This is a genomic window from Flavobacterium sp. UBA6135 (assembly GCF_002428305.1).
GTDB lineage: Bacteria > Bacteroidota > Bacteroidia > Flavobacteriales > Flavobacteriaceae > Flavobacterium.
Genome location: NZ_DIVJ01000027.1, coordinates 1 through 49,379, shown reverse-complemented (window position 1 = coordinate 49,379; position 49,379 = coordinate 1). Strand labels below are relative to the sequence as shown.

Below are 49,379 nucleotides of genomic sequence, written 5' to 3'. Positions count from 1 at the left end.
TCTAGTTGTGAGACGGCTTCTTTAATAAAATTGTATGATTTCGTATTAATTACAGTGATTTGCATCAATATAAGAACCAATTGCTGAACCTGCTGCAAAAACAGCAGCATCATAATTTAGAGTGAATGCAGTTCCACCAGCGTTTAAATGATTGAAAACATTTCCTTTAGCTGCAAAATAAGCTTCTATTACATCGGCATGACTTTGAACAGCAGCTTCTACACCACTTAAACGCACAGCTCCTAGTTGGAAAAATGCATTTAACATTACGTTTCCACCCGGACCTCTGTCAATGTTCCAAATTTGGTTTCCTTCAGCTTGAGTATAAGTTACTCCACCAATAGTTAAACCATCAACCCATGAAGCTGATGCTCCATTATTGAATGACCCATTAGCAAAGAAAAATCCTTGTGAAAAAGAACAATATTCTTCTCTTGGACATCCAGGAGCTATAGATACCCCTTGATTACATGAAGTTCCTGCTTTTAACCAAGTAGCAGCATTTGTATATTCGTAATAACCACGATCAAATTTGATAACTAATACCCAAGAAGAAGCTGCTTCAAAATTAACTTTTACAAAGTTAGTTGTAATAGCTTGAGGATCACATCCTGTTCCTGCACCTTCACTTGGTGATAAGTTTGCTGGAGCACCATTAACAGTAGCATAGATAATGTTAACAAATGAAGCACTTTCATCACCACAATTTCCTAAGTCAATAATAAAGTGGCTTAAGTTTTTTGCTTTGTTGTTTGCACGTGTAATGGTGTAAGTCCACAAAGAGCCATCAGCATTAACTTGTACATCTACATTGTAATCTCCTAAATTACTACCAGAATTAGAATTGCCTTTTCCTTTTGCTAATTCATTACCATTTATTGCATCGGTTGCAACATCTTCTGAGCTACAGCTATACAAGCCCAAGGCAAGTATAGTTAAAAAAATCATTTTTTTCATTTAAAAAAAATTAGGGGTTTAAAAAATATTTTTGTGGTATTTGTTAAATTTATTTTTTACTATATAATAACAGTTCAAAATTAGATACGAATAAATTAAAAAAAAATATAATGTGATAAAAACGTTGAAAATAAAGAAATCATCGACAAACTGCATGTTAATAATTATTTACAAAATTAGAATCACTACCTAATAAAAAAGTTTTTTTAAAAAATTAATTTAACAATTCCAAACAATTTTTTTCAATGTTTTTTGCAATCTTTTCAGTTGGTAAATCATTTGGGTCGTCACCAAAAGGGTCTTCTATTTCTTCGGCAATCAATTCTAAACTAGCTAACACATAAAAAATGAATACAACAACCGGAATCACATAATAACCCAATTGAAATACATAACCAAAAGGAAGTGTCAAAACATAAGCAAAAATGAATTTTTTAATAAATGCACTATAAGAATAGGGGATTGGCGTGTTTTTAATTCGTTCGCATGAGCCGCAAACATCAGTAAACGATTGCATTTCGGAATTCAAAATTATTAATTCATCGCCTGATATTTTTTTTTCTTTATACAATTCATTTATTTTTTTAAAAATAGCATGTGCAATTTGATTGGGTTTGTGTTTTTGATGGTCAATTTCTAAATCAACATCTTCAAAGAGTTGCAAACTGACTTCTTTGTTTTTTAAATGTTTTTCTAAAACAGAGGCATAACTCGGAATAATTTTTTTAAAGAAGGCTTTATCTTCAGTATTTTCTAAAATCACACTTAATTTTAAAGCTAAATTTCTACTGGTATTAACTAAATTCCCCCATTGTTTTCTTCCTTCCCACCATCTGTCATAAGCCGTATTGGTTCTGAAAACCAACAAAAGTGAGATCACAAAACCCAACATGCTATGCATTATCGTTATGTTTTTCACATAACTAGTATCAGATAATTGCCAATATTCTAGCTCTAAATAGGCTACGACTCCTGAATAAATTCCGATGAGTAACATTATTGGAAATAGTTTTCGGAAGGTATCTCCTTTGTGGAATTGAAAAATGAAAGTGAACCAATCTTTTGTGTTGTATGAAACCATAGTAATGGATTAAGTTTAAATAATATCTTTGTGAAAGATTAGAATTTTCAAAAGTAGAAATTCTTTTAAATCAGATTACAATTACATGTTTTATTTATTAGATATTATCGGAACAATGGCTTTTGCAATTTCAGGCGTGCTAACAGCATTTCATAAAAAACTGGATCCGTTTGGGGTTTTTATCATTGCTTTTGTGACTGCGGTTGGTGGAGGAACCTTGCGTGATATGTTGATTGGAAGAACTCCTGTGGGATGGATGCAAGATTTGAATTATGTTTATGTGATTATTTTGGGATTTCTTTTAGCCTTGATTTTTAGAAAAAAGTTGGACAAACTCAGAAAATCTTTGTTTTTGTTTGATACTATTGGGTTGGGAGTTTTTACATTAATTGGATTGGAAAAAGGCATTGAAATTGAGTTGCATCCTATAATTTGTATTGCTCTCGGAACCATGACAGCCTGTTTTGGAGGGGTTATTAGAGATATTTTATGCAATGAAATTCCGGTAATTTTCAGACGAGAAATTTATGCCACCATCTGTATCATTGGCGGAATTGTATTTTTTGCCTTAAAGTATTACAAACTTTCGGACGATTTGATTTACTTGATTACGTCTTTAGTAATTATATCCATCCGATTGCTTGCAGTTAAATATAAATGGTATTTACCAACCATCGGAAAAAATGTTATCTCGTAAGATACAAATAGCCCACAAATGGTGCTAAATAATCGGGGTCGTTCAATTCAAGAACATAATAATAAGTTCCTTCGGGAGCATTTGATCCTTGAAAAGATTTTCGTTCGGTTACTTCACCCTGCCAAAAAGGATCGTTATTTCTTCCTATCCATAACAAAACGCCCCATCGGTTATAAACAAAAAGTTCGTAATTCAAAAAAATGTCTTTCAAGCCATCAATAAAAAAGTTGTCATTAAAACCATCATTGTTTGCTGAAACAAAATTGAAAATAGTTGGAGGACAATTTCGGGTTTTTAAATCAAATGAAATTATACTGAAGCAATCCTCATTTTCAATTCGTATATAAATAGTTTTTGGTGTGGGTTGAATCGAATAGTTTGTTGGATTTAAAATTTGATTTTGCAATAAAAAAGCATCATTTTCACTTTCATAAAAAGCAATTGCTACGGGTGAATTGGTGATAAAATCTTCTACATGAGCAGTTAAGTCAAAAGTACCTCTACCTAAACCTTCATTGCAACTATATAAATCGGGGATTGAGATGGTTTCCGGACTAAAAATTAATTCAATAATAATAGCATCGGAATTGTTAGTTTCATCAATTTCAGAAACAATTCCGGTTCCGTTTCCGATATCATCTACCACAAATGTTAGTGTAAATTCACCCTCAATTTCTATTGGAATTTGAATGACAATTGTTCCTGACTCTGAAGCTCCAATCTCGATTACTGTTGTTGTTGCTGTGGTTCCAATTAAAATATTGTTTGCATAAATGGCGATAGGAGTAGCTGTAGGTAAAGGATTTGTGGCTGTTGCTAAATTATAGACAGTATAATCAACAATTATGAATCTCGAATCGCAATTTAAGGTATACGAATCTATTTCAATTACGGCATCGGGAACCTGACTGTTTAGTTTGGTGACCACGGCATTAATCATCACAAAATCCTGACCTGATGTTAAAGCAATTTGAGCACTACTGTCACCCGGTTGAATGTTGTTTTGAATGTCATAAACATCCAAATCCATGTTGTATAAGTTGGTGCTTCCCGTAAAACTATTCGTGCCGTTGAAAGCATTGTTTGCCGGATTCAGAGGTGGATTGCTCAAAACCGATCCGTTGATGGTCAAGGTTTCGTTTACTGCAATGCCAACATCACCTTCCCAAGCGAGAAATCCAATTTTGGCACCAATGTCATCAATTACATTTAGACTACTCAACGTGATTTGAATTTGCTGCGGAACACCTTGAAGTCCGTCATAAACATTAATTTGATTGAGCGGTAAATCATCGTTTTTATAAATAATTATAATGGCCCATCCGGCAAAGTTTGTTTTAACCATAAAATGTTGAGCCAGAAAAGCGGATACATCTAAATCGGAAAAAAGATAGGAACCATTTCCGGTTTCACTCAGATAATCTGTAACATCCACAAAAGCACTAAAATAATCTAAGGTCAAACCACTGCTAATTCTTTGATGGCTAAACGTTCGTTCGGCTTGAAAAGATATGTTGTTTAGTTTTATATCAAAATCTCCGGTGCCGCTTCCGGCCCAATATAAATAGGCTTTTACAATCGAATCGTTTGCTGTTAAGTTTAAAGATGCCTCAGACGAACTTAAAATGTCAGGTTGCGATTGATAGGTATTTTCCATCGGATTTAGTGTGTTTCCGATAAAAGTAAAATCAAACCGGCCGTTAAATTGTTGATACAAAGTAACATCTTGTCCGAATAGCGAACTCATCCAGAAATACGATAGGCAAATAACAAAAATGTTGTATTTTCGTTTCACAGTATAGATTAGGAAAATTGTCCTAAAGATAAGGATATTTATAAATATATTTCATTTCTTTACTTGAGCAACTAAATTTTTAAGTTTGAAAAATATAACGGTAAGAAAATACAATTCTTCTGATTATCAGCAATGGAATACTTTTATTTCAAATGCAAAAAATGCCACTTTTCTTTTTCATCGTGATTTTATGGAATATCATAAAGACCGATTTGAAGACTATTCGTTAATTGTAGAATCCGAAGGTAAATGGCTTTGCGTAGTTCCTGCAAATGCAGCTGAAGACAAAATAATTTCACACCAGGGCTTGACTTATGGCGGATTGGTTTATTCTGAAAAATTAAAGTTGGAAAAAGTGATTTTAATTTTTGAAAAACTTTTAAAATATTTGAACGGACAGCAATTTTTTTCATTTAAAATAAAGTGTTTGCCTTCAATTTATGCGACGCATTTTTCAAATGAAATTGATTATGCATTATTTTTATCAAAAGCTCAGTTAATCAGAAGAGATGCATTAGCCGTTATAGATTTGACAAAACAATTAGTTTATTCTAAAGATAGAAAAGAAGGTGTTAAAAGAGGTGAGAAAAATAAATTAGAAATTAAAGAAGAATTGAATTTTGAACCTTTTTGGAACACCATTTTATTGCCAAATTTAAAACAAAAGCACAACACAAAACCTATTCATTCTCTAGAAGAGATTTCATTGCTAAAACAAAAATTTCCTGAAAAAATAAGACAGTTTTCTGTTTATCATAATAATAAGATTGTTGCCGGAACCACCATTTTTGAAACAAATTTTGTAGCACATTCACAATATATTTCGGGCAACGAACTAAAAAACGAATTGGGAAGTTTGGATTTTTTACACCATTATTTATTTACTACTGTTTATCAAAATAAGAAGTATTTTGATTTTGGAATTTCTAATGAAAATGAAGGAAAGAATGTAAATCAAGGTTTGTCTTATTGGAAAGAAAGTTTTGGTGCTAACACGGTTACTCAAGATTTTTATGAAGTTCCAACTGAAAATTATTCACTCTTAAATGATGTGTTTTTATGATTCCTTTTTATAATTTAAGTCAGATAAACAAGAAATATGAAAATGCTTTTTCTATAAAAGTGGAAAGTGTTTTTGAGAAAGGTTGGTATATTTTAGGGGATGAATTAAAAAGCTTTGAAACCAATTTTGCAACATATTGTGGCACCAATCATTGCATTGGTGTTGGAAACGGATTGGATGCTTTGGTCTTAATTTTAAAAGGATATATTGCTCTCGGAAAATTAAAAAAAGGCGATGAAATTCTTGTTCCTGCAAATACGTTTGTTGCCTCAATTTTAGCCATCCTTCAAGCTGATTTGGTACCTGTTTTGGTTGAGCCTGATCCTGAAACGTTTAACATTGACCCGGAGGAATTAGAAAATAAAATTTCAGTCAGAACAAAAGCCATTATGGTTGTGCATTTATACGGACAAGTTGCTGCGATGGATGCTATAACTAAAATGGCTCATTATCAAAATTTATTAGTTATTGAAGATGCTGCACAAGCTCATGGTGCAATTTTAAACGGAAAACGTGCCGGAAATTTGAGTGATTCCGCTGCTTTTAGTTTTTATCCTGCCAAAAATCTTGGAGCTTTAGGTGATGGTGGAGCTATTACAACAAATGATGATACTCTGGCAGAAGTAATTCGTTCTCTAAGAAATTATGGTTCTGAGGAAAAATATGTATATCAATACCAAGGGATCAACTCCAGATTGGACGAAATTCAAGCGGCTTTTTTAAATTTAAAATTACCTGATTTAGACAGTGATAACAATTTGCGTAGATTGATAGCAAAACGGTATTTGTCTGAAATTAAAAATAATAAAATTAAGTTACCGTTTTATGATGGTTCAGAAAATCATGTGTTTCATTTGTTTGTAATTCAAACAGAAAACCGTGATGAATTAAAAGCATTTTTAGCTTCTAAAAATATTGAAACCGCGATTCATTATCCCATTCCGCCACATTTACAAAAAGGACTTTCTGAATTTAATAATTTGTCATTACCTATAACAGAAAAAATGCACAAAGAGGTTTTGAGTTTGCCAATTAGTCCATTGTTGACGGAAGAAGAAGTGAGTTATGTTATCGAAATTCTAAACAGTTATTAATTGTCACTATTCAATCAAATAAGGCAATCGCAATTATTTAAAGTTTCTTCTTTAAATAGTTTTAGTGTTTTGTTAAAGATTGGAATCGGACTCATTACTTCAAAAGTATTGGCTGTTTTTGTCGGTCCAAGCGGATTGGCTCTTGTGGGTAATATGCGAAATTTTGTTTCGCTTTTTGAAAGTTTTGCAACACTTGGTTTTCAGAATGGAATTATTCGATATGTTGCTTCAAATAAAGATGATAAAGATAAATTAGCTTCCTTTATTTCAACCGCTTTGATTGTTTTAATTGGATTGGCTTTTTTATTGAGTTTGTTGTTGTTTTTTGGAGTAGATTTAATCACATCGCTTTTGTTTGAATCCGGCAGTATTTATAGTATAGCAATAACGGTTTTTGCCATTACTTTACCCTTTCATTCTATTTCTATTTTTTTAATCTCCGTTTTAAACGGTTTAGGAAAATATCAAAAAGTAATCTATACTACCATTATTGGTAATTTACTGGGTTTGTTTTTTACCGTTTTTTTGGTGACAAAATTATACACTTTAGGAGCTTTGTTAGCTATTATTATAACTCCGGCACTATTGTTTGGGGTTACCTTGTATTTTCTAAACAAAGAAATAAAATTACTGCAACTAATTAAATTTCAATTTTTTAATTGGAATAATTTGAACCATTTGTATTCGTTTACAGTAATGGCTCTTTTTACAGCAATTGTGAGTCCGCTAGTGTTTTTAGTTCTTCGAAACTATATCATTGATTCGATTGGATTGTCAGAAGCCGGTTATTGGGAAGCGATGAGTAGAATTGCGACTTATTATTTTATGTTTTTATCAACATTACTCACCGTTTATTTTTTACCAAAATTATCTGAAGCGGTTTCAATAGATCAAACCAAATCTGTTTTTCAAAAGTATTACAAAACTATATTTCCAGTTTTTGTCATGGTTTTGGTTGTAATTTATTTTTTGCGTTTTTTTATTATAAAATTACTTTTTACAGACGAATTTTTGCCCATATCTGACTTGTTTATTTGGCAATTACTTGGAGATCTATTCAAGGCAGCATCCGTAATTTTAGGTTACGAATTTTTTGCTAAAAAATTAACCAAAGCCTATTTGATTACTGAAAGTTTATCGTTTGGATTACTATTGTCATCAAGTTATATCCTTATTCCAAAGTTTGGAATTGAAGGCATTGTGATGGCTCATTCTTTAACTTATGCGTTATATTTTCTTGTATTGTTGGTTTATTTTAGAAAATCATTGGTTTAAAATTTATTTTCAACCTCGGCAGCTTTCAGCATAAAATAATGCAAATCGGTATTTTTGATAAAAGGTTTTAATTCTTGACTTCCCGGTCCAAACATAGCTAATTCAGTATAATCTGCAGAATGATCACTACTTATCCAACCCACAGAAGTTCTTGATTTTTGAACTTGTGCAAAATAGTCAAAAGGTAATTTTTTGTAATTATATAATCCATCATCACCTTTAACTAAACCTTTATAATAGTTTAAAATAGTTTGAGCTTCATCATCATTTGGAACGAAGTTATTGGCAAACTCAATGCGTTCTTTCACTTGTGAAAGTGTTGACTCAGGAGTTAAACCATGTAGAATCCAATCGTTGGTATGTTTGAATTTTTGAACACTATCAAAATTATCATTCACATTTTTTCCGTAAATCAATCCCGGATTTGCATTTCCGTGATCTGTTGTAATAATTACTAAGGTTTCTTCATTCTTTTCAGCAAAATCCATCGCCACTTTAATAGCTTCATCAAATGCCACTTGGTCGTATAACAAACCGGCAATATCATTGGCATGAGCCGCCCAATCTACTTTTCCGGCTTCCACTTGCAATACAAAACCGTTTTTGTGGTTTTTCATTCTATTAATTGCTTTCTGAGTCATTTCTGCCAAAGTAGGTACTGAATTTCCTAAGTCTTTGATGTTTTCGCGGTCAATAGAATAGGGAAGGCCATCATCAAAAAATACTCCTAAAATAGGTTTATCATCTGACGCAGCAAGCATTTCACTTCTTGTTTTTGCCACTTGATAGCCCGCTTTTTGAAAAGCAGCATACATGTCTTTTTTATCTTTTCTGGAATTGGCGTCAAAATATTGTTGACCACCGCCCATCATGATATCAAATTTAATTTCTAAATAACCTTCAGCAATATCGGCTTGACTGTTTCTGCTTTTGCTGTTGACACAAAATCCTGCAGGAGTAGCATGTGTGATTGGAACTGTTGTCACACAACCTGCCATTTTTCCGACTTTTTTGAATTTTTGCCAAATTGGTAAATGTTCTTCACCGTTTATGCCAATGTTTAACGCTCCATTTTTTACTCGAAAACCTCCACCCCACGAAGAACTGGCAGCTGCTGAATCGGTTACAATTGAAGATGCCGAAGCCATATCCATCAGAGCACGAGTTACTTTATTTTCACGATAGAGATTCAACCAATTAGAACCTTTTCCGGTTTTTCTGTCTAAATAAATATCGGCCATGTTTAAAGTTCCGGAACTCATTCCGTCACTAACTAAGAAAATAATATTTTTAGCTTTTTTTCCTTTTTTTACAGGAATATCTAGTGGTTGAGCAACACTTGAAAATGGATTGATTAATGTTGATCCTACGGTGAAAAGTGCTCCGTTTCTAAAAAACTTTCTTCTATTCATGGGGTAAAATTTTTTCAAATATAACTAAAGCAGATGAAGAATTTATAAACTTTAAATTTCCTAACTAAAATTTAATACATAAAAAAAGCCGGAATAGATCCGACTTTTAATTTTGAAAATATATAAACTATTAAATGGCCAAACTCTTTTCAAATTCAAAAACTACTTGTCCACGTAAAATGTCTTCCATAGTTTCTCTTTCACGAATTAAATGTCCTTTACCTTCAAACCAAAGTACTTCTGCAGGTTTGAAGCGGGAGTTATAATTGGATGCCATCGAAAAACAATAAGCTCCTGCATTTCTAAAACACAAAATATCTCCTTCAGTAATTTCGTTGATTCTTCGGTTATTGGCAAAAGTGTCTGTTTCACAAATATATCCAACAACGGAATAAAAACGTTCTTTGCCTTTGGTGTTTGAAATGTTTTCAATTTGATGATAAGAACCATACAACATCGGTCGGATTAAATGATTAAATCCACTATCAACACCAGCAAATACTGTAGAAGTGGTTTGTTTAACCACATTTACTTTGGCTAAAAAATATCCGGCTTCACTCACTAAAAATTTACCCGGTTCAAAAGCTAAAGTTAGCGGACGACCGTATTCTTCTTCGAATTTATTGAAGCGTTTTGATAATTTTTTTCCTAATTCCTCCACATTCGTTTCAATGTCATCTTTTTTATAAGGCACTTTGAAGCCGCTTCCAAAATCAATGAAATCTAATGCTTTAAAATGTCTGGCGGTATCAAACAAAATTTCAGCAGCATATAGAAATACTTCAATGTCTAAAATATCTGAACCGGTATGCATGTGAATTCCGTTGATATGCATATTGGTGTTTTCAACAATTCGAAGCAAATGTGGTAATTGATGAATCGAAATACCAAATTTGCTATCAATGTGTCCTACAGAAATATTAGTATTACCACCAGCCATAACATGAGGGTTGATTCGAATACAAACCGGAACATGTGGATGTTTGGTTCCAAATTGTTCTAAAATAGAAAGATTGTCAATATTGATTTGAACTCCTAAAGCGGCAACCAATTCAATTTCTTCCAACGATACTCCGTTAGGTGTGAAGATTATTCTTTCCGGTTCAAATCCTGCGGCTAAACCAAGTTGAACTTCCTGATAGGAAACCGTATCTAATCCCGAACCCATTGAATGGAACAATTTCAAAATAGAAATGTTTGATAATGCTTTTACAGCATAATTTATTCGTAGTCGATTAACTTTAGAAAACGAACTGGTTAATCGATTATATTGTGATTGAATCTTTTCTGCGTCATAAACATATAATGGACTTCCAAATTCTTCTGTTAAATTGAGCAAATCTTTTGCATTCATACTTTTTCTTTTTTGCAAATGTAGTCTGACTGCAAGAGTTTACAAAATCATTACGTGATAAATAACAAATAATAACAAAATGTTATTAATGTAACTTTTCCAGATTCAACTGTTATATTTGTTAAGTTCGTTAAATAGAATAGTATTCCTTTTCATCTTACTATTTGCAACAATTAATAAAAAAAGGTTAGTCAATTATAAATTAGTTTGCTATTTTTGTGGCACTTTTTAAACAGACAAACGCATTTCATTATGAACATACACGAATACCAAGGAAAAGAGATTTTGGCCAGTTATGGCGTACGAATTCAGAGAGGAATTGTAGCAAACAGTCCAGTTGAAGCAGTAGCTGCAGCAAAACAATTAACAGCAGAAACCGGAACAGGATGGCACGTAATTAAAGCTCAAGTTCACGCTGGTGGACGTGGAAAAGGTGGTGGCGTGAAGTTGGCTAAAAACTTGCAACAAGTGGAGGAAATTGCAGAGCAAATTATTGGGATGCAATTGATTACGCCACAAACTTCTGCTGAAGGGAAAAAAGTTCACAAAGTTTTAATTGCTGAAGATGTCTATTATCCAGGAGAAAGTGAAACTTCAGAATTTTATATGTCCGTTTTATTAAATCGTGCAACGGGTAGAAATATGATTATGTATTCTACAGAAGGTGGAATGGATATTGAGGAAGTTGCAGAACACACACCACATTTAATTTTTACTGAAGAAATTGATCCAACTGTTGGTTTACAAGGATTTCAAGCAAGAAGAATTGCTTTTAATTTTGGTCTTTCGGGAACTGCTTTTAAAGAAATGGTGAAATTTGTTGATAGTTTATACAACGCTTACATTGGTTCAGATGCTTCGATGTTTGAAATCAATCCGGTTTTGAAAACTTCAGATAATAAAATCATGGCTGTTGATGCTAAAGTAAACATTGATGACAATGCACTTTACAGACAAGCTAAAATTGCTGATATGCGTGATGTTCGTGAAGAAAATCCAATTGAAGTAGAAGCAAAAGAAGTAGGTTTAAATTATGTTGACCTTGACGGAACTGTAGGTTGTATGGTTAATGGTGCCGGATTAGCAATGGCTACAATGGACTTAATTAAATATGCAGGTTATGAGCCGGCAAACTTCCTTGACGTAGGTGGAACAGCTGATGCAAAACGTGTGGAAACTGCTTTTAGAATCATCTTAAAAGATCCAAACGTTGAGGCTATTTTAATCAATATTTTTGGTGGAATTGTTCGTTGTGACCGTGTGGCTCAAGGTGTAGTTGATGCTTATAAAAACATGGGCGACGCTATTAAAGTGCCAATCATTGTTCGTTTACAAGGAACAAACGCTGAAATTGCAAAAGAATTGATTGACAATTCGGGAATGCCAATTTTATCAGCAGTTCAGTTTCAAGAAGCAGCAGATCAAGTGAAAGCGGCTTTATCTAAATAAATTAACAGAATCAATAGATGATATAAAAAATCCTGAGTGAATGCTCAGGATTTTTTTATTAAGGATATTTATTTCTTTTTTGGTTTACCGTTGTTAAATTTCACTTTCTCAACAATCTCTATTTTCTTCTCCGGTTTTTTCTCCCGAGATTTCGGATTGGAAGCAGGTTTTTTCTTGAATGCCGGTTTTTGACCTGTATTTGATTTTACAAACGGTTTTTTATCTTCTTGCTTCTTTTCTTTATTTTCTGTTCTCTCACCACCATCAGCTTTATGACTTTTAATGACATCAATTGGATTTTTTGGGTTTTCTTTTGTGCCACGTAAATGAATGACTAATCCGTTTAAAAAATTACGCAAAACCTGATCACCACATTCCATAAAATTGGGATGGTCTTCATTGCGAAAGAACGCTCCTAATTCTGCTTTTGAAATTCTGAAATCTACTAATTGCATGATTTCTACGATTTGGTCGTCACGCAATTGTAAGGCGACACGTAGTTTTTTGAAGATATCGTTGTTGTTCATATTTTTGAGGTGCTGAGTTACTGAGTTACTGAGTTACTGAGTTTTTTAAATTTTTTGTAAATGTACGAAGTTAAAAGTATTTCAAACACATATTCACAGAAAACCCGCATCAAGTGACCCGCAACTCGTAACCTGCAACATGTAACTTTCTAACTATTTCAATAGCCACAAAACAGCTTCACCAAATTGTTGGCTCCACATTTTTTCGTTATGTCGTCCCTCTTTTATAATTACTTCCTTTGTTAAATGTTTGCAATCAGAACGGTTTTCAGATAGTATCTTAGTCATTCGTTCCATGTCAGAAACCATGTCTTCGCTTTCACTATCACCACATAGAAAATAAAGTTTGGCCTTCGATTTTTTAGCCTTCTTTGCGTAGTCAAAAATATCTTTTGTAAACCAAAAAGAAGGGGAAAAGACACCTGCATTGCCAAATACTTTCGGATATTTTAAAACGGCATAAAACGAAACCAAACCACCCAAAGAACTACCAAAAATTGTGGTGTGTTTGGCTTTCGTTTTGGTTCTATATTTTAAATCTACTTGTGGTTTTAAGGTTGAAACAATAAAATCTAAATAAGCATCAGCATTTCCACCGCTGTATTCTTCATGTTTGAAAGGCGTTAGTTCATCCAGTCGTTTGTCATTTCCATGTTCGATACCAATCACAATGACCTTTAATTTTAAACTATCTAAAGTTTCATCAACTTTCCATTCACCGGCATACGAAGTTTTGGCATCAAATAAATTCTGGGCATCATGCATGTAAATTACCGGATAACTTTCACTTGATTTTTCATAACCCAACGGAAGATATACCCATATTTTTTTAGTTACTTTTAGTTGTGGAGCTTCAATATCAAAAGTAGTATAGCGTTTTTGTCCAAACACCTTTTGACTGAATAGAACGAGTAGTACAAAAACGATAATTAGGGAGAAAATTACTTTCATTGTTTGAAAAATTATTTGAAAAAACTAAATTAGCCAAAAATAAGGTTTTATGATTACCTATAAAGAAAAATTAAGTTTAATTGGCGATATGATTGAACTGTCAAAAGTTGATGGTAAATTACACGAAAGAGAATACGAATTTATCAAAATGGTAGCCGATGATTTGAAAGTTCGAGATACTGATTTTGATGAATTGTTTAAAATTCCGAATGAACTTTTGGTATTTAAATCAGAATTTAAACGCATTGAACATTTTTATCGTTTGGCGTTACTTTCACATTGTGACAATCATCACCACGATAGAGAACATGAATTTCTGTATCAATTGGGCTTGAAATTGGGTTTAAATCCATTCTCAATCAAACGCGTTTTACATGAAATGGAAAAATCACCTACGCGAATGGTGGAAGCTGATTTATTGTTTGGTATTTTTAAGGAGCAACATAATTAGTAATTAATGCGAAGCAATGGTTGAAAAAAAATAAAAAAAGTAATATTTTTCATGTTATATAGGTAAACGGTTTGATAATAATTATTTTTAAGGTTTTTGTCACGATTTTTTAAGTATGTGTTTAACAAATAGTCAATTTGATAGTTATTATCAGACATTATATTTAAACCTTGAATAATTATAATTTAAGAGTAGTCACTTTTATTTTAGGCGTTTCTTTTATTAATAATTAAGTAATGAACACTAGATTGTTAATTACTATTCGATACTCTAGTAGTAAATATGTTAAAATTAACTACTTTTATACTACCAAAACAGCAAATTTTCCTGAACAGAAAATGAGGCATACCTCTTTTTTTAATCCGGTTTTAAATTAATTACAATAAGTTCTAATGTAATCAGTTTGTAAACTTAATAGTCATCAATTATGAGAAAAATTGCAACTTTATTATATCTTTTTATTTTCTTTTTCAGTTGTGAAAGTAGTATAAAAAAACAAGCTGCTGTAGTATTAATTCCTGAGGTATCCCCAGCAGAATTGACTTTGTCGTGTTATGAAATGTTGGATGTTGATTCATTCGTCAAGTTAAGAGTAACAAAAGTAACCGATTCTATATTTGGCTATTTAAACTATTCCTTGGCAGGAAAAGATAAAAACACTGGTACTATTAAAGGTGTTATACAAGGTGACGTTTTTTATGGTGTCTTTGATTTTTTATCAGAAGGAATTTCGAGCAGTAGGGAAGTAGCTTTTAAAATTCAGGAAGGCTCATTGATTGAAGGATTTGGTGATCTTGAAATGTACGGCAATCAAGCAAAATTTAAAAACAAAGCACTACTAACTTTTGCAGAATCCATTGTTTTACAACAAGTGATTTGTAATGAATCAGAATGTTTGGAGGACTTTGGCTTCAAAAAATCCATATTAAGAGATAGTTGCATCAACGTTAGTGGGTTAACACCAAGATTAAATCGATTAGAGAATGGAGCTATGGTTAACGGTGATCCTGCCTATGTTATTTTTTCAAAAGATTTAGTAACCGCTGAAGTTTTTTTTCCGAAAGAAAAAGAAGGATTTGTGTTAACAAAAGGCAAAGATGGTAGTTGGACTAATGAAGCGTATCAGTTAATTGCATGGAAAGGATTTGTGTTACAAAAAGATGGCACACCAATATTTGGCGGTCAATAAACTAATTTTTTTTTTAAAATTTTTCAGGTAATTTTTCAGCGACTTTTACGTCTTTTCTAAAATTTTTATTTATGATTTCATGATGAAATGTACTTCAATAAATGAATATATAAATTTTAATATCTTACAGCTCTTTATTCAAATCCACAAAGGTGTATTTTTTAGAAAATACAGAGTATTGTTTATTAGAAAGAACTAAAAAGCGAATTAATTTTAATTTAAATCTCAATAAAAAAATTAATATTAGCAACTATTTCACAGCAATCATAGAAATTTCCACGTTGACAAACTTAGGTAATGCACTTACTGCAACTGTCTCTCTTGCCGGAGCTGTTTTCTCCTCAATATATTTTGCGTAAACGCTGTTTACCAATGAAAAGTTATGCATATCATTTAAAAAAATGGATGTTTTGACAACATTTTCAAAAGTCATTTCTGCTGCATTTAAAATGGCTTTTAAATTTTGCATTACCTGATTGGTTTCGTTTTCTATTGAATCTAAGACCATTTCGTTAGTTTCTGGATTGATGGCAATTTGTCCTGAAATGAAAAGTATGTTACCATTTAAAATTGCTTGATTGTATGGGCCGATAGGAGCAGGAGCTTTTGTAGTTTTTATTACTTTTTTCATAATATTCAAGTTTTTAAATTATCGTAAAACGCGATCTGGTAAAGAACGTTTGTCATGTTTAATATCTCTAAATACTGCAGATTTTACGCCAATATAAAATCCCCAATAAGCATTTGTTCCATAGGGAGACCAGTTAAAATCCATTCGCCAACTCAATAAATCCCTTTCAAAACGAAATTGAGTAAAGGTAACACCTTTTTGGACGAAGTCATATCCTGAGGAGACACCCATTTTCCAACGCGGGGTGATATCAATATTTCCTGAAATCATCAATGAATTTCCGGTTATTCTACTTTCTCTATTAACGTTACTATAGGTTAATGAATATGCTAAAGTTAAATCCCACGGCATAATGGCATTAAAAAATTCAGTTAATTTACTATCTGAACTATCATCTGAATCAGTTTGGTTTCTCCTTCGATCAGTAAAATCTATATTGGTACCAAATAAATCATCTTCACGGCCTCCATTTTTAGCACCTTGATCATTGTTACTTTTGTCAGCACCTTTTTTATCACTAGAACTAAAAGAATAATTTAGTGTCATGTTAGCACTTGTCATTCTAAATAAACTACCACCATTATCGATATTGAATGTGTTTATTCTTTTACCTGTATTTGTTATTGCATATGGGTCTAGGGTTGTTGCGAAATTAACTGCCATTTTGTTGTCGAATAAATTGGTGCCGCCACTAATCCTCAATGGTGACCAACTTAATGAATCTGCAGCAATATTATAACTTGTTGATAAATTTAAATTGCTTAATAACATGATTTTCTTAGGTTCAGTTAGTGTGGTATCTTTGTCAGTAATTTTAGCTTCAAATGAATTACCTATGTTAAATCCAATATTATTAGAATTATTTTTACCTGGTGAGCCAAAAATACCTTGTTCAAACCTTGTAAATTCTTGCATTCTACCAGAGGCATCCATAGCATAAGTATCATAATACTTTTCAAAACTTGGGGTGAAATTATACGAAACAGATGGTCTGACAGTATGACGAATAGACTGAATTTTTTTGTTGTCTCCAAAATTGAAAGTTCCATAAAATGTTGTACCTAAACTTGAATTGAAATCATAAGTTCTATAGGAATCAAATCCATTGACTTCCGTAGTTATTACACGGTTTAAATCAGAGTCAAATTCTTTATCAATTGTTTTGAAATACCAAACTTCATTATAATTTGAACCTGCGGATAGACTAAAATGTTTAAAAATTTTAAAATTTGTAGATAATGGAATACTATGTTGAAAACCATTTCTTGCCTCTTTAAACATTTCTGACTTAAAAAATAATGAATCAGTAGTTCTTATTCTGTTTTCTCCTCTAATGTTATATTGAAAGTTAATATTCTTTATAATCCCTTTTTTAATACCATCCTTTGGAGCAAACGGGAAAATTCTGTCAACACTTGCCTGAAAAGTCGGCAACGTCATGTTGATTTCTTGTGTGTTTGTGTTTTGATTGTGTGTTGCTGTAAGAGATAAATTTACTTGTGGTGTACTATTAAAGGTTTTAGAATAAGAAACTGAAGAACTTAGGTTGTTGTTTAAGTTGGATCCAATATTGATTTGATTTAGTGATTGTTGGTAATATCTACTACTACCTAAGTTTACTGAGGCTGAGAATCTTGAACTTGGATTTGCTTTTGAATCTTGAGAATGTGACCATTGAATATTGTAAATATTTGATTTAGAATAATCAGGAAAGCCTCTCTCGCTTTGAATCAGGTTTTCAAATCTAATATTAAAACTTCCTATAAATCTGTATTTAAGAGCATAGGAACTTTGAAATCGAAGACCATAACTTCCATTTGTGTAATAATCTCCTAAAATAGCCAGGTCATAATAATCACTCAATGCTAGATAGAGTCCGCCATTTTGCAACGAATAACCTTGACGTCTTGTGTCTTGAAATGCAGGAACAATAATTCCGGATTGACTTTTGTCAGACATAGGAAAAAAAGCAAAAGGTAAAAAAAGAGGAGTTGGGACATTAGCGATATACATATTGGTAAAACCGGTTACCACTTTTTTTCCAGGAACAAGTTTTATTTTCCTTGATAAAAAATAATATTCAGGATCGTCAATGTCACTAGAAGTTGTTATTCTTGCATTTTTGATAAAATAAACAGAATCGTTTTCTTTTTTACTGATTTCTCCTTTTAGTTTTATATCGCCTTGTTCGGTTCTTGAATTCCAAATCAAGGCCTTTTTTGTTTTATAATTAAATCGAATGGAATCGGGTTCAACAATATTACTTCCCTGTTTGAATTTTGGATACTGTGTGTAAGTACCTGTTGAATCTTTTATCCTACCGGCATAAACTTCGTTCTTTTCGTAGTTCATAACAATAATTCCGGACTGTAACTCAATGTCTTGATAATACAATTCTGCTTGATCATATAATGTAATCATTTTATTTTTTTGATCAATCTTTGTATAATCAATGGCTTTATATTTAATCTTACCTTCTAAAAGTGCTTTTTTAAACGTTTCAGGAAGTGAATCTTTTTTTATAGTATCAGCAATAATAATATCAATTTCTTTCACAGGAACTATGCTATCTGTCTTGTTTTCAGGGCTTACTATCAAAGGCTTTTTGGGTAGATCTTGAGCCATTGCGTGAAAACTTCCGATTGTTAGGAAAAATGCTGATAAAACGATATGAAATAAGTTTGTACGCAAATGTTTTAATGCTATTTTTGTAAAAATGTGGCTCAGTTTTTGAAATGCCAAACTTACATATAATTTTTGGCCAAAATTAAGTAAATAATAAAATTATCGATACAGAGTTTTTATTAAAATTAACTTTTAAACCTATGCAATTGCTTCAACATACCAAATATTTCATTTTTACAGTTTTTTTGTTAACGTCATCTGTACTTTTCAGTCAGACCAATCCAAAGTTTAAAATTGTTTTGGATGCCGGCCATGGGGGTAAAGATTTTGGTGCTATTCATCATGGTTTTGTAGAAAAAACAATAGCCTTAAATGTAACACTTAAAGTTGGAAAACTATTAGAAAAATATAACGACTTAAATATTCTTTATACCAGAAAAACAGATGTTTTTATTGAACTTACTGAAAGAGCTCATATTGCCAACAAAGCTCATGCTGATTTGTTTGTTTCCATTCACTGTAATGGCGTTAAGAGTTATGAACCATCTGGAACAGAGACTTTTGTAATGGGTTTAACTCGAAATGCAACCAATCTTGAAGTAGCAAAAAAGGAAAACAGTGTAATTACATTAGAAGCCGATTATAAAGTGAAATATGCCGGTTTTGATCCTAACAATCCCGAAACTTTAATTGGATTAAAAATTATTCAAGAAGAAAATTTATACCAAAGCATCACTTTGGCCAGTAAAATTCAAGATAACTTTACGAATGAACTCAATCGAAAAAATAGAGGTGTTAAACAAGCACCAATTTGGGTTTTAGATGCAACTGTAATGCCAGGAGTTTTAATAGAACTCGGATTTCTTTCCAATAAAATTGAAGGTGCTTATCTTAACACTGAAAAAGGACAAGATGAATTGGCAAAAGCAATTGCAGATGGTATTTTAAGTTATAAGAAAGAATACTTTGGTACTGCCTCCGTTCCATCAACTCCTGAGAAACCTGTAAAACAAGTTGTTGAAAAAGAAAATGTTTCCGTAGCAAAACAAGAACCACAAAAAACCACTCCTGAAGTAAAAGAAATTAAAGAAGCTAGAGTAACTACGCCGGTAGCTAAGACTTTTGAGGACAATGCTGTAGTTTTTAAAGTTCAAATTTCGGCAAGTGGTAAATTATTGGAAGCAACTCCAGGCAACTTTAAAGGATTACAACCCATTTCTATTTTTGAAGAAGGCGGTTTGTATAAATATTATTTTCAAGCGACTACTAGTTATAGTGAAGCTCAGCAATTTGTAAAGGAGGCTAAAGAAAAAGGCTATGAAGCTGCTTTTATTGTATCTTTTAAAGAAGGCAAGAAAATAAAATTAGAAGAAAGTATGAAGAAAAATTAATTATTAAACTAATTTTGCTTAAAACATTTATATTTTGAAAATAACGAGAGAAATTAAAACCGCAATTTTGGTTATTTGCTCCATATTATTATTTATATGGGGCTATAGTTTTTTAAAGGGTACCGATATTTTAACCAATTACAACACTTTTTATGTGGAATACAACGATGTTGAAGGCCTTGCCTCATCAGCTCCTATAACTATTAATGGATTGATTATCGGAAAAGTAAAAAGTATTAATTTTTCAGATAAGAACAATTGGAAACCAATTGTTGAACTTCAAATTAACAAAGATTTTGAAATTTCTAAATCAAGCATAGCTCGATTGTATGAACCCGGATTGATAGGGGGAAAGCAAATTCAAATTATTCCTAGCACAACTGACAAGACTCTTGCAAAATCTGGTGATGTTTTAATTGGAGATGTAAAACCGGGTCTAACCGATTTAGTAACAGAACGATTAACGCCCCTTCAAGAAAAAATTGAACGCATGATGGTGAGTGCCGATTCATTGTTGATTGGTTTGAATGAAGTTTTGGATGATAAAACGAAAGAAAATCTCAGAAACAGTGTTGTAAAATTAAATGAAGTTTTAACCGGATTCAGCGAAACTTCCAGTTCAATAAATTCAATGTTGGCTGAAAATAAAGCTAAAATAAACGCTACTACAACAAATTTAGAAAAGACAACGGCTAATTTTTCAAAAATATCGGATTCTTTGGCCAAAGCCAATATTGGTGAAACTGTTAAGAAATTGGAAACAACGCTTGCAAACGTTGATAAAATAATGAATGATGTGCAGTCAGGTAAAGGAACAATGGGTAAAATGTTTAAAGACGAAACCCTTTATACTAATTTTGCTAAGTCATCAAAAGAATTGGAATTGTTACTACAAGACTTGCGATTAAATCCAATTAGGTATGTCAATGTTTCTCTTTTTGGAAAGAAAAATAAACCTTATGTTGCTCCGGTAAACGATACAATTTCTATTAAAAAATAATGCTTTATGAGCTATTTAGATAATTTACTTTTTGCTTTAATTCTGATTCTTGGTTTCGGATTTTTTGTTTCCAATGTTAAAAAGTTAATCAGAAACATAAAATTAGGTAGAGATATAAACCGGAATGATAATCCGTCTGAACGATGGAAAAATATGGCAATGATTGCTTTGGGGCAATCAAAAATGGTTAAAAGACCAATTGCAGGATTTTTACATATTATTGTGTATGTTGGATTTGTAATCATCAATTTAGAATTATTAGAAATTATAATTGACGGACTTTTCGGGACGCATCGTGTTTTTGCTTTTATGGGAGGATTTTATGATGTTTTAATTGCATCGTTTGAAATTCTAGCATTATTAGTGATTGTGGCTGTAATTGCATTTTGGATTCGAAGAAATACAATTAAATTAAAACGCTTTATAAGTTCCGACTTAAAAGGTTGGCCCAAATCAGATGCCAATTACATTTTATACTTTGAAATCGTTTTGATGACGCTTTTCTTAGTAATGAATGCGGCCGATTTTCATTTACAGAATTTAAATGGTGGCACTGCAGGTTATCCAATTGCAGGAAGTTTTCCAGTATCACAATATGTTGCTGTATTTTTTCAGGAAATGGCAACCGGAAGTGTTATACTAATTGAGCGAACCGCATGGTGGCTTCATATTATTGGTATTTTAATCTTTTTAAATTATTTATATTTCTCTAAGCATTTACACATTTTATTGGCTTTCCCAAACACCTATTTTGCAGATTTAAATGCAAAAGGAAAGTTTGATAATTTAGAAAGTGTAACCAACGAAGTAAAGTTAATGATGGATCCTTCAGCAGATCCTTTTGCAGCTCCGGCAAATCCGGATGCAGTTCCGGCAAAATTCGGAGCAAGTGATGTTACTGATTTAAATTGGGTGCAATTGCTAAATGCTTATACTTGTACCGAATGCGGACGTTGTTCTTCTTCATGTCCGGCTACCCAAACCGGAAAAAAATTATCTCCCCGAAAAATCATGATGGATACCAGAGACAGGCTGGAAGAAGTAGGAAAAAATATTGATGCTAACAAAGGTATATTTGTGGATGATGGTAAAGCGTTACTAAATAATTACATCACTCCTGAAGAATTATGGGCTTGCACTTCTTGTAACGCCTGTGTTGAAGAATGTCCGGTAAGCATTAGTCCGTTATCAATCATCATGGACATGCGTCGTTATTTGGTTATGGAACAAAGTGCTGCACCAATGTCATTAAATGCCATGATGACCAACATTGAAAACAACGGAGCTCCATGGCAATATAACCAAATGGACCGTTTAAACTGGAAAGACGAAAATTAATATATAGGTACAATTCCCATAAAAGTGAGGCTTGGGGTTGTGTCAAATGAATGTGAAATTTTAAACAAAAAACTAAAAAATGAAATCGGAAGACATTGAAAAAAACTTACAAGCAATTACCGAAAACGGACAACATTTAAGTCCGATTTTACCTCCCGGAATTAAAAATTATTTAATTGACATTGACGGAACAATCTGTGATGACATTCCAAACGAAGAACCGGAGCGAATGTTGACAGCCGAAGTATATCCTGATGCTTTAGCAACCTTGAACAGATGGTATGATGAAGGTCATATTATTTTCTTTTTTACCTCAAGAACAGAAGCTCATAGAGAATATACAGAAATTTGGCTAAAAAAATATGGCTTTAAATATCACGGAATGGTAATGGGAAAACCTAGAGGAGGAAACTACCATTGGATTGACAATCACTTAGTAAAAGCAACGCGATACAGAGGTAGGTTTACAGATTTAGTAGATAAAGAAGTGACAATTCAAGTTTTTGATGACGAACACCATGAATAATAAGCGAATTTTCGATTGTTAGATTTTAGGGGTAATAGACATTTCGAGCAATCTAAAATTCCTAAATTCTAAAAATCTAAAAATCCAACAATCATAAAAATATGGCTGAAAATTTAATAGTGCCAACCATGGCAGAAATGATGGCTCAAGGCAAACAACCTGAAGTTTTATTTTGGGTGGGATGTTCCGGTAGCTTTGATGATCGTGCAAAAAAAATCACGAAGGCATTCGTTAGAATTTTAAACAGGGCAAATATCTCTTTTGCTGTTTTAGGAACAGAAGAAAGTTGCACGGGTGATCCGGCTAAACGTGCCGGAAACGAGTTTTTATTTCAGATGCAAGCCATGATGAATATTGAAGTCATGAATGCTTATGAAGTAAAGAAAATTGTTACCGCTTGTCCGCATTGTTTCAATACTATTAAAAATGAATATCCTGAATTGGGAGGAAAATATGAAGTAGTTCATCACACTCAATTTTTAAAATCGTTATTAGACGATGGCCGATTAGCTATTGAAGGCGGTCAATTCAAAGGTAAAAGAATAACTTTTCACGATCCTTGTTATTTGGGGAGAGCCAATAACGTTTATGAAGCTCCGAGGGATTTAATTCAAAAATTGGATGCAGAATTAGTAGAGATGAAACGTTCAAGAGCAAATGGATTATGTTGTGGAGCCGGAGGAGCACAAATGTTTAAAGATGCCGAACCCGGAAACAAAGAAGTAAATATTGAACGAACAGAAGACGCCCTTGAAACCAAGCCTGATATTATTGCAGCCGGATGTCCGTTTTGTAACACCATGATGACTGACGGAGTGAAAAATAAAGAAAAAGAAGGCCAAATAAAAGTGCTCGATATTGCAGAACTTATTGCCAATGCTGGTGATTTATAATTCATAAAATTAAAAAAAATGTTTGTTCCCTTTGATACCTTACCAGATGAATCCAAAATCTGGATTTACCAATGCAATAGAAAATTCTCAGATGAAGAAGTGAATCAAATTGAAAATGATTTGATGACATTTGTTGAAGACTGGTCAGCTCATGGAACCGGATTGGAAGCTTCTTTTGTTGTAAAATACAATCGATTTATTATTTTAGCAGTGAATCAAGAAGTCCAAATGGCAACCGGTTGCTCAATTGATAAATCTGTTGAATTTATTCAATCCCTTGAAAAAAAATATATGGTTGACTTGTTAGACAAAATGAATGTGACTTACAAACAAGGTGAACATATTACACACAAGACACTTACGGATTTTAAAAGAATGGCAAAAGAAAAAGCGGTTTCAGAAAATACTATAGTGTTTAATAATCTCGTTAATACGGTTGGTGAATGGCACGAATATTGGGAAGTTCCTGCTATAGAAAGTTGGCACAGTCGCTTTTTCTAAATCAATCTTATGAAATATCGTATTCTAATTTTTCTTCTAGCCATGATTTATGTGCTACTAGGTGTTGAAGATTTTGACACCAAGAAAACTATGGCTCTAAATGAGATTGTATTACAAAATTCATTTTCAGAAGCCATACCAATAGAAGAAGAAGAAGAAGAAGAAAAAGTTACCTATTTTGAAACCACAGACGCTCAAAAAAAATGGGTAGATAGTGTTTATAAAAGCATGTCAATTGAAGAAAAAATTGCACAATTGTTCATGGTTGCAGCTTATTCAAATAAAGATTCTGCCCATGTTAAATCCATTGATAAATTAATTGAAGAACATAAAATTGGTGGCTTAATTTTTTTTCAAGGCGGACCACATCGTCAAGCAAAGCTCACTAACAGGTTTCAAGCAAAATCTAAACTTCCTTTATTTATTGGTATAGATGCCGAGTGGGGCTTGAGTATGCGATTGGATTCCACCTATCGTTACCCTTGGAATATGACCTTAGGTGCTATTCAAGACATGAAGCTAATTGAAAAATTAGGAGCTCAAATGGGAGAACAAAGCAAAAGAATGGGAATTCATTTCAATTTTGCACCGGTATTAGATATCAACACAAATCCTAAAAACCCGATTATTGGCAATCGTTCTTTTGGAGAAAATAAAGAAAATGTAACCGACCGTGCGTTAGCCTTAATGAAAGGATTGCAAAGTCAAGGTGTTTTTGCCACAGGAAAGCATTTTCCCGGTCATGGAGACACTGATAAAGATTCTCATTATACCTTACCAACCATCAGTTTTGATAAAGAACGAATTGAAAATGTAGAATTGTATCCCTATCGTAAGCTGATTAATAAAGGATTGGCAAGTGTAATGGTGGCTCATTTGAATGTGCCCAGTTTAGAAAAACGTTCCAATTTTCCTTCCTCCATTTCTTATAATATTGTAACTAACATTTTACAAAAAGATTTAGGCTTTGATGGTCTAATATTTACGGATGCGTTAAACATGAAAGGGGTAAGTTCTTTCAAACAGCCTGGAGATATTGATTTGGAAGCATTTTTAGCCGGAAATGACATTTTATTGTTTCCGGAAAATGTACCGGTAGCAATTACTAAAATTAAAGAAGCCCTTCAAACCGGAACGTTGACTGAAAAACGATTGGAATTTTCTGTTCGAAAGATTTTGGAGTATAAATTTAAAGCTCGTCTGCATAGCTACAAACCCATTTCATTATTGAATTTACACAGCGAAATAAATAAACCGGAATATGATGCGTTACAATATGATTTGTATCAGGAAGCGGTGACTGTTATAAAAAACAAAGACGAAATTTTACCTTTAAAGAATTTAGACAAACAAAAAATTGCCTACGTAAAACTAGGTGACGACATCCATTCTCCTTTTGTAGAAACCTTAAGTCAGTATGCTGAAATTACGGAAGTAACCGATTCTAATTTAGTAGGTATTACAGAAAAGCTCAAGGAATTTTCAACTGTTATTGTTGGTTTTCACAAAGCTGATGGTGCATGGAAAAACCACGACTTCAAAGAAAAAGAATTAGTATGGTTGTATGAAATTGCCCGTACAAATAAAGTGATCTTAGATGTTTTTGCGAAACCTTATTCTCTATTACAGTTAACAACCACAGAAAATATTGAAGCTATTGTTGTTTCTTATCAAAACAATCCGATTGCTCATTCGGTTTCGGGGCAACTCATTTTTGGAAGCATTGACAGTAAAGGGAAATTGCCTGTTTCTATCAATGAAGATTTTGCCGTCAACCACGGAATACAATTGAAAAAAAATAATCTTCTTGGGTTTGGTGTTCCTGAAAATGTAGGTATGAATTCTTTAATTCTCTCCCGTATTGATTTAATTGCACAAGATGCTATTGATAAAAGAATGGCTCCCGGCATGCAAGTGCTTGTTGCCAGAAAAGGAAAAGTAATTTATCAAAAGGCTTTTGGTCATCACAATTATGACAAAAGAACGGAAGTAAAGAACTCAGACATTTATGATGTAGCTTCGCTAACTAAAATAATGGCAACGCTTCCGGCAGTAATGCAATTGTATGATAGAGGTTTACTAGACATGAACACAAAGTTAGGTGAGATGCTACCGGTTTTTAAAGGAACAGATAAAGAGAAAATAAATTTTAAAGACTTTTTATCACACTATGCACGTTTGCAACCTTGGATTCCTTTTTATAAAACCACATTAGATGCAAATAAAAAACCTCTAGATAAATATTACAGAAAATCATATAGTAATAATTTTTCATTGCAAGTAGCCGAAAATTTATATATGCGTAACGATTATCGTGATACCATCATGAAAATTATTGCTGACAGTAAGTTGTTGCCAAAAAGAGAATACAAATACAGCGATTTTACATTTATCATTTTAAGAGATTACATCGAAAAAACCACCGGAAAAACCTTAGATGTATTAGTTCAGGAAAACTTTTATCAATCCATTGGTGCTAATTATACGATGTATAATCCGCTTCGAAAATTTGATATGAGCGTTATTCCGCCAACTGAAGATGATACCTATTTTAGAAACCAACGCATTCAAGGTTATGTTCACGATATGGGAGCTGCTATGAATGGTGGTGTTGATGGACATGCGGGTATTTTTTCCAATGCTATGGATATGGCCAAAATGATGCAATTGTATTTGCAAAAAGGAACTTACGGTGGTAAAACGTATTTTTCTAAAAAGACATTTGAGGATTTTAATACTTGTTATTTCTGTTCTGAAGGGAATAGAAGAGGTTTAGGGTTTGACAAACCACAATTAGGAACAGCAGGTCCCACCTGTGGTTGTGCCTCCATGACCAGTTTTGGTCACACCGGTTTCACCGGAACAATGGCATGGGCCGATCCGGAGCAAGAAATTGTTTATATCTTTTTGTCGAACAGAACTTTCCCTGACTCTAATGCTCCAAATAATTTATCAAAAAATAATGTGAGAGAGCGAATTCAACAGGTTATTTATGATGCGATTGAGAAATAATTTAATTTCTCCTAAAAGTAGTTCGAATAATATCACTTGGAAAAACCACCACACTTTCATGTCCGTTTTTATGAACGGCAGCAACTCCAAAATAGAAGTTATCAATTACGATACCTTTTAATTCAAAGTTATCTACATTACCCACAAATCGACTGAATTCCCATTGTGGCGAAGTGGTATATCGCCAATAGATTTTATAACCAATAATAGAAGCATCTTCTGTTTTGGTCCAACGCAATTTGGTATTGGGTTCCACTATACCACCAATCAACACATTTGTTGGAGCAGGAGGAGCCCAAGCTAGTGAAGCCAAATTAATTGCGTTTACAGCTGTTAGCTTTTTAGCATAATCAAAATTTACGCCTTCAATGACATCGCCATATTTAATGCCGTTTTCAGTTCGAAGGTTTTGGTGTTGCCGGTTATAATTTTCATGAGCTTCCATAATTCGTAATGCCGGATATCCTAAATCATTAAAGGGTCTGTGGTGACCGCCTCTTCCAAATCGGTCCAAACGATACACCAACATTGGATTCATTTCCGGCATGTACGTTTGTGTTTGTTTGTGAACATAACGAGCCAATTGTCTTGAAATTCCATCCACTTCACCACCGTAAAAGCGACGCATGTTTCGTTCCCGTTCTGTTTCTGTAGGTGGTGTAGGTTCCGAAAAAATTCGAAATGTTCGATTGTCAATAACACCATCAACTCCTTCAATATTTCCTATCATGTCGTTATTGAATACTCCAATAATTTCCCAGTTGTTTTTCTTCGCATATTCCGCAAAACCTTTACCACCGAATAATCCTTGTTCTTCACCAGCTAAACCCAGATAAATGATGCTGTTTTCAAACTGGTATTTCGACAAAACTCTTGCAGCTTCTATAGTTCCCGCCATTCCTGATGCATTGTCATTGGCTCCCGGGGCATCTCCCAAAAAATCCATAGTATCTGAATTACGCGAGTCAATATCACCAGTCATAATTATGTATCGGTTTGGGTATTTTGTTCCCTTTTGAATGGCTGTAACATTCACAATCCAAGTATCTTTTGGGATTCGTTCACCGTCGTTAGTAGTAACATAATCTTTTTGATAAAAGACATTCAAACAGTTTTTGCAATCTTTGGAAATTTTTTCAAATTCCGATTTAATCCAACGTCGAGCTGCTCCGATTCCTCTAGTGGATGAGACGGTATCGCTAAAGGTATTTCGTGTGCCGAAGTTGGCTAATGTGTTTATGTCTTTTTCAATTCTTTCAGCGGATACCGCATTTATTATATCATAAATACGTGAATCCGTTTGAGCAAGAAACGAAAAGCTAATCAAAACAAATAGGAGGGAGAGTGCTGTTTTCATTTTTGTGAATTTTTGGAAAACACTAAGGTACTACACAAAAAAGGATTACCATCCTTTTTCTATTTATTTTACTTATAGAATGGTTTGATTTTGTTATTAAGAAAGAATTATATACAAAAAACCACGCAAATTTTGCGTGGCCTTTCAAATAATCAAACTAAACTAAAAATTATTAAAAGCAGTAACTGTTTTCGGCTACTAATTTCGTGGTAATTGTTTCTCTTAAACCAACAATGTTAGGCATATTGGTGTATTTTGTAAAGCGACGTAATCCCATTAACATCATGCGTTGTTCGTCACCTTCGGCAAATGAAATGATGCTTTCTTTTCCTTTTTGTGCCACTACATCAACGGCTTTATATAAATATAATTTTGCCATCGCAATTTGTTCTTTGGCTTTATCTTCGCCTACTTTTTTGGCTAATTTTTCAGTACGCAAAACAGTACTTTCTGCAATGTATATTTCAATCAACATATCGGCTGCAGCCATCAACAATTGTTGGTGTGCATCCAAATCCATTCCGTATTTTTGAACAGCAGCTCCTGCAACCATTAAGAAGGCTTTTTTCAATTTGCCAACCATTTCTTTTTCTTCCGAAAATAATTCTGAATAATCCGGAGTTTCAAACGATGGAATTCCCATTAATTCTTCTTGTACTTTCATCGCAGGACCTAAAAGATCAACGTGGCCTTTCATTGCTTTTTTAATAAGCATTCCAACTGAAAGCATACGGTTAATTTCGTTGGTACCTTCATAAATTCTAGCTATTCGGGCATCTCTCCAAGCACTTTCCATTGGCGTATCTTCGGAGAATCCCATTCCGCCATAAATTTGAATTCCTTCATCAGCACAATTTTGAACATCTTCGGAAACCGCTACTTTTAATATCGAACATTCGATAGCAAATTCTTCAACACCTTTTAATTCAGCTTCTTGGTGCGTTGCACCTTCTGCTTCACGCAATTTAATTCTGTTTTCAATGTCTTTTGCAGCACGATAGGTAGCACTTTCTCCCGCATAAGCAGAAGTTGCCATTTCGGCTAATTTATAACGAATGGCTCCAAATTGAGCGATTGGAGTGTTGAACTGAATTCTTTCATTTGCATAATTGATAGCGTTGGAAGTCACACGACGTTGAGCGTCCAAACAAGCCGCTGCCAATTTGATTCGCCCCACATTTAAGGCATTCATCGCAATTTTGAAACCTTCGCCACGTCCTGCTAACATATTTTCAACCGGCACTTTTGTATCAGAAAAGAAAACTTGACGAGTAGAAGAGGCACGAATTCCTAATTTATGCTCTTCTTCGTTCATTGTGATTCCGTTGGATGGATCATTTTCTACAATAAATCCGGTAATGTTTTTGTCATCTTCAATACGAGCAAAAACAATGAATACTGAACAAAATCCGGCATTAGAAATCCACATTTTTTGTCCGGTAATATTGTAATGCGTTCCGTCTACTGACAAAACGGCTTTTGTTTTTCCTGAATTAGCATCAGATCCTGCACCCGGTTCAGTTAAACAATAGGCTCCAAACCATTCACCTGATGCTAATTTTGGAACGTATTTTTTCTTTTGTTCTTCTGTTCCATATAACGTAATTGGCATTGTACCAATTCCGGTGTGAGCACCAAAAGCAGTTGAAAACGAACCGGTTGCTCCTGAAATGTAGTCGCATACTAAACACGTATCAACAAATCCCATTCCCATTCCGCCGTAAGCTTCGGGAACGGCAACGCTTAAAAAGCCCATTTCTCCGGCTTTTCGCATTACTTCTTCGGTAAATGCATAATCTTTTTTTTCAAATCGGTCTTTGTTTGGCCAAATTTCTTTGTCTACAAATTCTTTTACCGAATCACGCATCATAATTTGCTCTTCTGAGAAATCTTCGGGTGTGAATACGTTTTCACATTTGGTTTCTTTTACTAGGAATTGTCCTCCTCTTGTTATGTCGTTCATATTTATTTTTTTAGAGAAAAGAAGAAAGAAGCAAGAAGAAAGATTAAGAGTCTAACTTACTGATAAAACCAGTGGTCATTTTTTGGAACTCAATAATCTTATTTTCTATTTCAATCGTTTTTTCATTAGTTATATATTTATTTTGATTTGCTATTAATAATTGTGTTTGTAATTCGAAAGAAGAGCCCAGACTGATATTTAAAAAAATGTTTGAAATGTATGTTTCCTCTATTTGAACCTTCGGCAATATTTGAAGGCATTGAAACTGCAGCTCTATTCATTTGACTTACCAAACCATAAATTTCAGATTTTGGAAATTCTAAAGAAATTTTGTGAATATCTGCAGCTATTTCCATTGCTATTATCCAAATTTTTAGATTTTTAAAGTTATGCTTCATAAGTCTTTTCTCTTGTTTCTTGCTTCTTTCTTCTAAAGCAATTCAAAAATCCCCGCACTTCCTTGACCAGTGCCCACACACATACTCACAATTCCGTATTTACTTCCTCTTAATCGCATCTCATCAAATAACTGAACCGATAATTTTGCTCCTGTGCAACCTAGTGGATGACCTAATGCAATAGCACCTCCGTTGACATTCACGATGTCAGGATTTAAACCTAATTCACGAACTACAGCTAAGGATTGTGATGCAAAAGCTTCGTTTAGTTCAATTAAATCAATATCATTTAATGTCAAACCGGCTTGTTTTAAGGCTTTCGGAATTGCTTTTACCGGACCGATTCCCATAATTCTTGGTTCAACTCCTGCAGAAGCGAAATTGACTAATCTTGCAATTGGCTTTATTCCTAATTCGTTGACTAATTCTTCGCTCATGATTAATACGAAAGCGGCACCATCACTCATTTGCGATGAGTTTCCGGCCGTTACAGAACCATCTGCAGCAAATACCGGTTTTAGTTTTGATAAAGCGGCTGTGTTCGTATCTGCTCTAGGGCCTTCGTCCTTTTTTACGACATAGGATTTAGTTTCTTTTTTACCGTTTTCATTTAAAAATGTTTGCTCAACAGTAATCGGAACGATTTGTTTGTCAAATTTTCCTTCTGCTTGTGCTTTTAAAGCTTTTTGGTGGGAATGAAAAGCAAATTCGTCTTGGTCTTCGCGAGACACGTTAAATTGTTTTGCAACGGCTTCAGCAGTTAAACCCATTCCCCAATAATAATCTTCGTTACCTGATGCAGCAACGTCATAATCGGGAGTTGGTTTGTAGCCACCCATTGGTATAAAACTCATACTTTCGGCTCCTCCTGCGATGATACAATCGGCCATTCCGGATTGAATTTTGGCAGTTGCCATTCCAATCGTTTCTAAGCCGGAAGCACAATAACGATTCACCGTTACACCCGGAACGTCTGTTACTTTTAATCCCATCAAAGAAATTAAGCGACCTACGTTTAGCCCTTGTTCGGCTTCGGGCATAGCATTTCCAACCATCACATCATCGATGCGTTTTTTGTCGAAATCTGGAAATTGAGCCATCATATATTCGATGGTTTCTGCGGCTAATTCGTCAGGACGTTTGAAACGAAAAACTCCTTTTGGTGCTTTACCAACGGAGGTACGAAATCCTGATACTATATATGCTGTTTTCATGTTTTTATATTTTTTTGAACACTGATTTATAAAATTTTAAAAATTTCTATAATTTTTTAAATCTATGTTGTATCATTTATGATTAGTTACGTAATGGTTTTCCTTTGGTTAACATGAATTGGATTCTTTCCAATGTTTTGCGTTCAGTACATAACGATAAAAATGCTTCACGTTCAATATCCAATAGATACTGTTCACTCACCAATGTAGGTTCCGATAAATCACCACCCGCCATTACATACGCTAGTTTGTTGGCAATTTTTCTATCGTGCTCCGAAATGTATTTACCGGCTTGCATTTGGTCGGTTCCTACTAAGAACATTCCTAACGCTTGTTTTCCTAACACTTTAATGTCTTTGCGTTGAATTGGTTGTGTGTAACCTTGTTCTGCCATTTGTAAAGCAATTTGTTTGGCCATCGCAATTTGTCTGTCGCGATTCACCACCACAATATCTTTTCCTTTTTGAAGAATACCTAAATCAAAGGCTTCATAAGCAGAAGTGGCTACTTTTGCCATTCCGATGGTTAGGAAATATTCTTGCAAAACATTCAATTCCACATCATTTTTATGGAATAAATCAGAGGCACGAACGGTCATTTCTTTCGATCCACCGCCACCTGGAATTACACCAACACCAAATTCTACTAAACCAATGTAGGTTTCTGCGGCAGCCACCACTCGGTCAGCGTGCATACTCATTTCGCAACCACCGCCAAGCGTCATACCATGTGGTGCAACGACAACCGGAATAGACGAGTAGCGGCAACGCATCATCGTGTCTTGGAACATTTTGATAGCCATGTTTAGTTCGTCATATTCTTGTTCAACAGCCATCATGAAAATCATTCCGATGTTGGCTCCTACAGAAAAATTAGTTCCTTGGTTTCCAATAACTAATCCGCTGTATTCTTTTTCGGCTAAATCGATAGCTTTGTTGATGCCTTGTAAAACACCGCCACCAATCGTATTCATTTTCGAATGGAATTCTAAATTCAAAATTCCATCACCCAAGTGATGAATCGTGGCATCAGCATTACCCCAAACTTTTTGGTTTTCTCTAATATTGTCTAAGATGATAAATGCATCTTGACCCGGAATTTTTTCTTGTGATTTTGTAGGAATGTTATAAAAATAAGCGGCTCCATTTTTTACGGTATAGAAAGAAGCGTTTTCAGATTTCACCATTTCAGTGACCCAAGCGGCCGGTTCATAACCTTCTGCACGCATCATTTCAATTCCTTTGGCTACACCAATGCTATCCCAAATTTCAAACGGACCATTTTCCCAACCGAAACCGGCTTTCATGGCATCATCAATTTTGTATAATTCGTCGGAGATTTCAGGAATTCTATTGGAACAATAGGCAAACATGGCGGCAAAATTCTTTCTGTAAAAATCACCGGCTTTGTCTTTTCCTTTCACCAAAACACGGAAACGATCAATCGGTTTGTCGATTGTTTTGGTTAATTCTAAGGTAGCAAATGATGCTTTTTTTGCGGCTCTATATTCTAAAGTATCTAAATCTAAGGATAAAATTTCTTTTACTTCTTTTTTGTAAAATCCTTGACCGGTTTTGCTTCCCAGCCATTTATTTTCCATCATTTTATCAATGAAAGACGGTAATTTGAATAAATCGTGGGCTTCGTCATTCGGACAGTTTTGGTGAATTCCGTTTGCCACGTGAACTAATGTATCCAATCCTACCACATCAACCGTTCGGAAAGTAGCCGATTTTGGTCGACCAATTACAGGGCCGGTTAACTTATCAACTTCTTCAACAGTTAACCCCATTTCTTTCACTTGGTGAAACAAACTCATGATACCGAAAATTCCAATTCGATTACCAATGAATGCTGGTGTATCTTTGGCTACGACCGAAGTTTTTCCTAAAAATTTAGAACCGTAATTGGTTAGAAAATCTAAAACAGTTTGACTCGTTTTTGGACCCGAAATGATTTCAAATAATTTCAAATAACGAGCCGGGTTAAAGAAATGCGTTCCACAGAAATGCTGTTGGAAATCTTCTGTTCTTCCTTCGCTCATGAATTGAATCGGAATTCCTGAGGTGTTGGAAGTAACCAACGTTCCCGGTTTTCTGAATTTATCCACTTGTTCGAAAACGAGTTTTTTAATGTCTAAACGTTCCACCACCACTTCAATAATCCAATCTACATTTGCAATTTTCGGCATATCATCGGTAGTATTTCCGGTGGTAATTCGGTTCGCAAATTTTTGACTGTAAATAGGCGAGGGGTTCGATTTTAGAGCATTTGTTAAACTTTCATTTACGATGCGGTTGCGAACTACTTTACTTTCTAAAGTGAGACCTTTTTTTTCTTCTGCTTCTGTTAACGCATTTGGAATGATGTCTAACAAAAGTACTTCCACACCAATGTTGGCAAAATGACACGCAATACCGGAGCCCATGATTCCGGACCCGATGACTGCCACTTTTTTGATTGTTCTTTTCATTTTTTATTTCTTATTGCGGGCTGATAGTTCCGCTGGTTTTAGTTGGTTTTATTTTTTGGAACACAGATTTGAAAAATTAGAAAAATCTATCGGATATAGTCTATTTTCTTTTCTCTTTATTCTATTTTTTTTCTAAAAAATCTTTTTTTCATTAATCAATTCCGTAATTACTTCGGCAACTTCCATAAAATTTTTAAGTTGTTCTTCAGTAATATTTTCCCGGATAACTTCATTAAATTTCAAAACCGTATTTCGTGATAATTCTCTTTTTTCTTTTCCTAGTTCGGTGAGGTAAATTAAAACACCCCTACCGTCATCAGGATTTTTTTTTCGGATGATTAAGCCTTTTTCTTCCAAAGTTTTCAAAGTTCTGGTAAGGCTTGTGGCTTCCATTCCCATTCGATTGCTGATATAGGAGGAAGGTGTTCCTTCTTCTTTATCGATGCTAAGCAAAGCAAACCCGATAGCCATTGAGCCATCATATTTTGAAGCTTCTTCGTTGTACATTCTGGCTACTGATTGCCAAGTTGCACGAAGGATATAATCAATTGTTTTATCTTTCATATGTTACGCAAACGTTTTCAAAGATAATAAAAATTTATTATGCACGCATAGTAAATGGTGAATTTTAACATTTGAAAAGTTAATAGGATTAAAGTGTTTAAATTTTAGTTTATCTGGAAAAGGTCAAATTGAGAACCTAAAACACACGGATGTGCAAATAAAAATTATAGTTTAAGTTAAGTACATTTTTGTAAATGTTTTTTTTTTTTTTACATTCATCTTGATAACGATTAAATTATACATTAATTTATGTCAAAGTTTGCACAAAATAAGATGTTCAATAAATGATACTACTGTGTACAGGGGTTTTGAACCCCAGTTATACTTTTGATTTATGTAGTTTTTAATCATTTAGCGAGACCCAGATTTACTACATTTTTTAGGGTCTCGATTTTGCACCTTTAATTTTGATAAAGATTGATTAATTTAGAAGTTATAAAAAACAAAAAACCTCGAAATTCAAAAGATTTTCGAGGTTTTGATAAGAATTGAAATTTATTGTGCGGAGAAAGAGGGATTCGAACCCCCGGACCTGTTACAGTCAACAGTTTTCAAGACTGCCGCAATCGACCACTCTGCCATTTCTCCAATAAGTCACAACCATTTTGTGATTGCGAGTGCAAATATAGAACGATTTTTGGTTTCTGCAAACCTTTTTTAATTTAAAATTTCATGAATTATAAAGTAATAAACTAACCGTTTCATTTTCTAGATCTTACAGTTGGTTTCAATTCAAAGATTGACTTTAAAAAGGAACGTAATCTGTAATTTCTAATCCGTATCCAATCATACCAACCCGTTTTGTTTGTTCGGAATTGGATAACAATCTAATTTTAGATATGTCAATATCGTGTAAAATTTGAGCACCAATTCCAAAATCTTTTGCATCCATTCGGATTGGTGGTGCTTTCATTTTTCCTTCTTCTTGTAATACTTTCAATTCGCTGATACGATTAAGCAATTCAATAGATGGTATTTCTTGATTGATAAAAACGATGGCTCCACGACCTTCTTCATTAATTCTATTGAACATTGCCTCTAATCGTTTATCGGAATTGTTCGTTAAGGTTTCTAAAATATCGTTGTTAACTTGTTTGGAATTGATTCGGGTTAAAATTGCTTCACCATTATTCCAACTTCCTTTAGTTAATGCTAAATGTACTTGTTTGTTTGTTGTTTGCAAATAGGCACGCAATCGAAAGGTGCCAAAACGAGTCTCGATATCAAAATCTTCTTTCTTTTGAATTAAACTATCGTGTTGCATTCTGTATGCCACCAAATCTTCAATGGAAACTAACTTTAAGTCAAACTTTTTAGCCACTTTTACTAATTCCGGTAAACGCGACATGGTTCCATCGTCATTCATAATTTCACAAATTACACCGGCAGGAGTAAAGCCTGCTAATCGAGCAAAGTCAATAGCGGCTTCAGTGTGACCGGTTCTTCTTAAAACACCACCTTGCTTTGCAATTAAAGGGAAAATGTGTCCCGGACGAGCTAAATCGTTTGGTTTTGTATCTTCATTGACTAAAGCTAAAATAGTTTTTGCTCTATCGGAAGCTGAAATTCCAGTTGTTACTCCATGTCCTTTTAAATCAACCGAAACCGTAAAAGCCGTTTCCATGTGATCGGTATTGTTTCGAACCATGGTATGCAGGTCTAATTCCACACAACGCCTTTCAGTGAGTGGTGAGCAAATCAAACCACGTCCGTGTGTTGCCATAAAATTGATCATTTCGGGAGTCACTTTTTCTGCCGCAGCTAAAAAGTCGCCTTCATTTTCACGATCTTCATCATCCACAACTATAATTACCTTTCCATTTCTGATGTCTTCAATAGCTTCTTCAATGGTATTAAGTTGTATTTTTTCAAGTGTCATTTTTGTTTTTTTTGGAATTGGAAAATAATTTGTTTACAAATTTATGAATTGGATCCATAATAACGTCCATATTAATTAGGCCTATATCATTTGTTGCTCTATAAAAAAGTAATAAAGCTAATGGAGTTAAAACAATTGAAGAAAGCCAAGCCCCTAAAAATGGTGTTAATCCATCTTCTTGAGCCACTTTTTTGCCAAATACATTTATAAAGTGAAATACAATAAAAATCATTACTGCAAATACAATTGGTAAGCCTAATCCACCTTTTCTGATAATGGCTCCTAATGGTGCTCCTATAAAAAACATTAATAAACAGGCATAGGCAATCACAAACTTATCATATAAAGCTAACCAATGGTTGTTGATGTTTTTGGTTTTAGATTCTATATCAATTCTATTGCCTTCAATAGAAAATTTTGTATTTTCAATATTACTTTTTGAAATTCCTATAACAATTGCCTTTTGGTCTGGTTGTAATATCGACATTAAATCATAGACTAGGCTATCACTAGCTTTAATTTTTTTATCTTGTTTAATTGATACTAAACTTAAACGTTGATGAATATTTTCTGAAAACGATTTAATTTCTTTGTCCTTACTGTTTTGTAAAGAATCTAAGGTATAACGTAGTTCATTAACAGACAACATTGTATTGGTGTTGGTTATATTCTCGTTATTATCCGAAGCTTTTTCTAACGGACTTAAATCAAAATTAATTATGTATCTTTTGAAAGAACTTTTAGCAAAAGGTTGTTTGTTTCTTTCTTCATATCGTTTGGGTTCTATCGACTCATAATAATTTCCATCGTAAAGAATAAGCTGTAAATTATTAGATTTTTCACTACTCATCAATTCCCCCGTTTTGGCTTTAATTACCACAGTAGTCCCTGTTCCTAAATTAGAAACTTTGTGAATGGTAACTTTTTCTAAAAAGTTACCTTCCGGTCCGGTTTTCTTATCAACTTTAATAGTGTAGTTTCCAACATTGCTAAACTGTCCTTCAGCAATAGCCATAGATGGTTTTTGCTGTAAAATGTTTTTACGAAGGTTTACAAATTTGTATTCCGCTTTGGGTATAATGGAGTTTGCAAAAAAGAAAGCAACAATACTCAATAAGACAATAAAATATTGTAGAGATCTCATGGCTCTTTTTAACGAGATTCCTGAAGATTTCATTGCGGCAAATTCATAATTTTCGGCAAAATTACCAAAAGTCATAATTGATGCTAACAAAACTGACAAGGGAAGTACTAAGGGTACAACCTTAGGAGAATAGAATAATAAAAACTTTACAATTAAAAAAGCATCTAAATCTTTTCCTGCTAATTCCGCTATAAAAAGCCAAATGCCTTGAAGAATAAAGATAAAAAAGAGTATTACAAAAACAGATGTAAATGTACTCAGGAATGACGTTAAAATATAGCGGTCAAGTATTTTCACCTCAAAATTTAATCAATTCTATTGATGTAGTAATTTTTGTATTTACTCTCGTCAAAGGTAAATTGATTTTTTGACAATGGGAGATTGGTTTTAAAAGAATTAACAGTTAAGGTCGTTTTTGTACCATTTTTACCCATTTCTATTAAATTATAGATGTGCTTTGTTTGGGTATCTATACCTAATAAAATTTCTTTTCGTTGGTCTTTTGAACTTATTGGAATCAATTTGATATATTGAATTTTCCGACCTTTAATATCTTGAAGTATATCCATCGAGTATTTATAGCCACTCGAAAAGAAGGTAAGCATTTTAGATGGGGTAATGGCATTTTCATCTAAAGCATCCATTTTAGAAATCGTCACCTCTTCATCTTCAGGACTAATGGTATAAGATTTTTTTCCATCATAAATTTTAGTAACTCCCATAAAATTTAAATGGTATTGATTGCCTTTCATGACAACAGTTCCTTTGCTATCTTGACTGATATTCTCTTTGGTATTGTTTAAACTGTATTTAAATTCGATGGTAATATTTTCATAACTCTTTACTTTTGCCGTAACTTCATCTAACAAGTCCTTGGCTTTTTTATCTTGGGCTTGAATGGTAAAAAAAACATTAAGTAATAGAAGTATGGTGACTACTTTTTTCATTTTATTGTGGGTTTTGTTCATTGTTTAAAAAATCATGAAGCGAATTTAAATCAGTAATATTTACACTTCGTGCTTTACTACCTTCAAATGGGCCAACAATTCCGGCAGCTTCTAATTGATCAATCAATCGTCCGGCTCTGTTGTATCCTAATTTTAGTTTTCGTTGTAAAAGAGAAGCAGAACCTTGTTGAGCTGTAACTATTATTTCGGCAGCTTCTCTAAACATCGAATCGCGTTCGGAGATATCAATATCAAGCACTGTGCCATTTTCTTCTCCAACATACTCAGGGAGTAAATAAGCATTAGGATAGGCTTTTTGTGAACCAATGTATTCTGTGATTCGTTCTACTTCAGGGGTGTCAACAAAGGCACATTGTACACGAACTAAATCATTTCCGTTGGTGTATAACAAATCACCGCGACCGATTAACTGATCAGCACCCTGAGTGTCTAAAATGGTTCTGGAATCAATTTTTGATGTTACTCTAAAAGCAATACGAGCAGGGAAGTTGGCCTTGATAATTCCTGTAATAACATTCACAGACGGACGTTGTGTGGCAATAATCAAATGAATTCCAATCGCACGAGCCAATTGTGCCAAACGAGCTATTGGTGTTTCCACCTCTTTTCCGGCCGTCATAATTAAATCGGCAAACTCATCAACAACCAAGACAATATAAGGTAAAAAACGATGACCGTTTTCAGGATTCAGTTTTCTGTTTTTAAATTTTTCATTATATTCTTTGATATTTCTTACCATGGCATCCTTTAACAAAGAATAACGGTTGTCCATTTCGATACACAAGGAATTTAATGTGTTGATTACTTTATTGTTATCGGTAATTATAGCTTCGTCGGTATCGGGAAGCTTTGCTAAATAATGGCGTTCAATTTTATTGAATAAGGTTAGTTCTACCTTTTTAGGGTCCACCAATACAAATTTAACTTCCGCAGGATGTTTCTTGTATAATAACGAGGTTAAAACCGCATTTAAACCTACCGATTTTCCTTGACCTGTTGCTCCGGCCATTAGTAGGTGAGGCATTTTAGCTAAATCCACCACAAAGGTTTCGTTAGAAATGGTTTTTCCCAAAGCAATCGGTAATTCCATTTCTGCTTCTTGAAATTTAGCCGAGCCAATAACGGAACGCATAGGGACCATGGTCGGGTTTTTGTTGGGCACCTCAATACCAATTGTTCCTTTGCCTGGAATAGGGGCAATGATACGAATTCCCAATGCCGAAAGCGATAAAGCAATATCGTCTTCCAAACTTTTGATTTTTGAAATTCGAATACCGGCTTCAGGAACAATTTCATATAATGTCACCGAAGGTCCAACAGTGGCTTTAATTTGTGCAATTTCTATTTTGTAGTTTTTGAGCGTATCAACAATTCGATTTTTATTTTCTTCGAGTTCTTCTTGATTGATTGTGATTCCGGTAGTTGGATAATCTTTTAATAAATCAATTGTGGGGAATTTATAATTCGAAAGTTCTAAAGTGGGGTCAAATTCACCAAAATCGGCCACTAATCGAGCGGCTAAATTTTCTTCTAAGGTGTCTTCTTCTGCATTTTTTTCAATTACAAAAGCCTCATCGTTGGTGGTTATTATTTCAGGTTCTTTTGAAATTATAGGCTTTTCAATTTTAGTTTCAATTGGGTCTATTTTCTTTACTTCTAAGTTGATTTCAGAAGGATTATTGATAGTAGGTTTTAAATCCTCTTTATTAATTTCAAATTGCGAAATTGGAGCTATTATATTTTCAGGTTCTTGACTTTCAATCTTATCAGTGATGCTAGTAGAAAGATCTGAATCATCCTCAGCTTCTTTTGAAGCAAATTTTGGAAGTTTAACTTGAAACAACTTTTGAATTTTTTCAGGATTGATGTTTATTTTTAAAATTAAATAAATCATACAACTAAAGAGTAAAATCAGTAAAGTACCAATATTACCCATAAAACTTTGAAAATAAAGGTTCATTTCATAACCAATAACACCACCCAGTTCCGGAATGGAATCCGCAAAAAAACCAAACAATAATGAAATGTTTACCAAAGCAAACAAGTCCCAAAACCAACTGTTTTTTAGTTTTTTAAGTGATAAATCCAAAATCAAATAGATTCCTGTAATAAACAATAAGCGAACAAATAGGAAGGAAGCAATACCAAAACCTTTGAATAAGAAAAAGTGCGAAATTGCAGCACCAACCTTACCTAGCCAGTTATTAACGGCCACATTTCTGTCTCTTAAAGCGGAAACGGCACTTTGGTCTTCTTGCCAATTAATATAATAGGAAACGAACGAAAAAAACAAAGCAACGGCAATTAAAACAAACAAAATTCCTAAAAGAAGTTTGTGTTGCTTGGTAAAAATCACTCTTTTTTTAGAATCAGAATCGGTGTTTTTAGTTTTTGTATCTTTTGTTGCTGTTTTAGCCATTCTCTAATTTTGGTTTAAAAATAAAACTAAATTAATTAAAAAAAAGTATCGGTACATAAATTAAAGCTCCAATCAAAATTGCAGTTAGTGCAGCAAAGAAAACGGCCCCTGCGGCAATATCTTTAATAAAGCCGATTTTTTCATGATAATCAGGATGTATAAAATCAGCTATTTTTTCAACGGCTGTATTCAAACCTTCAATGGATAAAACCAATCCAATTGAAAAAATTTGAAAGAGCCATTCTGTTTTGGAAATTCCAAAATAGAAACCTGCAATTGTCATTAAAATAGCAATACTGAACTGAGCCATTACACTATGTTCAGTTGTTATCAATTTAAAGGCCCCTTTTACAGCAAAAGCGATGCTTTTTATTCTCCCTGTAAAAAATGAAGTGTCTTTTTGAAATTTCATAGTTGTTTTATAAAGCGGCTAAAACTTTGTCATAATTTGGTTCTTGTGCAATTTCAGGAACCAATTCAGTATGCGAAATAATTCCTTTTTCATCAATTACCACTATGGCCCTGGCATGTAAACCATTAAAAATACCATCTTTGATTGTCAAACCATAGGTAGTACCAAAGTTACCATCAATAAAATCGGATAAGTTTTCTATGTTTTCCAATCCTTCTGAACCACAAAAACGCTTTTGAGCAAAAGGCAAATCACGAGAAATACATAACACTTTTGTATTTTCTAATTTACTTGCTAGCTCATTAAATTTTCTAACAGATGTAGCACAAACTGTAGTGTCTATACTTGGAAAAATATTTAAAACTACTTTTCTTCCTCTGTAATCGTTTAATGTTGTGGTTGATAAATCGATTTTAGTTAGATAAAATTGGGGAGCTTTATTTCCTACTTTAGGAAGTTCACCAACGGTTGCAATAGGATTTCCGCCTAATGTAATAGATGCCATAAAAATGATTAATTAAGATTTCAAAAATAGGAAAAAAAACAGCAACTTTTTAACAGAAACGATTAACAAAAAAATCGCTCCCAATTGAGAGCGATTTTTTGAGGTATTTGTTTGGAAATTATTTATCTATTGCACCTAAAACCCGTTGCATGAAACTGTTCAAAGCTTCCTTTTTATCCATTCCGTTTTGGATGGATTTATGTACTTCCAAGGCTCCATACATATTGGAAATTAGTTCGCCAATCACATCCAATTCTTCATCTTTTAGCGAAGGTACTTCCGTTAAAGCTTCCAAAACTTCAATGGTTTCAACTAGATAATCTTGGTCGTTCTCCTCAATAAATTGAGTTAACTGTTTGATAACGGGTAACTTCATTAGTTTGCTGAAATTTCTAAAACCAATTCAGCCAAAACTTCTGCTTTGTTGGTTTGGGTTTGGTTTACTAATTCGCCATTTACAAAAGTGGCAAATGTTGGTAAATTGGAAACATTAGCCAGTTTTCTTGATTCAGGAGAATTCTCAGCATCAACCAAAACAAAAGTTATGGTTTCGTTTTCTGTGGCTAATTTTTTAAATTTAGGCTTCATAATTCTGCAATTGCCGCACCAAGAAGCGGAGTATTGTACAACTACTTTGTTATTTTGACTTACTAAATCTTGAAGTGTATCTTCGGTTAAATCGATTAACATAAAATATATTTTTTAAAAGTTCAATATCAATTGCAATGACAAATATCAAATTCAAAAATCAATTACAATATCAAATTTCAACAAAACTATTTGACTTTTGCTATTGCCATTGCTATTGATTTTTGTTTTAGTTTTGACTTAAATATGCTGCTGTACTCAATCTGTCAGCTACCATTGCATCTTTTCCTTCTTCCCAGTTGGCCGGACAAACTTCACCTTTGGTTTGAACATGAGTGTAGGCATCAATCAAACGCAAATATTCGTTTACATTTCTTCCTAATGGCATGTCATTTACACTTTCGTGGAAAATTTTTCCGGTTTCGTCAATCAAATAAGTAGCTCTGTAAGTTACGTTAGAACCTGAAATTAAATACGTTTCAGTATCTTCATTATATTCACCTGCTTCAATATCTAAAATCCCTAAGGCTGAAGACAAATTTCTTGTTGTATCAGCAAGTAGAGGATATGTTACACCTTCAATTCCACCGTTATTTTTTGCTGTGTTTAACCAGGCAAAGTGTACTTCATTTGTATCACAAGAAGCACCAATTACTAGTGTATTTCTACTTTCAAACTCTGGCAAAGCCGTTTGAAAAGCATGCAATTCTGTTGGACAAACAAATGTGAAATCTTTTGGGTACCAAAACAAAATCACTTTTTTGTTGTTTTTAACCGCTTCATCTAATACATTGATTCTTAAATTATCTCCCATTTCTGAGATTGCATCTACGGTGATGTTTGGAAATTTTTTACCGACTAAAGACATAATTTTTTATTATTTAAATTGTTAATTTCTGATGCAAAGGTAAGGTAATACGGAAATATTGATCATGACAAATGTCATACCTAAAAGCAATGTAGGTATTGATTTTATTGATGCTGACGTAGGTTTTACTCAAAAGCTTGTAAGTGTGTAATTTTAGCTTCTTATTTTTTGTGTTTTCATAATTTTAGTAACAATTTATTGCAGAGTCAACAATTGTTAAAATTAAATTAAAAACAAAAAACTGCCGATTAAAGCAGTTTTTATAATATATGATAAGGAAATCTTATTTAATGGATAATTGCTTTATTTTTATTCGGAAAGCAGCAAAAAGTAAGGTCATAAACGGACTAATAATATTGAAAAAGGCATAAGGAGCGTAGCTTAATGTGGATACCCCCAAAACACCACTATGATAAGCTCCACAGGTATTCCAAGGCACTAAAACAGAAGTTACTGTTCCAGAATCTTCTAAAGTTCTACTTAAATTTTCTGGAGCTAACCCTTTGTTTTCATAAGCTTTAGCAAACATTTTTCCGGGAACAACTATAGCCAAGTATTGATCAGAAGCGGTTAAGTTTAATGCTAAACAACTGGCAACTGTGCTCGCAAATAAACCAAAAACGGTATGAAATAATTTAAGTAAAGCTTCCGTGATTTTAGTAAGTGCTCCAATAGCTTCCATTACACCACCGAAAACCATGGCACACAATATTAACCAAATCGTACCTAACATACCTTGCATTCCTTTTGCGGTAAAGAGTTCTTGAAGCATTTCGTTTGACGATTCAAAGTTTGTTTGAACAGTAATGGCATTCATCACACCTTTATATCCTGACATTAAATTTAAAGTAGTACTACCACCAATTTTAGCTACTAAATCCGGTTGAAAGAATAAAGCAAAAATCCCACCTAATAGTGTTCCTATTAACAAAGCAATGAGCGGCTCGGTTTTTTTAATGATTAAAATGATAACAGCAATGGGTACTAAAAATAACCAAGGTGAAATGGTAAACGTTTCTTTGATGGCAACTAAAGTGGCTTCATTATTGTTTGCTCCGGTTGTGGTTTGTGTTAATCCTAAAATGATAAAAAGCACTAAACTCACTACCAAAGTAGGCACTGTAGTTAGCATCATGTAGCGAATATGTGTAAACAAATCCGTTCCTGCCATTGCCGGTGCTAAATTGGTGGTGTCTGACAACGGAGAAAGTTTATCCCCAAAATAAGCACCTGAAATTACGGCTCCGGCTACCATTCCGATGGGCATACCAAGCGTTGAACCTATCCCTATTAATGCAATTCCGACAGTTGCAGAAGTAGTCCATGAACTTCCGGTAGCTATTGAAATCACTGAACAAATGACCACACATGCCGGAAGAAAAATAGTGGGATGTAAAATTTGTAAACCATAATAAACCATCGTTGGGATAATGCCACTTAATAACCATGTTCCTGAAAGTGCACCCACTAAAAGCAAAATAATAATTGCACTTGAGGTTGATTTTACATTTTTGGAAACATCTTCCATCATGGCTTGGTAGGAAACTTTATTCCTAAAACCCACAATGGCTGCAAAAGCTGCTCCAAGTAATAAAATGAATTGATTGCTTCCACTCAACGCATCATCTCCAAAGGCATACAAAACATTAAATGCTAAAAGTCCAACCAATATTATAATAGGAAGTATTGCTTCAAATAACGTAAGGTTTTTATTTTCAATCAATTCTTCGTTTCTTGGGTCTACTGGTTTAATGTCTTGGCTTTCCATAAAGTTTGTTTGTGGTTGCAATATATAAAAAAAGGAAAGTATATTTTGAAATGAAACAAAAAAATCCGCTTGGGAGGTCAAGCGGATTGATGTTTTTGAGAAGTTGAAACTAAATTGTTGCTTCTGCTTCAGTCAGTATATTTAATTCAATCATACACTGTCTCATCATTTGATAGGTACGTTCAATATCATTGTCTAAACCTATCGAAAAACGAATCAATCCATCGGTTAACCCCATTTCTATTTGTTCTTCCATCGGAATTTCAGAAGAAGTAGACGTTCCGGGAGCACTGAACAACGTTTTGTAAAAACCTAAACTTACGGCCAAATAACCTAAGTTGCGATTTTGTAGTAATTCCATCAGTTCGTTGGCTTTGTCTAATGATCCCACATCAAGGGTCATCATACCGCCAAAACCATATTCCTTATTTATCATTTTAGAATAAATGTCATGACTCGGGTGACTTTTCAAGCCGGGATAAACCACTTTTAAACCGTCATTTTCAAACTTTTCAGCTAAATAACTCGCATTATAACTATGTTGTTTCATTCGAATATGAAGTGTTCGCAAGTTCTTTAAAATACTAGCGGAACGAAGACTGTCCATCGTTGGTCCGAGTAACATACTGGCACCGTTATTCACGTTTTTTAAATCGTTGATGAATTCTTGCGAAGCACAAACCACACCACCAACGGTATCGCTACTTCCATTGATGAATTTAGTCAAACTGTGAATCACCACATCAGCTCCTAATTTTGCCGGTGCTACCGAAAGAGGAGAGAAGGTATTGTCAACTACCAATTTGATGTTATACTTTTTAGCCAATTTAGCCAAGCTTTCAATGTCAGCTACTTCTAACAAAGGATTGCTTATAGTTTCACAGTACAATACTTTGGTATTTTCATTAATCGCGGCTTCTACTAAATCTAATTTTGTAATATCCACAAAGTGGGTTTTAATGTTCCATTTTGGCAACATGTTTTTCATAAAAGCATACGTTCCGCCATAGATGGTTCTACTCGAAACGATTTCGTCACCGGCAGCACATAATTGCATAAGAACCGGTGTGATTGCTCCCATTCCTGAAGCGGCCACATTGGCACTTTCTGTACCTTCCATAGCAGCTAAGGCTTCACCAAGATATAAATTCATTGGAGAGGAATGACGAGAATACAAATAGCAACCTTCAGCATTTCCTTCAAACGTATCAAACATCGTTTTTGCTGATAAAAAGGTGTAGGTTGAAGAATCTGAAATAGAAGGGTTTACGCCACCAAACTCACCAAAGTATTGCAAATCTTGAATTTTGTCGGCCGGATTAAAAGAATTCGGTTTCATTAGAATTTTATATTAAGTTTATTACAAAATAACTAATTACTAGTGTAAAAATCAATATAGAATAGTTTATTTAGTTTTTTTATCTAATTTTAGATGTAGTAATAGTTTTAATAACTATATTTGATTTGAAATTTGTAGAACAAACCGAAAAATCACAATTATGGAATTCGATGCTATTGATAAAAAATTATTGATGCTTTTACAGGCCGATAGTAAAAAGACAACAAAGGAACTTTCAATGCAACTTAATCTTTCAGTAACTGCGGTTTATGAGAGAATTAAAAAACTGGAACGTGAAGGAATCATAAAAAATTATGTTGCCTTATTAGATCGCACAAAAATCAACAAAAGTTTTGTGGTTTTTTGTCATATTAAACTTGTTCAGCATACAAAAGAATATCTTACTATTTTTGAACATGAAGTGACACAACTACATGAAGTTTTGGAATGTTTTCATGTGAGTGGTGATTATGATTACATCTTGAAAATTTGTGTTAACAACATGGAAGAATATAGGGCTTTTATGGTCAATAAACTCACAAACTTAAAACACATTGGTAGTACACACAGTTCGTTTATGATAAGTGAATTGAAAAATTCAACCCAATTTGACATACTTTAATTTGACATACTTTTAAACAATAGTTATTACGAATTTTTAACGATTTATTACCAAAAGCAAACAGGAAAGAATGTAAATTTGTTTATCTAATTAAGTAGAATGAAAATAGCAATAGTGTGTTATCCAACATTTGGAGGAAGTGGAGTAGTAGCAACAGAATTGGGACTTGAGTTAGCTCAACGTGGGCATGAAATTCACTTTATCACTTACAAGCAACCGGTGCGATTAGCTTTACTAAATCCAAATTTGCATTACCACGAGGTGAACGTTCCTGAATACCCACTTTTTCATTACCAACCCTATGAATTGGCTTTGTCGAGCAAGTTGGTCGATATGGTCAAGTTGTATCAAATTGAAGTCTTGCATGTGCATTATGCCATTCCTCATGCTTACGCAGGGTATATGGCAAAGCAAATGTTGAAGGAAGAAGGAATTGACATCCCAATGGTCACCACCTTACATGGTACTGATATTACTTTGGTTGGAAATCACCCACATTATAAACCTGCCGTTTGTTTTAGTATCAATAAATCAGATTATGTGACCTCAGTTTCTCAAAGTTTAAAAGAGGAAACCTATAAGTTGTTCAATATTAATAAGGAAATTGAAGTGATTCCAAATTTTATTGAATTAGATAAAACTAAAATAGAAGATGGGGTTCCTTGTTATCGTTCGTTAATGGCCAAAGACAAAGAGCGAATTATTACACACATCAGCAATTTCAGAAAAGTGAAACGCATTCCTGATGTAATAAAAATATTTTACAAAATACAGCAACAAATTCCGGCTAAATTAATGATGGTTGGAGAGGGGCCTGAAAAGGAAAAAGCAGAGCAATTGTGTGAGAGTTTGGGAATTACGGATAAAGTAATTTTCTTTGGTAACAGCAATGAAATTGATAAAATATTGTGTTTTTCTGATTTATTTCTATTACCTTCTGAAACAGAAAGTTTTGGTTTAGCGGCTTTGGAAGCCATGGCGTGTAGTGTCCCTGTTATTTCAAGTAACACCGGAGGTTTGCCCGAAGTAAATGAACATGGTTTTTCAGGATTTTTAAGTAGTGTAGGTGCTATTGATGAAATGGCAAATAATGCATTAACTATTCTTGAAAATGATATTGTCTTACAAACATTTAAGACAAATGCATTAAAAGCAGCACAAAAATATGACATTAAAGAAATATTGCCTTTGTATGAAGCGTTATACATAAAAGCAATCTCAAATAAACAAATGGTATGAAAAAGATACTACTCCCTTTAGTTGGTTTACTACTTTTCTCTTGTAGTACCAAAAACAAATTAGAAAACAAAGAAGCATTTCAATTGTTTGAAATTTTAAAACAAGATGAACAAGGTGGAGCTAATATACAATTCTTTGAAATAATCACGGAACCTAATGAATTCAAAATGTTGTTAAATGATAAAGAATTAAGAAACAAAATAACGTCTGAAGATATAAAAACTTCCAATTTTTTATTGTTGAATATGGGCGAAAAAAATAGTGGAGGTCATTTTATTACGCTAGAATCTGTTGAAGAAACAGAAACAGAGATTATTGTAGCCGTAAAAGAAAATTATCCTTCCGGAATGGCAACTTCAGTAATGACATATCCATTAACTGTTGTAAAGATAAACTCAAAAAAGCCAATACGATTTAAATAGAAAGAAGCCGTCTCAATACTAAAAT

General features: G+C 33.6%; 44 protein-coding genes and 1 tRNA gene. 17 read left to right on the top strand and 28 right to left on the bottom strand.

Going from position 1 to position 49,379, the window contains the following annotated elements; genetic code table 11:
• Positions 1 to 45 precede the first annotated feature (45 nt).
• Positions 46 to 957 (bottom strand): hypothetical protein, encoded by a 912-nt coding sequence (locus B3L86_RS07225; protein ID WP_291116959.1) that lies wholly within the window; start codon positions 955 to 957, stop codon positions 46 to 48.
• Between the two features lie 214 nt (positions 958 to 1,171).
• Positions 1,172 to 2,038 carry a bestrophin family protein gene (locus B3L86_RS07220; protein WP_291116956.1) on the bottom strand — a complete coding sequence of 289 codons (867 nt, stop codon included), beginning with the start codon at positions 2,036 to 2,038 and terminating at the stop codon, positions 1,172 to 1,174.
• A gap of 85 nt (positions 2,039 to 2,123) precedes the next feature.
• On the opposite strand from B3L86_RS07220, the gene B3L86_RS07215 reads away from it, so the two are divergent.
• A complete protein-coding gene (locus B3L86_RS07215; protein ID WP_291116953.1) occupies positions 2,124 to 2,735 on the top strand; it encodes a trimeric intracellular cation channel family protein in 612 nt (203 codons plus the stop codon).
• On the opposite strand, the gene B3L86_RS07210 is transcribed toward B3L86_RS07215, so the two are convergent.
• Positions 2,725 to 4,482, bottom strand: a complete 1,758-nt coding sequence (locus B3L86_RS07210; protein WP_291116950.1) for a gliding motility-associated C-terminal domain-containing protein — start codon at positions 4,480 to 4,482, stop codon at positions 2,725 to 2,727. The two genes, B3L86_RS07215 and B3L86_RS07210, sit on opposite strands and share 11 nt — an antisense overlap.
• Before the next feature lie 133 nt (positions 4,483 to 4,615).
• Between B3L86_RS07210 and B3L86_RS07205 the strand changes: the two genes are divergently transcribed.
• Genes B3L86_RS07205 through B3L86_RS07195 form a run of 3 tightly spaced genes read left to right on the top strand, consistent with a single transcriptional unit; the run spans position 4,616 to position 7,962 of the window.
• Positions 4,616 to 5,593, top strand: a complete 978-nt coding sequence (locus tag B3L86_RS07205) for a GNAT family N-acetyltransferase (RefSeq protein ID WP_291116949.1) — start codon at positions 4,616 to 4,618, stop codon at positions 5,591 to 5,593.
• A complete protein-coding gene (locus tag B3L86_RS07200; protein ID WP_291116946.1) occupies positions 5,590 to 6,687 on the top strand; it encodes a DegT/DnrJ/EryC1/StrS family aminotransferase in 1,098 nt (365 codons plus the stop codon). Before B3L86_RS07205 ends, B3L86_RS07200 begins: the two co-directional genes overlap by 4 nt.
• Entirely contained in the window at positions 6,688 to 7,962 is a 1,275-nt protein-coding gene (locus tag B3L86_RS07195; RefSeq protein ID WP_291116943.1) for an O-antigen translocase, read from the top strand.
• On the opposite strand, the gene B3L86_RS07190 is transcribed toward B3L86_RS07195, so the two are convergent.
• Both B3L86_RS07190 and lysA read right to left on the bottom strand, forming a co-directional pair.
• Entirely contained in the window at positions 7,959 to 9,374 is a 1,416-nt protein-coding gene (locus tag B3L86_RS07190; RefSeq protein WP_291116941.1) for an alkaline phosphatase, read from the bottom strand. The genes B3L86_RS07195 and B3L86_RS07190 overlap by 4 nt on opposite strands.
• Positions 9,375 to 9,504: 130 nt before the next feature.
• Positions 9,505 to 10,728 carry a diaminopimelate decarboxylase gene (gene lysA / locus B3L86_RS07185; RefSeq protein WP_291116938.1) on the bottom strand — a complete coding sequence of 408 codons (1,224 nt, stop codon included), beginning with the start codon at positions 10,726 to 10,728 and terminating at the stop codon, positions 9,505 to 9,507.
• Positions 10,729 to 10,980: 252 nt separating this feature from the next.
• Here lysA and sucC point away from each other — a divergent pair, with 252 nt between their 5' ends.
• Positions 10,981 to 12,177 (top strand): ADP-forming succinate--CoA ligase subunit beta, encoded by a 1,197-nt coding sequence (gene sucC, locus B3L86_RS07180; protein ID WP_291116935.1) that lies wholly within the window; start codon positions 10,981 to 10,983, stop codon positions 12,175 to 12,177.
• A 68-nt stretch (positions 12,178 to 12,245) separates the two neighbouring features.
• Here the strand turns inward: sucC and B3L86_RS07175 are convergent, their stop codons facing one another.
• Both B3L86_RS07175 and B3L86_RS07170 read right to left on the bottom strand, forming a co-directional pair.
• Positions 12,246 to 12,704 carry a DUF1456 family protein gene (locus B3L86_RS07175; RefSeq protein WP_291116932.1) on the bottom strand — a complete coding sequence of 153 codons (459 nt, stop codon included), beginning with the start codon at positions 12,702 to 12,704 and terminating at the stop codon, positions 12,246 to 12,248.
• A gap of 153 nt (positions 12,705 to 12,857) precedes the next feature.
• On the bottom strand, positions 12,858 to 13,655 hold the full coding sequence (locus tag B3L86_RS07170; protein WP_291116931.1) for an alpha/beta hydrolase: 798 nt from the start codon (positions 13,653 to 13,655) through the stop codon (positions 12,858 to 12,860).
• A gap of 49 nt (positions 13,656 to 13,704) precedes the next feature.
• On the opposite strand from B3L86_RS07170, the gene B3L86_RS07165 reads away from it, so the two are divergent.
• The gene (locus tag B3L86_RS07165; protein ID WP_291116929.1) at positions 13,705 to 14,106 is read left to right on the top strand and encodes a TerB family tellurite resistance protein; all 402 of its coding nucleotides are present in this window, start codon (positions 13,705 to 13,707) and stop codon (positions 14,104 to 14,106) included.
• A 427-nt stretch (positions 14,107 to 14,533) separates the two neighbouring features.
• Positions 14,534 to 15,295, top strand: a complete 762-nt coding sequence (locus B3L86_RS07160) for a hypothetical protein (RefSeq protein ID WP_291116926.1) — start codon at positions 14,534 to 14,536, stop codon at positions 15,293 to 15,295.
• A gap of 250 nt (positions 15,296 to 15,545) precedes the next feature.
• On the opposite strand, the gene B3L86_RS07155 is transcribed toward B3L86_RS07160, so the two are convergent.
• Together B3L86_RS07155 and B3L86_RS07150 are read right to left on the bottom strand one after the other, a co-directional pair.
• Positions 15,546 to 15,926 carry a Rid family detoxifying hydrolase gene (locus tag B3L86_RS07155; RefSeq protein WP_291116923.1) on the bottom strand — a complete coding sequence of 127 codons (381 nt, stop codon included), beginning with the start codon at positions 15,924 to 15,926 and terminating at the stop codon, positions 15,546 to 15,548.
• Positions 15,927 to 15,944: 18 nt separating this feature from the next.
• Complete coding sequence (locus B3L86_RS07150; RefSeq protein ID WP_291116920.1) at positions 15,945 to 18,668, bottom strand: putative LPS assembly protein LptD; 2,724 nt, start codon at positions 18,666 to 18,668, stop codon at positions 15,945 to 15,947.
• A gap of 83 nt (positions 18,669 to 18,751) precedes the next feature.
• Here B3L86_RS07150 and B3L86_RS07145 point away from each other — a divergent pair, with 83 nt between their 5' ends.
• The 7 genes from B3L86_RS07145 to B3L86_RS07115 all read left to right on the top strand — a co-directional run bounded on the left by B3L86_RS07145 (position 18,752) and on the right by B3L86_RS07115 (position 27,212).
• Positions 18,752 to 19,942 (top strand): N-acetylmuramoyl-L-alanine amidase family protein, encoded by a 1,191-nt coding sequence (locus B3L86_RS07145; RefSeq protein WP_291116917.1) that lies wholly within the window; start codon positions 18,752 to 18,754, stop codon positions 19,940 to 19,942.
• A gap of 34 nt (positions 19,943 to 19,976) precedes the next feature.
• The gene (locus tag B3L86_RS07140; protein WP_291116914.1) at positions 19,977 to 20,942 is read left to right on the top strand and encodes an MlaD family protein; all 966 of its coding nucleotides are present in this window, start codon (positions 19,977 to 19,979) and stop codon (positions 20,940 to 20,942) included.
• Positions 20,943 to 20,948: 6 nt separating this feature from the next.
• Positions 20,949 to 22,280, top strand: coding sequence for a (Fe-S)-binding protein (locus B3L86_RS07135; protein WP_291116912.1), 1,332 nt, complete (start codon positions 20,949 to 20,951; stop codon positions 22,278 to 22,280).
• 79 nt (positions 22,281 to 22,359) lie between these two features.
• Complete coding sequence (locus B3L86_RS07130; RefSeq protein ID WP_291116910.1) at positions 22,360 to 22,806, top strand: LNS2 domain-containing protein; 447 nt, start codon at positions 22,360 to 22,362, stop codon at positions 22,804 to 22,806.
• A 101-nt stretch (positions 22,807 to 22,907) separates the two neighbouring features.
• Positions 22,908 to 23,699 carry a (Fe-S)-binding protein gene (locus B3L86_RS07125; protein WP_291116907.1) on the top strand — a complete coding sequence of 264 codons (792 nt, stop codon included), beginning with the start codon at positions 22,908 to 22,910 and terminating at the stop codon, positions 23,697 to 23,699.
• Between the two features lie 18 nt (positions 23,700 to 23,717).
• Positions 23,718 to 24,200, top strand: coding sequence for an ABC transporter ATPase (locus B3L86_RS07120; RefSeq protein ID WP_291116905.1), 483 nt, complete (start codon positions 23,718 to 23,720; stop codon positions 24,198 to 24,200).
• Between the two features lie 9 nt (positions 24,201 to 24,209).
• Positions 24,210 to 27,212, top strand: a complete 3,003-nt coding sequence (locus B3L86_RS07115; protein WP_291116902.1) for a glycoside hydrolase family 3 N-terminal domain-containing protein — start codon at positions 24,210 to 24,212, stop codon at positions 27,210 to 27,212.
• Position 27,213: 1 nt separating this feature from the next.
• Here B3L86_RS07115 and B3L86_RS07110 read toward each other — a convergent pair whose 3' ends face one another.
• From B3L86_RS07110 to B3L86_RS07025, 19 genes are all read right to left on the bottom strand, one after another.
• Complete coding sequence (locus tag B3L86_RS07110) at positions 27,214 to 28,569, bottom strand: M28 family metallopeptidase (protein WP_291116899.1); 1,356 nt, start codon at positions 28,567 to 28,569, stop codon at positions 27,214 to 27,216.
• A 172-nt stretch (positions 28,570 to 28,741) separates the two neighbouring features.
• Positions 28,742 to 30,532 (bottom strand): acyl-CoA dehydrogenase family protein, encoded by a 1,791-nt coding sequence (locus B3L86_RS07105; protein ID WP_291116896.1) that lies wholly within the window; start codon positions 30,530 to 30,532, stop codon positions 28,742 to 28,744.
• A gap of 43 nt (positions 30,533 to 30,575) precedes the next feature.
• Positions 30,576 to 30,686 (bottom strand): hypothetical protein, encoded by a 111-nt coding sequence (locus B3L86_RS13650; RefSeq protein ID WP_349679484.1) that lies wholly within the window; start codon positions 30,684 to 30,686, stop codon positions 30,576 to 30,578.
• On the bottom strand, positions 30,670 to 30,888 hold the full coding sequence (locus B3L86_RS13645; RefSeq protein WP_349679483.1) for a four helix bundle protein: 219 nt from the start codon (positions 30,886 to 30,888) through the stop codon (positions 30,670 to 30,672). Before B3L86_RS13645 ends, B3L86_RS13650 begins: the two co-directional genes overlap by 17 nt.
• Positions 30,889 to 30,962: 74 nt before the next feature.
• Positions 30,963 to 32,144 carry an acetyl-CoA C-acyltransferase gene (locus B3L86_RS07095; protein WP_291116893.1) on the bottom strand — a complete coding sequence of 394 codons (1,182 nt, stop codon included), beginning with the start codon at positions 32,142 to 32,144 and terminating at the stop codon, positions 30,963 to 30,965.
• A gap of 82 nt (positions 32,145 to 32,226) precedes the next feature.
• The gene (locus B3L86_RS07090; protein WP_291116890.1) at positions 32,227 to 34,617 is read right to left on the bottom strand and encodes a 3-hydroxyacyl-CoA dehydrogenase/enoyl-CoA hydratase family protein; all 2,391 of its coding nucleotides are present in this window, start codon (positions 34,615 to 34,617) and stop codon (positions 32,227 to 32,229) included.
• A gap of 132 nt (positions 34,618 to 34,749) precedes the next feature.
• Positions 34,750 to 35,181, bottom strand: coding sequence for a MarR family winged helix-turn-helix transcriptional regulator (locus B3L86_RS07085; protein ID WP_291116888.1), 432 nt, complete (start codon positions 35,179 to 35,181; stop codon positions 34,750 to 34,752).
• Positions 35,182 to 35,684: 503 nt separating this feature from the next.
• Positions 35,685 to 35,769 (bottom strand) — tRNA-Ser (locus B3L86_RS07080).
• 157 nt (positions 35,770 to 35,926) lie between these two features.
• Positions 35,927 to 37,060, bottom strand: a complete 1,134-nt coding sequence (ribB, locus tag B3L86_RS07075; RefSeq protein WP_291116886.1) for a 3,4-dihydroxy-2-butanone-4-phosphate synthase — start codon at positions 37,058 to 37,060, stop codon at positions 35,927 to 35,929.
• The gene (locus tag B3L86_RS07070) at positions 37,050 to 38,501 is read right to left on the bottom strand and encodes an LptF/LptG family permease (RefSeq protein ID WP_291116884.1); all 1,452 of its coding nucleotides are present in this window, start codon (positions 38,499 to 38,501) and stop codon (positions 37,050 to 37,052) included. The genes ribB and B3L86_RS07070 overlap by 11 nt, the downstream gene beginning before the upstream one ends.
• An 8-nt stretch (positions 38,502 to 38,509) precedes the next feature.
• Positions 38,510 to 39,151: a LolA family protein gene (locus B3L86_RS07065; protein ID WP_291116881.1), complete on the bottom strand. Its 642-nt coding sequence runs from the start codon at positions 39,149 to 39,151 to the stop codon at positions 38,510 to 38,512.
• Position 39,152: 1 nt separating this feature from the next.
• Entirely contained in the window at positions 39,153 to 41,591 is a 2,439-nt protein-coding gene (locus B3L86_RS07060; protein ID WP_291116878.1) for a DNA translocase FtsK, read from the bottom strand.
• A 31-nt stretch (positions 41,592 to 41,622) separates the two neighbouring features.
• Positions 41,623 to 42,003 (bottom strand): diacylglycerol kinase, encoded by a 381-nt coding sequence (locus tag B3L86_RS07055; RefSeq protein ID WP_291116875.1) that lies wholly within the window; start codon positions 42,001 to 42,003, stop codon positions 41,623 to 41,625.
• A gap of 7 nt (positions 42,004 to 42,010) precedes the next feature.
• Positions 42,011 to 42,508 carry a thiol peroxidase gene (tpx, locus tag B3L86_RS07050; protein WP_291116872.1) on the bottom strand — a complete coding sequence of 166 codons (498 nt, stop codon included), beginning with the start codon at positions 42,506 to 42,508 and terminating at the stop codon, positions 42,011 to 42,013.
• Between the two features lie 118 nt (positions 42,509 to 42,626).
• Entirely contained in the window at positions 42,627 to 42,884 is a 258-nt protein-coding gene (locus B3L86_RS07045) for a DUF6952 family protein (RefSeq protein WP_291116871.1), read from the bottom strand.
• The gene (locus B3L86_RS07040) at positions 42,884 to 43,198 is read right to left on the bottom strand and encodes a thioredoxin family protein (protein WP_291116868.1); all 315 of its coding nucleotides are present in this window, start codon (positions 43,196 to 43,198) and stop codon (positions 42,884 to 42,886) included. The genes B3L86_RS07045 and B3L86_RS07040 overlap by 1 nt, the downstream gene beginning before the upstream one ends.
• A gap of 127 nt (positions 43,199 to 43,325) precedes the next feature.
• Complete coding sequence (locus B3L86_RS07035) at positions 43,326 to 43,964, bottom strand: peroxiredoxin (RefSeq protein WP_291116865.1); 639 nt, start codon at positions 43,962 to 43,964, stop codon at positions 43,326 to 43,328.
• Between the two features lie 283 nt (positions 43,965 to 44,247).
• Entirely contained in the window at positions 44,248 to 45,732 is a 1,485-nt protein-coding gene (gene nhaC / locus B3L86_RS07030; RefSeq protein ID WP_291116862.1) for a Na+/H+ antiporter NhaC, read from the bottom strand.
• A 109-nt stretch (positions 45,733 to 45,841) separates the two neighbouring features.
• Entirely contained in the window at positions 45,842 to 47,071 is a 1,230-nt protein-coding gene (locus B3L86_RS07025; protein WP_291116859.1) for an aminotransferase class I/II-fold pyridoxal phosphate-dependent enzyme, read from the bottom strand.
• A gap of 160 nt (positions 47,072 to 47,231) precedes the next feature.
• Between B3L86_RS07025 and B3L86_RS07020 the strand changes: the two genes are divergently transcribed.
• The 3 genes from B3L86_RS07020 (at position 47,232) to B3L86_RS07010 (ending at position 49,354) form a co-directional block, all read left to right on the top strand.
• Positions 47,232 to 47,693, top strand: coding sequence for an Lrp/AsnC family transcriptional regulator (locus tag B3L86_RS07020; protein ID WP_291116856.1), 462 nt, complete (start codon positions 47,232 to 47,234; stop codon positions 47,691 to 47,693).
• A gap of 99 nt (positions 47,694 to 47,792) precedes the next feature.
• Positions 47,793 to 48,932 (top strand): N-acetyl-alpha-D-glucosaminyl L-malate synthase BshA, encoded by a 1,140-nt coding sequence (gene bshA / locus B3L86_RS07015; RefSeq protein WP_291116853.1) that lies wholly within the window; start codon positions 47,793 to 47,795, stop codon positions 48,930 to 48,932.
• A complete protein-coding gene (locus tag B3L86_RS07010; RefSeq protein WP_291116850.1) occupies positions 48,929 to 49,354 on the top strand; it encodes a protease complex subunit PrcB family protein in 426 nt (141 codons plus the stop codon). The genes bshA and B3L86_RS07010 overlap by 4 nt, the downstream gene beginning before the upstream one ends.
• The last annotated feature ends 25 nt before the right edge of the window (positions 49,355 to 49,379 follow it).

Bases quoted from the DNA above. Each gene is read 5' to 3' on its own strand.
- B3L86_RS07145 (WP_291116917.1), top strand. From the start codon at position 18,752: ATGCAATTGCTTCAACATACCAAATATTTCATTTTTACAGTTTTTTTG.
- B3L86_RS07215 (WP_291116953.1), top strand. From the start codon at position 2,124: ATGTTTTATTTATTAGATATTATCGGAACAATGGCTTTTGCAATTTCA.
- B3L86_RS07155 (WP_291116923.1), bottom strand. From the start codon at position 15,926: ATGAAAAAAGTAATAAAAACTACAAAAGCTCCTGCTCCTATCGGCCCA.
- B3L86_RS07130 (WP_291116910.1), top strand. From the start codon at position 22,360: ATGAAATCGGAAGACATTGAAAAAAACTTACAAGCAATTACCGAAAAC.
- B3L86_RS07165 (WP_291116929.1), top strand. From the start codon at position 13,705: ATGATTACCTATAAAGAAAAATTAAGTTTAATTGGCGATATGATTGAA.
- B3L86_RS07110 (WP_291116899.1), bottom strand. From the start codon at position 28,569: ATGAAAACAGCACTCTCCCTCCTATTTGTTTTGATTAGCTTTTCGTTT.
- B3L86_RS07010 (WP_291116850.1), top strand. From the start codon at position 48,929: ATGAAAAAGATACTACTCCCTTTAGTTGGTTTACTACTTTTCTCTTGT.
- B3L86_RS07125 (WP_291116907.1), top strand. From the start codon at position 22,908: ATGGCTGAAAATTTAATAGTGCCAACCATGGCAGAAATGATGGCTCAA.
- B3L86_RS07200 (WP_291116946.1), top strand. From the start codon at position 5,590: ATGATTCCTTTTTATAATTTAAGTCAGATAAACAAGAAATATGAAAAT.
- B3L86_RS07170 (WP_291116931.1), bottom strand. From the start codon at position 13,655: ATGAAAGTAATTTTCTCCCTAATTATCGTTTTTGTACTACTCGTTCTA.
- B3L86_RS07220 (WP_291116956.1), bottom strand. From the start codon at position 2,038: ATGGTTTCATACAACACAAAAGATTGGTTCACTTTCATTTTTCAATTC.
- B3L86_RS07105 (WP_291116896.1), bottom strand. From the start codon at position 30,532: ATGAACGACATAACAAGAGGAGGACAATTCCTAGTAAAAGAAACCAAA.
- B3L86_RS07055 (WP_291116875.1), bottom strand. From the start codon at position 42,003: ATGAAATTTCAAAAAGACACTTCATTTTTTACAGGGAGAATAAAAAGC.
- nhaC (WP_291116862.1), bottom strand. From the start codon at position 45,732: ATGGAAAGCCAAGACATTAAACCAGTAGACCCAAGAAACGAAGAATTG.
- B3L86_RS07160 (WP_291116926.1), top strand. From the start codon at position 14,534: ATGAGAAAAATTGCAACTTTATTATATCTTTTTATTTTCTTTTTCAGT.
- B3L86_RS07190 (WP_291116941.1), bottom strand. From the start codon at position 9,374: ATGAATAGAAGAAAGTTTTTTAGAAACGGAGCACTTTTCACCGTAGGA.
- B3L86_RS07095 (WP_291116893.1), bottom strand. From the start codon at position 32,144: ATGAAAACAGCATATATAGTATCAGGATTTCGTACCTCCGTTGGTAAA.
- ribB (WP_291116886.1), bottom strand. From the start codon at position 37,060: ATGACACTTGAAAAAATACAACTTAATACCATTGAAGAAGCTATTGAA.
- sucC (WP_291116935.1), top strand. From the start codon at position 10,981: ATGAACATACACGAATACCAAGGAAAAGAGATTTTGGCCAGTTATGGC.
- B3L86_RS07135 (WP_291116912.1), top strand. From the start codon at position 20,949: ATGAGCTATTTAGATAATTTACTTTTTGCTTTAATTCTGATTCTTGGT.
- B3L86_RS13645 (WP_349679483.1), bottom strand. From the start codon at position 30,888: ATGGAAATAGCTGCAGATATTCACAAAATTTCTTTAGAATTTCCAAAA.
- B3L86_RS07065 (WP_291116881.1), bottom strand. From the start codon at position 39,151: ATGAAAAAAGTAGTCACCATACTTCTATTACTTAATGTTTTTTTTACC.
- B3L86_RS07090 (WP_291116890.1), bottom strand. From the start codon at position 34,617: ATGAAAAGAACAATCAAAAAAGTGGCAGTCATCGGGTCCGGAATCATG.
- B3L86_RS07085 (WP_291116888.1), bottom strand. From the start codon at position 35,181: ATGAAAGATAAAACAATTGATTATATCCTTCGTGCAACTTGGCAATCA.
- B3L86_RS07115 (WP_291116902.1), top strand. From the start codon at position 24,210: ATGAAATATCGTATTCTAATTTTTCTTCTAGCCATGATTTATGTGCTA.
- tpx (WP_291116872.1), bottom strand. From the start codon at position 42,508: ATGGCATCTATTACATTAGGCGGAAATCCTATTGCAACCGTTGGTGAA.
- B3L86_RS07210 (WP_291116950.1), bottom strand. From the start codon at position 4,482: ATGAGTTCGCTATTCGGACAAGATGTTACTTTGTATCAACAATTTAAC.
- B3L86_RS07025 (WP_291116859.1), bottom strand. From the start codon at position 47,071: ATGAAACCGAATTCTTTTAATCCGGCCGACAAAATTCAAGATTTGCAA.
- B3L86_RS07175 (WP_291116932.1), bottom strand. From the start codon at position 12,704: ATGAACAACAACGATATCTTCAAAAAACTACGTGTCGCCTTACAATTG.
- B3L86_RS07035 (WP_291116865.1), bottom strand. From the start codon at position 43,964: ATGTCTTTAGTCGGTAAAAAATTTCCAAACATCACCGTAGATGCAATC.
- B3L86_RS07060 (WP_291116878.1), bottom strand. From the start codon at position 41,591: ATGGCTAAAACAGCAACAAAAGATACAAAAACTAAAAACACCGATTCT.
- B3L86_RS07120 (WP_291116905.1), top strand. From the start codon at position 23,718: ATGTTTGTTCCCTTTGATACCTTACCAGATGAATCCAAAATCTGGATT.
- B3L86_RS07225 (WP_291116959.1), bottom strand. From the start codon at position 957: ATGAAAAAAATGATTTTTTTAACTATACTTGCCTTGGGCTTGTATAGC.
- B3L86_RS07020 (WP_291116856.1), top strand. From the start codon at position 47,232: ATGGAATTCGATGCTATTGATAAAAAATTATTGATGCTTTTACAGGCC.
- B3L86_RS07045 (WP_291116871.1), bottom strand. From the start codon at position 42,884: ATGAAGTTACCCGTTATCAAACAGTTAACTCAATTTATTGAGGAGAAC.
- bshA (WP_291116853.1), top strand. From the start codon at position 47,793: ATGAAAATAGCAATAGTGTGTTATCCAACATTTGGAGGAAGTGGAGTA.
- B3L86_RS07040 (WP_291116868.1), bottom strand. From the start codon at position 43,198: ATGTTAATCGATTTAACCGAAGATACACTTCAAGATTTAGTAAGTCAA.
- lysA (WP_291116938.1), bottom strand. From the start codon at position 10,728: ATGAATGCAAAAGATTTGCTCAATTTAACAGAAGAATTTGGAAGTCCA.